The following is a 57,671-nucleotide window of genomic DNA, read 5'->3' on the forward strand; positions in this document are numbered from 1 at the left end:
CTCCGTACAGCAGCCTTTAACGATAGGAACCATAAACTCGTATTTCGCCGCGTTCGAGTTTCTTATGAAGGCATCGTCCGAGTATTTGCCTAGGTCATCAAAAGCAGCGGCGCTGTAGGCTAAAGCTCTAGAAACTTCAACCGAAGCGCGCATAGTCGCCAATTGACGTCGTACGTCCGGATGATTGATGATTTCCGTCGGATTTGCAGTAGCCCCCTCGTCGCGACCTTGCTGACGCTCACAAGCATAGGCAAGCGCTTGCTGATATGCCCGCTCAGATAAGCCAACGCCTTGGATGCCCACAGAAAAACGCGCCGAGTTCATCATGATAAACATGTACTCAAGGCCGCGATTTTCTTCGCCAACCAGATAGCCTACCGCACCTCCGGCATCGCCAAATTGCAACACAGCCGTCGGGCTCGCTTTGATTCCGAGTTTGTGCTCGATACTTACGCACGCTACGTCGTTTCGCGAACCAATGCCTCCATCCTCCTTAACGAGAAACTTCGGAACGACGAAGAGAGACAACCCCTTCACACCAGCGGGCGCACTGCTAACCCTCGCGAGTACCAGATGAATGATGTTGTCGGTGAAGTCGTGCTCGCCGTACGTGATAAAAATCTTCGTACCGAAAATCTTGTAGGTTCCGTCCGCTTGGTGCTCCGCGCGCGTACGAACTAACGAAAGGTCCGAGCCCGCCTGTGGCTCCGTCAGGTTCATCGTTCCCGTCCACTCCCCCGAGACCAGTTTTGTTGCGAAAAGCTTTTTCAGCGCTTCGGAACCAGCGATGTTGAGCGCCTTTATCGCCCCTTCCGTCAACATAGGACACAGGGCGAAGGACATATTTGCTGCATGCCAGATTTCCTCGCATGCAGCCGCAAGAACCCCCGGCAGCCCCTGCCCGCCGAGCGACGAATCATGAGCGAGCGACTGCCAACCGTTCTTCGCAAACTGCTTGTACGCCTCCTTGAATCCGGCCGCCGTGCGAACCTTTCCAGCCTCGAAAACGGCAGCATCCCGGTCACCTTGCGTATTTAGCGGCGCCAGGACATCACGTCCGAAGCGTCCCGCCTCCTCTAACACGGTCGCTACCATATCTGAATCGACTTGGGAGAATTCATGAAGCTTCTGGACACTGGAATAGCTCGTCAATTCTTCGATAGTGAAGAGCATGTCTTTTATGGGTGCGTTATACATACCCTGTAACCCTCGTTGGGTGTCGCCAATGATTCCGGGAGCCGGAGACCATGTCCAGAAAATCCATTAAAATGAATGAGACAGGTCGGCCGAGGTAACGACGACTGGTACGCTCGTCGTGAAACAAAGGAGTCGCATAACCGTTTCCTTAATTTTTGCTTCGCCAAGAGAAAACGCCTCTTGTTTTGACAACACCTGGTCTGCTGGAGATGCAGCGCCCAAGGCCCGCTCCGTGACGATACAACGCACAGAGGCGCCATCTACCAACGCATCAAAGACTGCGTTCCCGTCCTCGAAGGAGACCGTGTCGGTGGGAGGAAAGACAACGTTCATAAAGTCTCCGGTTCAGGAAGGCGTTCGATGCGAGAACCCATCGAAAAAGCGACTACGAAATCGAATGCGGCAGCTTCTGACGCCGCAATCGTCAACAAATCGAGCAAATTTTGAGGCGATATCAATGCGAAGTCGATGTTAGCCATGGACAGATTCCGTGTCCCGGTTGGCCATTCGGCTGCTGTCTTGCTAGATCAAACTGGGAACACTTGTGGGAAACGGCTTCTAATACCATCTATGCCATTGCGACGCTTGATCAGGTGGCCAGATTCGGTTGCCAACACGACTGTCGAATCGATTCCTACACGAGATAGTCTGGTACAGAGTGAGCGTGCAGATAGGCGATTCATGCATGCTTCTAACGCGCCGCCTCAAAGCGACGCCTCAAGCCGTTTATCACAAGTCGGTCTCAACGCAGGCTAAGTCATCGAAGGCAAACTTCCACCAGTGAGGCAATCAAAAGACGTGGCGAGTCAACATCTCTGCTACACATGCCGGTCTTACGCTACCGTCAAGCTCAACGACAATGGACCAAGCCAGTTGCCATGTCCCAGACGCTTCCTCGGCCGAAATCAGAGCAATCTGCCCCCTCACCCTGCTTCCACTCGGAACTGGCGTTATGAACCTTACCCTGTTCAGTCCGTAGTTAACGGCCATTTTCTGCTTGAACTCGATGCACGAGTCCAGAAAGTACGGGAGCAAAGACAAGGTGAGGAAGCCGTGCGCGACTGTGCCTCGAAAAGGTGACTCAACGCTCGCTCTTTCGACGTCCACGTGAATCCACTGCCGGTCCCCGGTCGCCGTCGCGAACTCGTCTATGCGCTTTTGACCGACTTCCGTCCAAGGCGAAAGGAGCGCCCCCTGATCGACAAGCGCTTGCGCGTCAGACGGCGATGTAATTCTTTTCATGTAGCCTATGATTCGTCAAGTTTTTAAAACCTTCAAAGCCACTTCCGTCGATTCGGCTTCGGCACTATTCCATTTGTCAATACGCCTCTTCGGCAACAATGAGCCCAGATTTTTCGTGTAGTGCGTACTGGAGTCAATCCGACAACGCGACCTTTACTAACCTGGAACGGCTCCGGTTGCGAATTTCTAACTGAGGACGCCGGTCCGATGTTGCGAGCACGATAGATTGAATCACCTGAAATTGCAGATTAGAGGATGAACACGGCTCCAACCATGTTCAAGCGGGACAAATTTTCGGTGAAAACCGGTCATCGTTCTGGCCGCGCCCAGTGAGCTTGCTACCGCCGTGGCTTGCTACAGAGCTTGAGGGGGCCTCTTGGACGGCGCGTCTTTCTCTGCCCAAGACGGAATGTCATCGGAACCTCGGGCCTTTATCTACAAACGCTTTGAGCCAACGCTTTCCCTCTGTGTTCACCTAGCGCGTCGCGGGCATGGATGCACGAATCGCTCACTGTCCCAATATCACACGCATTTTGGCTTCGACAAACATACGCACTGGACCGGCATTCAGAGACGATACCTGGCGGCGCCGAACGGAGATACGTTTGCGTGGAAAATCTGTACCCACTTCCGGGAAACCATCGTCGCGCCCGGGACGAACGGAAGCTCAGAGCGTGAGTTCGGCCTGTTCAACCGTACTAATGATATTGAGGAAAGCGATGGAACACATCTCAGGTACCGATACCTCTTCGCAACCGGGGGAGAGCAGCGGTACTGGCCAATTCGCAAAGGTCCTGTCCTTTCGGGACCTGGTCATTTATGGCATTGTTTTTGTTGCCCCGATAGCGCCATGGGGCACATTCGCATACGTCTACGACCTGTCGGGACACGCCGCCGTGGCGGCATACGTCATCGGCGTAGTTTGCATGTACTTCACCGCTCATTCGTACAAGGAAATTTGTACGCAGGTGCCGAGTTCTGGCTCCGTATATGCCTATGTACGCCATGCCATGGGAGTTGGTCCCGGATTCATTGCCGGATGGATGGTCCTTCTTGACTATCTTCTCATCCCAGCACTGATGTACGTGATTGCAGGTGTGGCACTCAATACGTTCCTTCCTGACATACCGAGATGGGTTTGGGTACTCGTGTTCGCAGGGTTTAGTTTGGCCGTCAACTGGTTCGGCATCGCGTTCACCGCACGAGTGAACATCCTCTTCCTGGTTGTCCAACTCGTAGCAGTTGCTGGCTTTCTAGGGTGGGCGGTTTTAAAATTGAAGGCGAATGGCGAATCCGCTTTTCCCTTTTCGACCTTGTGGTCACCCGGCGTAACGGCAAGCGGTCTGTTTGCGGGGACGTCAATTTGCATTCTCGCCTTCATTGGCTTCGACGCGATAACGACGCTTACGGAGGAGGTAAAGCCATGTCAAAAGCATCTCATCGGTCGCTCGATTGTCGTCGTGTTGCTTTTCATCGGCGCTGTGGCGGTTCTACAGTCGTGGGTGCTTTCCGCTCTCTCGAAAGGATTTGCCTTTAAGGACCTGGCGAGTGGCGTATATGACCTCACTGGCGCACGCGTATCTCCCGCAGCCGGCGTCATCATGGCATGGACCGCAGCGACCGTTACTGGCATCGCCATAACACCACCCATGTTGGCAGCAGTCTCACGAGTTCTCTGCGCGATGGCGGAAGGCGGACAGATGCCCAAATTCTTGACTGCGCTGCATAAGCGTCATCAAGTACCTCATCGCGCCCTGCTGGTATCAACCGCCCTTTCTGTAGCCATTGCGCTGATCTTTGCGGCTCATCCCGACGAGCTAACTGGCATCGTGAACTTTGGCGCACTTTGCGCGTACGTCGGCGTGCATTTATCCGTCCTCGTCCTGCTTGGTTTCAGGAGGCGCTCCGGTCGCTGGTTTGCGCATGTGCTATGTCCCATAGCGGGAATCGTAATTATCGTTGCGGTCGCTACGCAGATGACCAGTACCGCTCTCGAACTCGGGTTCGGTTGGATGGTCTTCGGGATCCTCTATTACATTGCGCTCAAGGCATTCCGTAAGAGCGCGCTAGATGTAGAGGTACCCATCTGAGCTTCCGTGCGGCAGCGTAGCTGCCGCACGGAACGGTCCGATTTGCTCCCGCCATTAGGCGGTGCACACGAAACAGCGAAAGGAATTTTTGACTGCGATGACCTGGAAAGTCCGCCGCCAGCAAGGAAGCGCCCAGAGCTTGCTGCGCAGCTCGAAGATGCCCGATGACTATCAGGTTCGCTGCCGGTGAAGCAGATAAGCCCTGCGCCCGTTCAGCAGCGCCGTGCTCTCTGCGCCCCATCTCTGGTGCTGTTCAGAATCGATACGGCATTGGGTCTAGGTTAGCTCTTTAACCAGTTCGGGAACTACCGAGAACAGGTCACCCACTATTGAATAGTCGGCGACCCCGAAAATGGGCGCCTCGGGGTCTTTGTTGATTGCGACGATAACCTTCGAATCCTTCATCCCGGCCAGATGCTGGATTGCGCCTGAGATTCCGACAGCGACATACAACTCGGGTGCAACGATTTTCCCGGTCTGGCCGACTTGATAGTCGTTCGGCACAAACCCTGCATCGACGGCTGCGCGCGAAGCGCCCAACGCTGCGCCGAGAGCGTCCGCAAGGGGATCAAGGAGATTGTGGTAATTGTCGCCGCTGCCGAGCCCACGGCCACCAGAAACGACGATTTCCGCCGACGTCAGTTCGGGCCGGTCCAGCTTCGTTACCTCACGGCTGACAAAACGTGATGCACCAAAGTCCGGAGCTGCAGTTATTGCCTCCACCTCCCCTGCCGCACCATTGGTGGCCGCAGCATCGAAGCCTGTACTTCGGACAGTTATGACCTTGATTGGGTCGACTGACTGTACAGTAGCAATCGCATTGCCAGCATAGACAGGTCGCTCGAACGTATCAGGGCTGATGACCGCGGTAATGTCGCTGATTTGCGCGACGTCCAGCTTCGCCGCAATCCGGGGAGCGATATTCTTGCCGTAAGCCGTTGCTGGGACCAGGATATGCGAATAACGTCGTGCAATACTGAGCACTGTCGCTTCGATGTTCTCAGCCAGATTGTTGCCAAGATGCTCCGCGTCGGCCAAAACAACCTTCATCACTCCGCGTACCCCGGCCGCTTCTTCAGCGACTCCGCGCGCGTCATGCCCAGCAACAAAAACATGAATGTCGCCGCCGATACTTATCGCCGCCGCCACCGTGTTGAGCGTCGCCGCTTTTAGCGAATTGTTGTCATGCTCAGCGATCACCAGAATCGTCATTTTTTCATATTCCTTTACAGAACCTTTGCTTCAGTTTTCAGCTTTTCGATTAGTGTTTTCGCGTCCGGCACGCTTACCCCGGCGCTGCGTTTTGACGGCTCGACCAGTTTCAGGGTCTTCAAGCGAGGGAGAACGTCGACCCCCAGGTCTATAGGCTTGAGGGTCTCTAAAGGCTTCTTCTTCGCCTTTATGATGCTAGGCAAAGTTACATACCGAGGTTCATTCAGGCGCAAGTCAGTTGTGACTACGGCAGGCAGCACCAACGAAAGCGTCTCGGAGCCACCATCGACCTCACGGGAAACGATAGCTCGGCCATCAGCAATTTGCAGCTTGGATGCGAACGTCGCCTGCGGTAGTCCCGCAAGGGCCGCAAGCATTTGGCCGGTCTGGTTTGAGTCATCGTCGATGGCTTGCTTACCCAGAATGACAAGTTGCGGTCGCTCCCTGTCGACAATAGCCCTCAAAATCTTCGCCACGGCAAGAGGTTGCAGCGTCTCTGTTGATTCGACCAAAATCGCCCTATCTGCACCGATAGCCAAGGCCGTTCTCAAGGTCTCCTGACATTGTGGAACACCGGCCGACACCACCACAACTTCGCTCGCGGCACCAGCCTCCTTCAGACGTACCGCTTCTTCCACAGCGATTTCGTCGAATGGATTCATAGACATCTTCACGTTCGCGAGTTCGACGTCTGTCCCGTCGCCACGCACGCGAATCTTAACGTTGTAATCGACTACCCTTTTTACTGCTACCAATACCTTCAAAATGACACTCCTTGATAAGAATCGACCGTGCATGGCACGCTCCGCGTACCGGCAACCTTAAAAGTCCGTGAGCTAGCTCAACAGGTGCAACCGGGTCAAAGAAAGTCGGTCGAACGGCCAGGTCAAGCGACTGTGCAACATCCCGGATGCGGCGAATCCGCAATCGACTCAACAGCCAAGAAACAACGTCTATAAATTCACTTGCGAGCATTGCAAGGTTGACAAAGCCGTCGCGACGCAAGGACCGCATGGCCGCAGGACAGGCTCGCAGATTGATATGCCCCCCTGAATGCATTCTGAAAGCAATACGCAGGCACCCCACCTCCACTCGTCGAGGGAAAATGTCGAGCTTGGCCCAACAAAATAGGTCATATCACCGAAACAATATTCCTTGACCACCATGGTTGGCATGTGATCTCTCTCGAGCAATCTTTATGATTGATGCCGCTTTTCTGTCGAAAATTAGGGATTCTACCGGGGGTATTTAATTTTTTTATCCTTGAACTTTCGATCACCCTGGGTCTAAAATTAGGTCATTCAACCGGTTTTCAGTGACAAAGGTGGATGGGAAAGCGAGCGCACCTGAGGGCAGGTTGATGGACGCAAGACGCTGATATCGGATATGAGCTTGGCCGCTGATTGCGCCGCCGTCGCGGGTATCCGCACAATAAATTCAGCGCGTCCGCGGATCGCGGGAGGCCGATCCTCAGACTCACTTCGTTCTTGCTGGCCCTCTCAAGTAGTTGCATCGGCGTTTTGTCTCTCACCGGTGCCCCAACAAGTACGCTCGATACCTTGAGATTGGAACCATCATGATTCCCGTATTCGAAAACAATGAAATGAACGCAACAACGGCATCATTGACGCTGGCCGAGCTGCGTACAATTCTCAACGTTCTTGAGTCACGAGGCATCTCGGGAGCCGAGGTTCTCGCACATATCGATGTATCCCCGAAGGAATTGTGCAATCCGAAGGCGAGGATATCGCTGACGCAGCAACTGCAAGCGCTCGACTACGGCATTCGGAACCTGTCGGAGCCGAGCCTCGCTTTCGAGATTGGTCAACAGATGCATCTGACCACTTTCGGTATTGTCGGGTTTGCGCTGTTGAGTAGCACGACCCTTTCCAATGCTCTCGAGCTGGCTTCAAGATACGGTCCACTGCTCAACTGCAAGTGGACAAGTGCGCTGGCCACCGACAGAACGAATGCGTCCATTTATTTCATCGATAACGGTCCGCGTTCGACATTTCGGGCGGCCGAATGTCTCACGATGGAAATTGCGGCAACACTTTCGCTACTCAGAGACCTACTAGGCGCTAACTTCCGCCCCCGCCTCATCCGGATTCCTGCCTATGCATCCTCAGCGTCGGGAACATTATCCTTCTACGGTTGCCCTGTCGAACCCAACTCAGTCCGCGCTGAAATCGTCTTCGATGCCGGGTGGCTCCAGCGCCCGTTGCCGCAAGCGGATTCTGTGACCCACGCCAGTTGTGTGCGTGCCTGCGACCACCTGCTTGACGAGTTTCGCTATCCAAGAAATCTACTCGACGAGATAAAGGAGTTGCTGCTTGGCACCGACCACGAAATTCCAAGTCTGCCTGATGTGGCCAGCGTGCTGTGCCTCTCGCCACGCACATTGCGGAGAAGGCTGCGCGACATGAACACCTCCTATCTTCAAGTACTGAACGACGTTCGGAAAACGCTGGCGACCCAGTATCTGTCGACCACCGCGAAGACGACGGAGGAAATCGCCGAAGTGTTGGGATACAGCGATGCCGCAAATTTCCGTCACGCTTTCAAGCGGTGGACCGGACAATCACCTCGACAATTTCGCACAGAGTCGGTTGCCATCTCTCTCCCCCCGATTTCCCCACGGCAGAGGACCAGACAGGCGGCGTCTTCGCGCGTCATCAATGACGACTCTCACCTTGCTCGTTTTTGGACGGAATCGGTGTCGGCAATCGCATCTGAACTTCCGCACACTCTAACGTGAAGCGCCAAGCCTACGGTGGCACTATTGCCCTGCACTGGGTTCCTCAACCATTACCCCAGCGCAAACAGCTCAACCTGCGTAGATGATGCAAAAAAACCCGCACAAAAACCGTGCGGGCAAAATACTCCCGGACCTTTGCTTGTGTTGCTCAACTGCGAAGCGTCAATGACAGACCTTCCGATTGCATCTGTACCACCGGAAGATTTGCCAGTTTCATGAGGCGGCCAACCTGCTCCATTTCCGGAGAGGACAAGAGCGGATAGTCCCGCTTTAAGGGACCCGCAGCCCTCATCCGCTCTAAATCAGCCTCCGGCAGCAAGACCTTCAACAAGAGCTCATCATCATCATGCGTGCCGTAGCGCTTACGCAGTTCCTCGATGGTCGGTTGTTCTGGCGGATTGTCCTTAACGAACTTGGCGCGCGGACTGCTCAGGATTTTGTCCAGGATATTCGGTTCGATGGGCGCCACGGTCTGGCCATAGTTCCCCAACGCATACTCGATGATTTCGTCCGGGATAGTCTTGTACCGTTCCCCGTGTATGAGGTTCAGAACAGCCTGAATGCCAACGAGCTGACTGAACGGCGTCGCCATGCCTGGATAGCCAAGCTCTTTGCGAACAATGGCGACTTCCGTCAGGACCTCATCCAACCTGTCCGACATTCCGTGCTGAGCAAGCTGGGCCTTCAGCGTACCGGTCATGCCTCCTGGAATCTGATGTTGGACCGAGAACAGGTTGTACTCCGCGGACTGATTAACCAGGAACCCGGCGGCTTTGCCGACTTGCTCCATGCGGTCCGCCACCACCTGAAACTGGCGCTTGTCGAGCGAGTGGGTGTGCCCCAACAACTCCAGATTGTGGACCATGATTTCGGTCGACGGTACTGACGGACCATTTGCCATGGGTCGGCTGGCGGTGTGAATAACGGACACACCGAGTTCGATGGCGTCCAGGTAGTTCTTCGCCGATTGGCCCAGGAGGTTATTTGCGTGCATCTCGAGCGGCTTTCCTCGCGATTTTGCCTTGATGGCAGGAATCAGCGTAGCCATGCGTTCCTTGGTAATCACGCCCGCAGTGTCATACAACAGCAGCGTATCGATGTCCGGCGACGCCGACAGCTTGTCCGCCTTGTCGGCGTAATACGCGTCGTCGTGAACGGGCGACAAGGTGTACATGAGTGCACCCGTTACCTCGGAGCCGAATTCCTTGGCAACCTTCGCGAGGCGCGTCATTTTGTCGACGTTGTACAGCAAATCGTAAATCCAAAAACTGCGGCAGCCATGCCGGTTCAACTGACGCATCCAAGCGTCCATGATGGCGTCGGACGAGGTTCGGAATGTCCCCATGGCGTTCGAGCGCATACCGGAACGGAGGACCGTTCGCGGCATCGCCTCGACCAACGCGTCAAGCGAGTCCCACGGATTTTCCTTACAGTATCGAACGAGAACTTCGAAGTGATTCGAACCGGTCAGTTCGATGCGTTTGAATCCCGTCCGGTCCAGGTTGCCCGCTACCGGAAGAGCCATACCCGCCTGAAGACGCATGCCCCAAAGGCTCTGCATACCGTCGCGGAAAGTTTCATCGACAAATTCAATATGTGCCATGGTTTCGCCTTTATGCTTTGAAGCTGGGAAGCAAAGTTGTTTCCAGCCACCGGGTACTAATTCGATTATTTCGGAAGTCGTCGTGACTGACGATTGCAGTCAGCAACGGAATGTTCGTCGCAATGCCCTGAACCTGAAATTTCGACAATGCCTTGATCAGCCGGTCAATCGCTTCCTCTCTCGTGTCCGCGCTGACAATGAGCTTTGCAATCATGCTGTCGTAAAAAGGCGGAACGACCGAGCCCTCCATCACCGCAGAATCGACTCGCACGCCCGGGCCAGTGGGGGGAACCCATCGCGTAATCTTTCCTGGGCTGGGAGCAAAGTTCCGAGCCGGGTCTTCGGCGAGAATGCGCGCCTCGATTGCGTGCCCTCGAGGCTCAATTGTTTCCTGCTGTGGCAACGTCCTGCGACCCAGTGCAACCTCAATCTGCATCTTGATAAGATCGAATCGAGTTATCTGCTCAGAGACGGGATGCTCGACCTGAATCCGCGCGTTAACTTCCATGAAAAAGAACTCTTGACGGTCCACGTCATAGAGGAACTCCACGGTACCAGCGTTGCGGTATGAGATCGAAGACAGAAGGCTGACAGCTGCGGCCCGCAAGCGTGTGCGGACGTCATCCGGCAGTATTGCCGCAGGCGCCTCTTCAATCATCTTTTGGTATCGGCGCTGCACAGAACAGTCGCGCTCGGCGAAGTGAATCACGCCGCCCGCACCATCCCCAACAACCTGAACCTCAAGGTGGCGAGCGCGCTCGACGTAGGTTTCGATATACAGCGTATCGTCACCGAAGGCTTCGCGCGCAGTGGCGGCTGCACGGTCGAACGCGTCAGCCAATTCTTCCGCGTTGCGCGCGACAATCATCCCGCGGCCGCCGCCGCCGGCTGACGCCTTCGTAATGACGGGGTATCCAATCGACTCCGCAACGCGCAATGCCTCATCCTTGTCCGCGACCTTATCGCTGCCCCTGGTCATGGGAACACCCGCTGCTTCGGCCAAACGCTTAGCCGACAGCTTGTCGCCTACCGCACGAATAGAGTCCGCTGTAGGCCCAACGAAGACCACTCCTTCCTGCGAGCACAGTTCCGCCAAAGCCGGTCGCTCGGACAGGAACCCGTATCCTGGGTGAAGTGCCGTGCATCCGGTTGCTACGGCTGCATGAACCACCAGGTTCTGATTGAGATACGAGTCGCGCGATGCTGACGGACCCAGCACCACCGTCTGGCCCGCCTCTCTCGCAGCGGGGCTGTCCGTGTCAGCGATCGAGACGCCAAGAACGGTCTCAATGCTTAACTCATGGGCAGCCTTGATGACGCGCAGAGCGATTTCGCCTCGGTTGGCGACAAACAACCGCTCGGTCTTGGCGGTTACGTTAGCCATTCGTTTGCACCACAAAGAGCGGTTGTCCGAATTCCACGAGGTCGCCGTCCGTGGCCAGGATTTCGCGGACGACACCCTTCACGTCTGCACGCAAGGTAGTGAAAAGCTTCATGACCTCAATGAGACACAGTTCGGTGTCTTCAGTGACCTCCTGGCCAAGCTCAACGAATAGCGGAGCACCCGGTTTCGGCGACCGATAGAAAGTTCCAAGCGATGGCGCCGAGACATGCACACACCCCGGAGGAAGCTCATTATTCCCTCCAGCGGGCGAACTTGGGGCAGCCTCCTTTCGCGTTGACGTCGATGCAACGGCCGCGGCGACAACCGGAGCGCTCGCCGCTCGCGCCTGCGGAGCTGTCGACGAGGAGGTGGATGAAAACGAAGCACGACCGTCGGCATCCTTGCTAAGAAACAGTTCGCTGTTCCCCACGCGAAGCTCGAGTTCTTTCCACTTACTCTGCTCAAACATGCGGACGATAGCTTCGACGTCACCTGAAGAGATTGTCATAACCTTCCTTTATCAAAAATTTGGTCAACTCGAACGTGGCTTGAGGTTCAACCGGGCCGTCCAAAAGAGCGACGGCAGCGACGCTTCGACCTCAATCGACCGCAGATCTATTCATTTGCGAAGTGCGGAATTACGTCGTCAACGCATTTCTCGGGAGCAATCTCACGTCTCCTTCAACTTCGCGCGCAACTCAGTGCGCAACACCTTCCCCGTGCTGTTTTTGGGCAAGACATCGAGAAATACATATCGCTTCGGCCGCTTGTACCGAGCAAGATTGTCGAGACAAAGTTGGTCAAGACTCTCAGCTGACAGGGAGTGTCCCGTTCGTGCAACGACAAATGCCACTACCGCCTCACCCCACTTCGCATCGCTCTCGCCAACGACCGCGACCTCCGCTACGCCGATGTCAGAGCAAAGGACGTCCTCAACTTCACGAGGGTAGATATTCGAACCGCCGCTGATGATGACGTCCTTAGCACGGTCCTTTAGCCAAACGAAGCCACGATCGTCCATCGTGCCCATGTCGCCGGTATGCAGCCACCCGTCACGCACCGTCTCTGCTGTCGCCTGGGGCTGCTTCCAGTACCCGTTCATGACAATGGGACTTCGCACCGCAATTTCACCGGCCTCGCCGGCCGCAACCTCGCGGTTGTCCGCATCGACAATTCGTACATCAACGCCTGACCTGGCGACACCGACTGAGACCAGGCGTTCATCCGTTACATCCGAGGTGTACAGATGCTTCGGCATACCCGTAATCGTGCATGGGCATTCGCCTTGACCGTACGCATTAATGAAACGGGAACCGAACACCTCGATAACGCGCTTCACATCGGACGCGAAGAATGGCGCGCCGCCACCGATGATTGAACGGACATGCCCGATATCGCATCGGGCGATGTCCGGACTATCGACCAGGCGTCGGGTCATCGTTGGCGCCGCGAAAAAAGTGAGGTTCTCGTACTGATTGATGAGCAGCGCGATTTCGCCCGCGTCGACTCCACCGCTCACTGGCAGGACGTTGTTCGCCCCTTTCGCAATGAACGATAACGACATCAGTCCAGCAGCATGGGACTGCGGACCCAGATGCAAGAGAGCGTCGCCGTCTGTAATGTGGTCGAAGTCACACAGGTAGCTCCAGGTCATCAACTGCAGGTTGAGGTGGCTGAGCATTGCCCCTTTAGGACGTCCAGTCGTGCCACTCGTATAAAAGAGCCACGCCAGGTCATCACGTCGGACATCGGTCTGCGCAATAGGCTCATGGAATAGCGAAGCGTAGTCGGGCCCATCGACGCATACCACTCTGACCGGACGCTCTCCGCTGCCGGCCAACAATGCGATGGCCTCCACGTGCTCTTCGGTAGCAAGACAAAGAGACGCGTCACAGTTCTCCAGAATGAAGGCGACTTCCCGTGCGTGTAGTTTCGCGTTCACCGGCACAGCAACGAGGCCCGCGTGCCAAATGGCAAACAGAATTTCAAGGTATTGCGACCTGTTATTCATCGCGAGGACCACGCGATCGCCAACTTTCAAACCAAGTACATTGCGCAAGCCGCCGGCCAACCTCATGACGCGTCCGTACATCTCCGAGTAGGTGAACCGCTGCTCGTCTCCCATCGAAACGGCAGGCCGAGCACCGTATGTCCGGGCAGCGTTTCCAAGCAAGTTAGAAATGTTCATGGGTATCAAGGCTTCCATATGGGCCGACTACAATTCCCGCAATGCGGTTCGATCCGTCCTTCTGAATTGCTTAGACGATGAGACGAGACTCCAACACCCCGCGCACGTCCCGCGTAACGTGCAAGACAGTCGATGCGTAGGCATCGACGCTTCCGTGTGCTGCCGTTATCGCGTCAAAAGCAGCCTCAAGGAATCCCGCCTCGACGGAAGTAATTACGCGGACTGCTTCATCGGTAAGTCCAGCTCCGAATCTTTTTTCCAGATCGGCCCGGATTGCAGCCGTACGCGCAGCAGAATCGCCCGCTGTGTTCGTGAGGAGATAGTCATTGACTACGTCATCTCGGTGAACGCCCATTAGCGTGTGCAAGAGCGCGACAAGAACACCTGTGCGGTCTTTTCCCGCCGAGCAGTAGACGACCGTGGGCCCATCGGACTCCGCGAGCGTATGAAAGTACTGACGAAAGACATCAACAAGCGCCGGCCGAAACGGCAACTCTTTGTAACGGGATGTCAGCGTTTTTCTCGCATCCGCACCTTGCATAGCCTGAGACGCTGCCTCAACGTGCGGAGCGAAGGCCGCGGTTTCGCCATCCGAAGCGATGACTACTCCACTGAAGCCTTCATGACGGCGGCACGGTGCCTTGGCTCGCTCGCTTTTTCCACGCAGATCAATGACCGCATTGAGGCCGAGTGCCCGCAATATGTCGAGGTCGTTCTGGGTGGCTTTGGTGTGCTCACCTGAGCGATAGAGCCTGCCCTCGACCAGTCGTCCCCCTCCTGCAACCGCATAGCCACCGTAGTCCCGAAAATTGTGGATACCCGTTGTAGCCACAATGAGCATAGCTTCACGGCTCGAATTTAAGTGCATCACGACGCAGCCTTTTTCTGGAAAACGGCGATAAAGATAGAGAGCGCATTTCCCACAACCAACGCTCTTCTGGCTGACCAGTCTCTGAGAGAACCAGCGATTTGAGTTTATGAAAATTCTCGAACGAGAGTGAGGTGTGCATGGGCCACGTTTATGTGATGACTGCCACTGGCGAGGCACGTCATCGCAAGGGAGTTTGTGACCGGTGAAGTCGAGGTTCGTCTATTTTTGGAGATGCTGATGGCGAGCGGCGCGCTCTAACGTGCTGACTGACGGACCGGGCACCCAAACGGGTCGCTATCAGCAGCGACGCAGTGTATGCATCCGCGGAGGCGGACACATGTTTTTGCACAGTCTGCCGACTGTGAAATTTTAGTTTGAGCTACAGGCGCTCCCCCGCTTCAGGTTCCCAACATGCGCAGGCTTCCACTTCCGACTGTTAGGCGCACGTCTTTTTCGCTCATTTTTCAGCGGTGTATCGGACTACGCAGGCGAATACTGAGTGTAGTCGACCTTGGTTCCACGCCACCCCTCCCAGCGTTTCTTCCAATAGAGGTTGTGCAGCAGGGTTGTCAGTTCGCCCGGCCCAGGCGTACCGCCCAGGACCGTCTCGTCCACGCTGTCGATTGGCATGATTCCACCGGCAGTAGACGTGAGAAAGGCCTCGTCCGCATTTTTCAGCTGTTCGGCATCCACAGCTTCGACACGAACTGTCAGCCCGAGCTCAGCCGCCAGTTCCATTGTTGTCCGCCGGGTTACGCCCTCAAGCACTCCGTGGTCCGGCGTATATATCACGCGGTCCTTGATAAAGAAGATGTTTGCCCCCGGCGCCTCCGTCAGTTTTCCGTTCGCGTCGCACAACACTGGCAGGTCAAACCCTTCATCACAGGCCTTGAAATGAGCCAGTTGTAGGTCCAGCCAGTGGAAGTTCTTCGCAGTCGGATCGACTGATCGCTCTGGAATCCGAATGAATGAACTAATCTGCAACCTCATCCCCCGCTGACGAACCGAGTCGTCAGCAATAAATCGGTAAGGGACGACATAGGCGTAGAACTGATTTTCGTAGCTGTCCGCGTGGTAAGGCCTTCCTCCCGCGGCAAGCCGGCCGCGGGTGACACACCACCATATGTACGCGTCCTTAGTTCCGGCGTGCTTCACGAGCTCGATCAGAATCTCCGAGGTACGATGATTGTCGAACGGATTTCTAAGGCGAAATTTTGCGCTCGAGCGCGCAAACCGCTCCAGGTGGTCATCGAGACGGAAGATGAGACCTTTGCTGATGCTGACGACATCGTATGCGGCATCGCCATGCCGGAATCCCAAATCCAGAATGGGAATTGATGCTTCGGAGATCGGACAAATCTTCCCCGCATACGCTGCGCCGCTCTCGAAAGCAGGGTCGTGAGGCGCCCGGGCATGCTCCGGATGGCTCAACATTATCTCTTGTACGGGAATGATGCTCATTTCTCGACCTCTCCTTTTCAGTTCGCCTCGATTGGGCATTGCGCGGGATCCAATGGTGGCCGCACCCTTCGACTTTCTGTCCTGGTCGTCAACGCGAGCGCAGAACCGAAGGGCTCTGACTTACACGCCCAAGATTGAAATCACTATTGCTGCGGAATCCTCTCCAAGGAAACCGCCGCCATTTTCGGCCAATGCAACCCGCGCGTTCTGTACTTGACGCTCGCCAGCACGGCCTCTGAGTTGCGTGGTCAGTTCGTGGATTTGCGCCAGACCTGTTGCGCCAATCGGATGTCCCTTTCGCACGAGTCCGCCAGACGTGTTCACGGGAATTCTTCCCCCAAGCCGTGTGTCACCGTCCTTGAGCAAACGAACGCCTTCCCCAGGAGCACACAGACCAAGAGCTTCATAGTAGACAAGCTCCGCTGGCGACGATGCATCGTGAAGTTCGACGCAATTCACATCCTCAGGACCGACGCCAGCGTAGCGGTAGGCTTGCCTTGAAACCGCGGTGGTCAGCTTCTCGTCGCCGTCGTGGTAGTCATAACCGCTCGCCAGGACTGAGCTCAGAATCTTGACTGGTTTTGAGACCCCAAGCTCCCGAGCGGCCTTGGGCGACATAAGCACTGCCGCGCTTGCACCGTCCGCAATGGGCGAGCACATCAAGCGCGTCAAGGGTTCGATAATCATCGGGGCCCCAAGCACCTGTTCGGCAGTTAGAACGTCCCGAAACTGAGCGTTCGGGTTGAGGCTCCCGTGAAAGGAATTCTTGGCAGAGACCGCGGCAAAGTCAGCCGCCGTAGCGCCCGCCGACTTCATATAATCACGGGCCATGCGGGCGTACACGTCCATAAACACAGAGCGTGTTTGACCGGCGCCGCCCTCTGCACGACCTTCATTCAAGACAAACGCGTTCAGGGCTTCGGGATGTTCAACATCGGCGCACCCTGCGAAAACCGAGAATACGCGCTCCTTGTCAGGGTGGTAGAGCTTCTCAACGCCGAAGGCAAGGACGACGTCGTAGGCCCCAAGCGTCACCATGGAAGCTGCCTGCTGGAAGGCCGTGGATGCGGTAGCGCACGCATTTTCAACATTAACGACTGGGACCGATCCCAACCCTAGTCCGCGCAAGATGGCCTGGCCTGCGATGCAAACTTGTCCCGTTGTTACTGCAGCTGCAGCGTTACCGGACCAAACCGCTTGTACCTTATCAATGCTGATGCCCGCATCTTCCAGCGCCTCACGAATTGCCTCGTGTGCGAGGCTTGAGAGGGAACGGTCAGAGTGACGACCAAATCGTGTAGTTCCAACACCAGCGATAAATGCGTTTTGCTGCATCACTTACTCCGCAATCGAATGATTTCAAGGCATGCACTCCACCGCTTAGCAGCCGGAGAACTTCCCGCCGTCGCTGACAATCACGGAGCCAGTCATGAACCCCGCATAAGGTGACGACAAGAAGAGAATCGCCGGCGTGATGTCATCGACGCGGCCATGTCGGCCAATCGGGCGCACCTTCAGCTCGCCGTTGAGAGCAGACGCGGGAAGCTCTGCGCCTACACCCCATCCGGAAATGGACTCCTCAATGGCACCATGACACAAACAGTTGGACCGCACGCCGTCAACGCCAAGTCGAAGCGCTTCCATACGAGTCATGTTGACTATCGACCCCATGGCTGCCGAATGCACCGAAGACCCCGTTGGGCCGCCCATGAGGCCGAGATTCGTTGCGACGTTGACGATGTTTCCTCTTGATTGCTTCAGGCTGCCCAAGGCCCGCTGTGTGCAGAACGTCGCCGCCTTGAACGTGCCATTGATTGCGGCGTCCCAGTCTTCTGGAGTCACGTCTTCAAACTTAATGTCTGCTCTGAATCCGCTCGCATGCACCAGCACATCCATGCCGCCCAGTTTCTCAACGGCCGTATCAACCACAGCACGGCATCCGCTCACTTCACTGATGTCGCCAACTATGCACGTCAATTTTTCGGCATGAGCCAGCTCTTTGGACAGTTCTTCGGAGAGCGACTGACTTGGTACCTGAACGGCCACGACGGCGCCATGTTCAAGATAGGCCGCGGCTACCGCTCGTCCGATAGGTGAACTGCCACCGGTAACCAGAACACGCTTCCCAGTAAAATCAATTTGCATTTTCATAATTTTCCTTTGGATTCGAGAAAAACCTATGCGCGGTCGAGTTGCGCCGCTCTCAACGCTTTCGCAAACTTCGGCGCGGCCCTCTTCACGCACAAAACAATCTGGTCGGCCTGCTCGGTCGTGAGCGTCAGCGGGGGCGCAATGGCGGCAATAACGCGGCCGTGTCCGCCGCGCACAATCAGTCCTTCGTCAAGACACGCCTGACTGAGTAGCCCACCAACAGAGGCGATATCACTAAACGCGCGTCGAATCTCGGGGACAGCATCGAACTCGACCCCAATCATCAAACCCTTGCCACGGATGTCGCTCACAAACTCGACGCCATCGAGTTCCTCTCTCAGGCTCGAAAGCAAGTAACTGCCGATTCGTGTCGAGTTTTCCAGTAAGCCCTCTTTATCGATGATGTCGATATTCGCAAGAGCGACAGCAGCTCCAACCGGGTGACCGGACGTGGTGAAACCGTGCCCGAAGAAACCATCAGCCTCTTTCTCGTTGTAGAGAACTTCGCAGATGGCGTCCGAAACCAAGCACGCCGACATCGGGAAATAGCCACTTGTCAGTCCCTTGGCGACCGTTATCAGGTCGGGCTTCATTTCCAGCCCTGGACCTGCAAACCAACTGCCGGTGCGACCAAAGCCGGTGATAACCTCATCTGCAATCAAGAGAACGTCATGCTTTTTCAGTACCTTCGCAATCTCACGGAAGTAGCCCGCGGGCGGAGGTATCACCCCGGCGGACCCTATAATCGGCTCGGCGATGAAGGCTGCGACCGTTTCGCTTCCCTCTGTCTCAATCATCTTGTCGAGCTTGTTCGCCAGGTACAGCGAGAAATGCTCTTCGCTGATGATGCCGGCTGGACGGCGGTGATACTCGGCAGCATCGGTGTGCAGGACACGGTCAATTGGCAAATCGAATGACCGGTGAACAACGCTAAGACCGTTGACACTGCCGGCACCGAGGGTCGTTCCGTGGTATCCACCCCACCTCGCAATGAGCTTCTTTTTTTCGTGCTTTCCCCGGACGTTGTTGTAGCGCCAGACAAGCTTTATCTGAGTGTCGTTCGCCTCTGAGCCACTGTTCGCGTACGTAACTCGCTCCATGTTGTCCGGTGCAATTTCCAGCAAGCGCTCGGAGAGACGGATGAGCGGCTCGTTGCTGAAGTTGCTGAAACTATGGAGAAAACTCGTTTTCTCCATCTGCTCTGTCGCCGCCTTGATGATTTCGGTTCGGCCGTAGCCAACATTCGCGCACCAAAGACCTGAGCCTGCGTCGAGGAATTCCCGCCCATCGGCATTTTTGAGCACGATACCGTTGGTCGAAGTCATAACATTCACGTCTTTGCGGGGTTGAGATTGCAAGGACGAAAAAGGATGCATGATGTACTTTCGGTCGAGCGCCTTAAGATCTTCGATAGTTGCAGTGGTCATTCACGGTCTCCAGCGACGCCGGAACTCGGCTCAATTGCGGCCGCCCCAAGAGCGGGCGGCTGTTGACCCGCCATCGTTCGAGATAACAGAACCCGTAAAGTAGGCTGCTGCATCCGACGCGAGGTAAGCGATGGTAGATCCGCACTCTTCGATACTCCCTAGGCGTTCCAGCGGCACGCATGCCTCGATGAACTGGAACACTTGACCGTTAAGTTTGGCGTTCTCAGCCGCGATAAGCGGGGTGTCGATGTATCCCGGACACAGCATGTTCACTCGAACGCCATAAGGCGCGAGCTCCAAGGCGAGCGATTGCCCAAGGGAAATCATCCCGCTTTTCGCAGCTGCGTACACATGGCTATCTGTTGGTCCAGCACAAATACCCGCCGTCGACGCTGTGAAAATAACGTTACCGCGTGTCTTCTTCAATTCCGGAAGGGCATATTGAGTAAGAAAAAAGGCTGAACGGAGATTCGTATTGATGACGCGGTCGAAATGCTCCTCGGAGAGGTCCTCGAGGTAACCCAATTCGCCGATGCCAGCATTGTTGACCAAACAATCGAGGCAGCCCATCTGCGCCACGGCCTGTTCGACAATAGATTTGCACGAATCTAGATCAGCCACGTCCCCGATGACGGGAACGAGACGTTCGCCTCCGCCCAACTTTTGAATCGTGTCGCGCACGCGCGTCATATCGCGGCCATGGATGGCCACAACCGCACCTTCTTCGAGCAACTGGGTCGCCGCGCCATAGCCGATACCCATCGTGCTGCCCGTCACCAGTATCTTCTTTCCCACTAGCTTCATGTCAGTATCCTCTATGCAGCGATTCTTTCCGTTGGAGGGAGCTCGCAGTCCGCCGGCAGACTCGGCTGGCATCAACTCTCAAATTCACGCCCGTATTGGCTTAAAAGTGATTCGAACCGCGGTAGGATCAGGTCGTAAAGACCATCGAAAGATGGGTCCTGTCCAGGAAGAACGACATCCATTCCCTTCGATACCTCCTCAGGTGTGAGGAAGAAGTAAGGGTCGAGGATGTGTTCTGCACATTCAGTGCACAGACGCAGCGCCGACATGATTTGGAATGCGTGAACTTCACGCAGACGCTGCTGCAGTTGTTCACCGTTGATTTCGCCGTAGTAGCACTGCAGTGCATACCGCGTCATTTCATCGTCCGCCTCTCCCCACATCAACATTTCGGCGACATCCCACATCGGATGCCCATACGCGCCTCCGTCCCAATCGATAAACATGATCTGACCGTCAGGGTCGAAAATCATGTTCACGAACACCATATCGTTGTGGGTCAGGACCGGAAGATAGGGCTGAATTGCCTTTTCGAGCCGATTCGTAATCTCCCGGAATCTGGGCACCATGGCGACCCATTTCGACGGCTGGAAACCATTGGCTTCCTTTCCGTTTTCCATGGCCTTCAGGTAGCGCCTCACCGAGTCGAAAGGCCACCAATAGCTGATTGTTTGCTCTACTGCATGGGAGCCGTTGTGCAGCTTTCTCATGCTGTCGATGATCTGCCTCACGATGGCTCGGTCTTTCATCTGCTCAAGCTGCACACCGTCACCGTGCACGAACTCGGTGACGGTGAGGTTCGGTTCAGCATAAATTAGTCGCGGACCAACGCCGAGCGTGTGTGCCGCGATAGTGCACTGGACGATAGCGGTCTGCCTTGTCCGGAATTGGTCAAAACCGATTCGGACCGCGAATCTCTCTCCGGAAATGGTTGTCACGAAGAAGGTCCGGTTTTGAAGTCCTCCAAATTTCTGCTCGACTTCAATCGGGCCGTCCCAAATCGAAAGTGTCCGGATGTGCGCCTCGGTCTGCGCTGGCGTCCAAGACCGACGCACGTGCGAAATCTCTTCGATCCGCGACAGATGCGCTGCTGTGGTACCGGATTGTCTGATGTCCATCAATCTTCCTGAATTCAAAAGATGAGTTTTGCAGGGGTGACAGTGAAGGATGCCTCCGAAGACGATGCATCTCTACATCCAAGCCACGCGATGCCTCAATTCAAAAGTTTTAGCTCGTAAGGCTCGAAATTACTTGCGGCCGGTCGTTCGAACCGGCCGTGAATTCGAAGTAATTCCAGCCTTGTAGTCCACCGGGCGGATATGTTCTCGGACTATTTAAGAGGTGACGAATCACCCAATCCGTCCACCCTTCTATTGGTTGCTGGCTACAGATTACGATTGAGACGAGAGGAGAAAAAGGTGAGCATCGGACAACTACCGGTGTGGAGAGGTCCAGTTGCCGAACGACTGTCTGAAGTCGCGCCGCTTAACCCGGCCACAAATCTACGAAACCTTAAGGTCGAGCCAATTCATGCCCTCCCGTTCTCACCGACAGACTTCCAAGGCCACGGTAGACCGCGTTTCGGTTTTGTGAACCACCGACATCAGATAACCGCATGTCCGGCCAACGCCTCGCAATAGCGCGAAACGTAACCTCTGCCTCCAACTGAGTGAGTGATGCCCCGATGCAGACATGCGGACCTTGCCCGAATGACAGATTTGACCCCTCTCGCCTCTTGATATCCAAACGGTCGGGAGAGGTATACCTCTCGGGGTCGCGGTTTGCCGAACCAATCAACGCAATGACCAATTGCCCGCGCTCCAGTTTGCGTCCATGGAGCACGTGGTCTGTAGTGACACGCCGTCCTGTGTATTGAACTGGGCTGTCATAGCGCAGGAGCTCACGAACCGCTCCGGGCGTGAGCTCGGGAGCCGCCAGAAGCGCGTTCCATTCTGGCGGATTGGCCAAGAGCGCCCGCATTCCGTTGCCGAGCAGATTTCGCGTTGTCTCGTAGCCTGCAAACAGCATCATTGCGCATTGGGTGACGAGTTCTGGCTCCGAAGCTAACTCCCCTCGCACTTCAGCAGTTATCAACGACGACACGAGGTCATCATCGCAACCGAACGTTCGACGGCTCGCAATCACTTCCTTAAAAAAGCCGTACATTTCAAGAAGGCTGGTCTGGGCTCGCCTCCTTAAGTCCAGGTCTGGCTCCGGGGAGCCGATAAAAGCGGACAAATCTGCCGACCATTCGTGGAGACGGGGTTCGCGTAAATTTTCGATTCCCAACACCCGAGCGATAACCAAGGCAGGCAGCGGGGTAGCTATCTCACTCACGAAATCGAACTCGCGGGTCGCGCCGACACCGTCGATCAACCCAAGTACTGTTGCTTCGACGAACTCACGAGAAACTCGGGAAACAGCTTCCTTCATCGCGCGATTCAGGACTCGCCTCAGACGACCATGGTCTGGAGAGTCAAGAAACAGCATCGCTCGACTAAAAAGCTTCTGGAACGGACAGAGTTCCAACTTGTCTTCGAGCTTTCCCGCCGTTACCCAGCCTCCCGTGCGACGCGCGGAATATCGACGACTCTGCAACACCTCCGCAATATCTCGATGACGCGTGACAAGCCAAGCGCCGCCAAAAAACTCGTCGCTCCAGTGGATCGGGCCCGCGTTGCGCAGCTGTGCATATGTTGGATACGGGTTTTCGAGAAAACCCGTTGTGAGGATATTCATCAACGTATTGCTCGATACAAAGACAGTTAGACAAAAGCTCTTACCGGCCCTCCGCGAGCATCATTGAAAGTCCTGAGCGCGGAGCGACTCGCAATAGCTGACTCGTCCGCACACTCTCTTCCGATGGCTGTACGGACCGTGCCCGGGAGGCGGGTCGGGATGTGCTGTCCAAAGCCGCGCAATATCGCAATGTCCCGCCTGGTCGCCCCGCAACACATCGTGTCCCGTTTGGCTCCCGTGAAGGTCCGGCTTGCAACACGTACCGAGACTACATTACGGAAATAGGCGAAGACAGGTTCGAAACGGACAGCAAAAGTGCAACGAAAGACACGACCGCCTTCAAGTATTCGACAACCATCTGATGTGCATCGCTCGCACAGGAATCTGTCCGCTTAGGACCTCTTTAAACCTACACAAACGTGGACAATAGATTCGCATCGGAGAAGTGTGCGTCCTCGTCCCCAGTGACAACCAACGGACGTGCATCCAAACGGGCAAAAATTCGGAATGACCTCGGCGATGGTGAACAACTCGAAATCTCAGGCGTCAGTGTCCGGTGGCGAAGCCGGAGCTAGTGCTAACTTGGCGTGGCAACAACGCAGCGCACGTCACGTCTGGCATCCGTGCTCGCAGATGCAGCGCGCCGGCGTCGCGCCTCCCCTGCCTATTGCGCGAGCACAGGGGCCATGGCTCGAAGATTACGAAGGTCGACGCTACTTCGACGCCAACAGTTCGTGGTGGGTCAATCTCTTCGGGCATTCCGACGCCGGGATAAACGCAGTGCTTCGAAATCAACTCGTAACTCTGCCCCACGTCATGCTTGCAGGCTGCACGCATGCGCCAGCGGTGGAGCTAGCCGAACGGCTGAACGCCCTGACCGGGGGAGTATTAGGCCATGCGTTCTACGGAAGCGACGGAGCATCCGCCGTTGAGATTGCACTAAAGATGAGCTACCACTACTGGCGCAACAAGGGAGTGGCCGGGAAAAGGGAATTCGTATGTCTTCGCAGCGGCTACCATGGCGAGACGCTCGGTGCATTGTCTGTGACCGACGTTGCGCTATTTCGTCATGTCTATGACCCGTTGCTGCTGCACCCTCACCTGGTCATGTCGCCTGACTCCCGCGCTGCGCGAGACACCGAGACCAACGAAGACGTGGCGAACCGCGCCCTTCAAGAAGTCCGCGCGCTATTCGAAACGCGACATCTGGACATCGCTGCGATAATTATCGAACCGCTGGTCCAGTGTGCCGGGGGTATGGCAATGCACGACGCGGTCTACCTGCGCGGGCTGCGTGCCCTTTGCGATAGATTTGATATTCATCTGATAGCAGACGAAATAGCTGTCGGCTGTGGCCGTACGGGCACCTTCTTCGCTTTCCAGCAAGCGGCACTGCCTGGTGCACCTGCTATCTGGCCGGATTTCCTCTGCCTTTCGAAAGGAATCACCGGCGGATACCTTCCACTTTCTATTGTTCTGAGTCGTGACGCTATCTTCGACGCATTTCTCGACGATGACGTCTCGCGTGGATTCCTTCACTCTCACTCGTACACGGGCAACGCGCTAGCATGCCGCGCGGCGCTAGCTGTACTGGACAGGTTTGAGGAAAACAACGTCCTTCGCAAGAATCAACGCGTCGGGTTGACTCTAACGAAAGCATTGGCAGAGCTCGCGGCTGACCACCGCATTGAGAGTTTCAGACAGTGCGGCATGATATGGGCATTTGACGTCCGTGACGAATTTTCCGGTCCGCAATTCGCTGAACGTTTCCACATGCAGGGTAGACGGCACGGTCTGCTGATTCGTCCGATTGGACGCACAGTGTATCTTCTGCCACCGTACGTTCTGAACAACGAGCTTGCGCACTGGCTCGCGGAGAGGACACTGGAAACCGTCAACGATACGCTTTCGCAACTCGACGACCATCGACACACCGCAGGGTCCGAGGTCACGTTGCCCTGAGTCCGACCACACGGCCACGTTCACCGCTTGCTGCCTCGTGAGTTATCAATCATTACAGTGTCACCCCGCCGGACACCTCAATTGCAGCACCGTTAATGTAGCTTGCGTCGTCGCTCGCCAAGAACGCATAGACACTCGCGACCTCATCGGGCAGCCCCAGGCGTCTCTGCCAGCACGAACTGCGCATCTTGCCAAGACTATCCTCTGGTATCTTGAGCAGGCTGGTTGTACCGATAAATCCAGGACAAACAGCATTGACACGAATTCCCATCGGACCAAACTCACGTGCCCAGCTTTTTGTTAAACCGATAACGCCGAACTTGCTAGCAGAGTAATTCGACTGCCCGAAATTGCCATAGACGCCGACAATGCTGGATGCATTCAGCACCACGCCGCGTCTATGTTTAAGCATCACGTCCACAACGGCCTGAGTGCAGTTAAAAGCGCCTTTGAGATTGACATTCATGACGGCGTCGAACTGCTGGTCGGTCATTTTGACAAGCCGTGCATCCTGAGTGATGCCAGCATTATTTATCAGAATGTCGATCCGGCCGAATCGCCGGCACACCTCCACGACCATCAAATCAATACCGGTGCGACAGGTCACATCCAGCGGAAAACACGCAACGCGACGGCCAATCTGCTTGAGCTTTGCCCATTCTTCGCCTAGCTGCGCATGGGCGATATCGCACATGACTACGACAGCCCCCTCCTCTGAAAGTCGTCGCACCGTTGCGAGCCCGATTCCATCTGCCGCACCCGTCACGACCGCCACCCTGTCCTTGAGCTTCATATTGGTATTTCCAAAGCTCCACGTTGCGGTGATGCAGCTGAATTGAGGACGTTCCACGTAGCCAAACCACTGGCGTAGAGCTGAAACGCGGTGGCCAGCATAACCGCATGGCTATAGTAGGGGTACCTGAGATCATCAAGCTCTCGGCAAGCTGCAGTTGCGTGCTATTGCTTAAGCGCCTGCAACTGGCGCTTCTCTATCGGGTTGTCGCTTTCGGTCCCCAATAAAACTTGAGGGTCGCACATTTGCCCATCAATCTCGACCCAACCCATGTAGTTGTCACCCGCCGCCCATCCGAGCAATTGCTGGACTTCACTTGGTAGCGACTTCACCTTCTCGACGGGCAGGCTCAAATATTGATTTTCTTCCTGACGAAGATTTCCCAGGTCAATCGACATGGTGACGCCGAGTCTGGCCGTCTCAGTCTTGTTTTGACCGCCAGCGTGATACAGCGAGCCGACCCAAATCAATGCAGAACCGGCAGTCATCTCCGTGGAGATGGCTTCGGCCCGCGACGGCTGTCGTTCGTCATCCCATTTATGGCTACCTGGGATGACTAGCGTGCCGCCGTTTTCAGCGGTGAAATCCGAGGCGGCGACCATGATTTGAAGCCGCGCCTCACGTGCGAAAGTGGGATGCCGCCAGGAGAATACCGTGTCGTCGCGATGAAGTGGTTGCTCCCCTTGCCCCGGTCCAATTTGAATCGCCTGTGTCATGCCGACCTGAATCATCGGCGTCACCGCCACCCGATTTTCGCCAAACCACACATCAACCGGCTTTTTAAGAATTGAATCGGCTGCTCCCTTGTACAGAGGGTGCAAAACGATATCGACCATGCGGCGCGACCGTGCGAACAAAGCACCGGCACGTCGCGTATTGACACCTGCGAACGTCGGATCCTCTCCAAACGGCGTGACATTCAAAATAGGTTCAAGGTCGGCGTTCAGTTCGCGGAGTGCGTCTGCCGACAGGAAGCCTTCTATGATTACGCCTCCATCCCGTTCAATCACGGCCACAACATCTTCAACGGTCGCCGCGTTAGTAAGTCTTGTTAGTTTCGACTGTGACATTTTTTCCTCATGGGTTATTCCACTGGAATCTTCACTCCGTGAAATCCGTGACGCCTTATCTCATGTTCAAGAGCCGAATCTAGATTTTTGGTCACCTGAAGTTTCAATCAATACTCCAGACCGACGAGGCTCAGTTATCCGCACTCCCTCTATGTGAGCAATTCTGAACAGCCCGTCAAGACCTCGCCTTCCGGATTTCCCTCCAGTCTATGGTTTGGTCTTCGGTATCGACATGTGAAGGCAGGACAATCAAGATGTGACACATGGCCACCGACCTTCATGGCGAATCAGACAGGCCGTGAAGCGGCCTGAGGTTGACAACACGTCGCGCCTGCGTCGAGGTGAAAGTTGGCCATGCGCCTAACTCTTTCTGGCCTGGATGGACATTGCACATACAGCGGATGTCGATAGAATCAATTTGTCAATGTATGAGCTTGCCGGCAAGACGGCACTTACCGGACCAATATCCCATGCGGCAACTCGTCGTCAATGCGCGGTTCGCTGTGCGCCTTCGCATCGCCTCATCTATCTAGTTATCCTAACTTTCTGTCAAACTCTTTACCAATATCAACAAGCTTTCCTATAAAGAGCGCCTCACCTGCGAAGCGCTGTCAGGCAAACTGCAGGGGGACCGCGAATGCATCTGAATTTTCTACTGCGTCGTAGCCTTTGTAGGGCAAATCGAATCTCTGCCACTTTTGATGTCGAGCGGATTCTGGTTTGTACCTATTCTACAACCAGTGGTCCTTCACATTGACCTCAGCGCACTTAGAAATGACCTCGACGCACATTTCAGCAGGATTTTGGCTCCTTAAACTCAAAGGGAATGAATAGCCACTGACACACAGCAGGGGCGCCCAATGTTTCATATGAATCGGATTTCGGACGGAGCGTCACGTTCCTCGAAGAATATCTCACTGGCAACCCGGCGAAAATTGAAGGTAACGCGATGAACAACCATCACCCCAGCCTCGCCCGCACCGAAAGACTCTCCCTGTTAATTGTCGCGACCTTGGCTTGGCTGAGTTTTGCAAGTCTCCCCTATGAGGTCGCGAGTCTTTCAAGTCGCTTTGGCGTGAACGAGGCGATAGCGGGCTGGATAGCTTCCGCCGAACTCCTTGCGCTGGCCATCGCGGCGGTAGTCGCCGGCCGTTCGATTGAATTTCGTGATAAGCGACTTCTCTCGGTTACGGCGGTCGCAATCGCTATAGCGGGCTCTCTCCTGTCGACTTTCGCGGAAAATTCCACCACAGCGACCGTATCGCGCCTTGTCGTTGGCGCAGGACTCGGGGTGTTAACTGCTACTACAAACGCACTGCCTGCGATGTACAAAGGCCCGGAGAAAACATACGCGCAGATGTTGCTGACGATGTCGTTCATGTTCTCTGCGCTCATGTATTGCGTCCCATCTGCTATCAGTGAATTCGGACCAAGGGGGTTCGATTTTGTCGAGATCCTCTTGCTCGTCTTTGTCGGTCTTTTTTCCTTTGGCGTTCCACGCGCGAAGCTCAAGCGACCGGTTATAAGCAGCGTCAGCTCCTCCCCAAAAGCCATGATGCCAGCTGGCGTCATGCAGGTACTTGTTTCCATATTTGCAATGTTTGCATCGCAGGCGGTCTGCTGGACATTCGCCGAAGCCGCCGCGCAAGTCTTGCATTTAACCGAAGCGGAGGTAACCACCGCGTTTACCGCTTTAGCTCTGGCACAAATCCCAGCGGCGCTTGCGGCTACATGGCTAGGAACGCGACTTGGCTACCGCCTGCCCATCGTCATCGGGCTGATTCTGCTAATCGCAATTTCATTTGGAATGTACGTCGTCCCGACGCGATCGCTTTTCTTGGCGTCGACCATCACGCTTTCCGCTGCCCTGACCTTTACACTTCCCTATGTCCAAGCCCTTCTTGCGGAGCTCGACGATACAGGCCGCAGTGCCGCTATCGGCGGCGCAATTCTAAACCTTGGTGCTGCCGCCGGTCCGGCGCTGGGCGCGTTGTTCTTTTCTCTCGGGGGATTGCACTACATTGGTTTCAGTTCCGCTGTTTTGCTTGTTATCGCTCTCGGGCTGGCACTGAGCGGTGTGCATCTTTTTCAAAAGACGCGAACCGTATCTATTGCCTAGGGAAAGAGGCCGTGTGCACCGAAATGGTCATGGACAATATGAGTCGAAATGGGGTCGCCGACATCGATGTTCGCTGCGCGGATACTGTTTCATGAGCAGCTCCGCGTCCACGCTTATCAAAAGCAAGTTGGGCGGACTCCGCCAGCCACACATTCGCATAAGCCGCACGTCTTCGAAACAGCAAGCGAAGCCAGTTCGAAATGCCATACCGTGGCTGTCTACGCAGCACCTTCCCCGCCCGTGCCTCATCGAAGCGCAGAAGCAGCCGAAAAAGACACCTGCTCGCCGCTCTTCGGCGCTCGCTTGGCAACGGTCTGACAAGCCACTAATTACGAACTACTGAAATGGATATGCGCGATGAGCGAATCAAAAATTTCCGCATGCAGTACTAATCTCATATCGAAAAGCGCTGTAAAGCGATGGCAGGTTTCAGATCTGGTCTCACTCTACGAGCGGCCGTTCATCGACTTGCTGTTCAGTGCGCAACAAGTACATCGCGAGCATTTTTCCCCAAATACGGTACAGCTATCTACCCTTCTCTCTATCAAGACAGGGGGGTGTGAGGAAGATTGCGCGTACTGTCCGCAGTCGGCGCATCACGCTACTAATGTGAAAGCCGCCAAACTTATGACCGTGGATGAAGTCCTCGCTGCTGCACGACTGGCGCAACAGAGCGGCGCAACTCGCTTTTGCATGGGCGCGGCATGGCGGAACCCGAAGGACCGACATCTCGAGCCCATAAAAGACATGATTCGAGGCGTGAAAGCAATGGGTATGGAGACCTGCGTGACACTCGGCATGCTGGAGGCGCGCCAAGCGAAAGCTCTGCGTGAAGCTGGCCTCGATTATTACAACCATAACCTCGATACATCACCCGAATTCTACGGTCAGATTATCTCCACACGCACATACCAAGACCGTCTGGACACGCTCGAGCATGTCCGCGACGCTGGAATCAACGTTTGCTGCGGCGGGATTGTAGGAATGGGGGAATCTCGGCGAGAGCGCGCGGGACTAATTGCGCAACTCGCCAATATGGAGCCCTACCCAGAGTCGGTACCTATCAATAATCTCGTTCAGGTTGACGGTACACCGCTGGCTGGTATTGCACCCCTCGACCCTTTCGAGTTTGTGCGCACCATCGCCATAGCACGCATAACGATGCCCCGCGCAATGGTCCGGCTGTCAGCCGGCCGCGAAAAAATGGATGAAGCCCTGCAGGCCCTTTGTTTCGCTGCCGGAGCCAATTCAATTTTCTACGGGGACCAGTTGCTCACGACGAGCAATCCACAAGTTGACGCCGACCGGCGGCTGCTTGAACGCCTTGGCATACGGGCAGAGGGTTCACAGCCGATGAAGCAGGCGCAGGCGTGTGCCCCCTCTTGTGAGCACGCACAGCATCAGGCGCCCTCAAAGGCAAGCCAAGCTGCATGAACAAAGCGTAGGAACTCGACGCCGGTATTTTTCGATACTGGAGGAGAGACGTCGAGCTCGACGTCCCTCCTGTTTACACACGTCCAAGCTTACCCATTTGATTGCCTAGATGGCTCGTGCCATCAGTTGTTACATGCAACGGAGACCCAGAAATGCATATCGGAGTGCCTACCGAAGGGAGGGCGTACGAGACACGAGTCGCCGCCACGCCCGAAACAGTGAAAAAATATGTCGCCCAAGGACATCGGGTGACTGTGCAGAGCGGTGCAGGCATAGCGGCAAGCTATCTCGACGGCGCTTTCGCTGCTGCCGGCGCAGAGATTGTCGATGCGGTAACTGCATTTGGCGCGGACATCGTTCTAAAGGTCCAATCTCCCAACGAAACCGAGCTGCCTTTGTTGAGGCGCGGTGCGACACTTATAGGGATATTGGACCCTTTCGACAAAGATAGCGCCGCCAAGCTGGCGGCTACCGGCGTCACCGCTTTCGCTCTGGACTCAGCGCCGCGTACGACGCGCGCGCAAAGCCTCGACGTTCTCTCGTCTCAGGCCAATATTGCCGGTTACAAAGCTGTGCTGTTGGCTGCAGGCTTATATCCGCGCTTCATGCCGATGCTCATGACCGCGGCAGGCACGGTGAAAGCGGCTCGAATACTTGTTTTAGGCGCGGGCGTTGCAGGCCTTCAGGCCGTTGCAACGGCCAAGCGGCTCGGTGCAGTGATTGAAGCGTCGGACGTTCGCCCAGCTGTGAAGGAGCAGATTGAATCGCTCGGTGCCAAATTCCTCGACGTGCCTTATGAAACAGACGAGGAGCGGGAAGCGGCTAGTGGCGTCGGCGGTTACGCACGCCCAATGCCGCCGGGCTGGCTGGCGCGTCAGGCCACCATCGTTCATGAGCGTGCGAAGCAGGCTGACATCCTCATCACGACCGCCCTCATTCCGGGTCGAACGGCCCCGACTTTGATTTCTGTTGAGACAGTCAAGGCAATGAAGGCAGGCTCCGTAATCATTGACCTTGCTGCCGGCCGCGGTCCGCAATACGAGGGGCGGCCAGGCGGTAATTGCCCTCTTACCGAAGCCGACGCGGTTGTCACAAAGCATGGGGTATTGATTGCCGGATACACCAATCTGGCCTCCATGGTGCCTTCGGACGCATCTGCACTCTACGCACGCAATATGCTCGACTTCCTGAAGCTGATACTCACGCCGGCGGGAACCTTGAACATCGATTTCTCTGACGACATCATCGCGGCCACACTACTAGCCAAAGACGGTGAACTCACACGCAAGGCTTGAGGAGAGACGGGAATGGAAGTCATTAACCATACAGTGATTAACCTCATTATCTTCGTTTTAGCCATTTATGTCGGCTACCACGTTGTCTGGAACGTCACACCCGCATTGCATACGCCGCTGATGGCTGTCACCAATGCAATTTCGGCAATCGTCATCGTAGGAGCGATGCTTGCGGCCGGCTTGACTGTCGGAGGAACCGGCAAGTTCTTTGGCACGCTCGCTGTTGGACTGGCTGCGGTAAACGTATTTGGCGGTTTTCTCGTGACCCGACGAATGCTAGAGATGTTCAAGAAGAAGGGACCGAAAAAGCTGACAAAGGAGAATTCGAAATGAGTATGACCGTCGTCACATTGCTGTATCTCGTTGCGTCGGTGTTCTTCATTCAGGCGCTCAAAGGGCTGTCGAATCCCAAGACTGCTCGGGCCGGCAACATGTTCGGCATGGGTGGTATGGCGATCGCGATTTTGACGACCATCGCTCTGATTTCAAAGCAGGCGTCGACCCTCGGTTCGAATCTTGGTCTGGGCATGGGTCTTTTGCTCGCCGGACTTATTGTCGGCGGCGCTGTCGGTGCACTCGTAGCGGCCCGGGTCGAGATGACCGAAATGCCAGAGCTCGTCGCTGCCATGCACTCACTGATTGGCCTTGCCGCGGTTTGCATCGCTTACGCCGTCGTATCCGAGCCATCGGCGTTCGGTCTCGTATCGCCAGATAGTCCGAATACAGGGTTCCTGCCATATGGCAACCGTATCGAACTTTCCGTCGGCACGTTCGTCGGTGCCGTCACCTTCTCCGGGTCAGTGATAGCTTTCGGCAAACTGGCTGGTAAATACAAGTTTCGGCTCTTTCAGGGGGCGCCCGTCATCTACGCAGGTCAGCACTTCATCAATCTGTTGCTCGCAATTGCGATGGTTAGCTTCGGCGTCGTTTTCTTTGTCACGCAGTCGTGGCTGCCGTTCATCGCCATGACCCTGATTGCCTTTGCTCTGGGCGTGCTAATCATCATCCCGATTGGCGGCGCAGATATGCCCGTTGTCGTGTCAATGCTCAACTCCTATTCGGGTTGGGCTGCGGCTGGCATCGGCTTCTCGTTGAACAACGCAATGTTGATTATTGCTGGTTCACTGGTTGGTTCGTCGGGCGCGATTCTGTCGCACATCATGTGCCACGCAATGAACCGCTCATTCCTCAACGTATTACTAGGCGGGTTTGGCGCTGAACCAGGCGCCGTCGTTGGCGCAGTGGGACAGGAGCAACGCCCCGTGAAGGCAGGTTCAGCGGACGATGCATCTTTCATGCTAGCCAACGCCGAGTCGGTTGTTATCGTGCCTGGTTATGGCTTGGCCGTCGCTCGCGCACAACATGCGTTGAAGGAATTGACGGACAAACTGGTCGAGAAAGGCATTGATGTTCGCTACGCGATTCACCCAGTGGCCGGACGGATGCCCGGCCATATGAACGTATTGCTAGCTGAGGCCGAGGTACCGTACGACCTCGTGTTCGAGATGGACGACATCAACAACGAGTTCGGGCAGACCGACGTCGTCCTGGTGCTCGGCGCGAATGACGTCGTGAACCCGGCAGCGAAAACGGACCCGAAGTCTCCAATTTCTGGCATGCCAATTATTGAAGCGTACAAGGCGCGTACCGTGATTGTTAACAAGCGTTCGATGGCGGCAGGCTACGCAGGCCTTGACAATGACCTGTTCTACATGGACAAGACGATGATGGTTTTCGGCGATGCGAAAAAGGTGATTGAGGACATGGTGAAGGCAGTCGAATAAAACAATGGCGGAAGTGGCCTGACCAGCCGGGCGAACCGTTGACTGACTTGTGGCAATCGCCTGGTGGGTTGGCCCCGATGCACATGTACCGCCAAATATGGGACGCTTAAAGTCATATATTGTCGAGACCGTTACGTCTCGGCGTTTTCTTTAGAACTCGAGGGCTTCATGAAATCAATTTCTGTGTCAGTTGTCGGCTTGGGACAGATGGGCAGCGCCTTAGTTGCGCCGCTCCTGCGAGGCGGAAACAAGGTTACCGTCTGGAACCGAAGCGCAGAAAAGGCCAAACCGTTGGTAGCACTCGGTGCTGAGCTTGCCGGCAACATCGAGGAAGCGGTCAACGCTAGCGAACTAATCATCGTTTGCCTCAGCGATTACGGCACGAGCGACTCGCTGTTCCGCTCGCCCGAAATTGAAGGACTATTGAAGGGGAAGACGCTTCTCCAATTGACCACCGGAACCGGCGACGAAGCCGCTCGCTCCGCCATTTGGGCTGACGACATCGGCATGGACTATCTTGACGGTGCGATTATGGATTATCCGCGCGCCGTTGGTACCCAAGAATGCATGCTCCTAGCCTCGGGGCCAGAGGCTTCGTATAAGCAATATGCAGATTATTTCCATCTGTTAGGCGGAGCCTTCACCTACGTCGGGAAGAATCCTGCAGCAGCTAATCATCTCGACGGTGGATTGCTAACGATGTACTACGCAACCACATTCGGCTTTCTACAAAGCGCCGCGATGTTGCAAGCAGCAGACGTATCCGTCGACACCCTGAAGCGCGCAGTGGATTCGTTCCGGCACGTCCTGGATAAGTCGGTCGCAAAGGCCGCCGACGCCATCTCGCGGAATGATTATGCGGGGAACGAGGCCTCAATTGTCGTTCATTCGTATGGTGTTCAATCTCTACGGGACCGAGCAAAATCGGCCGGAGTCGAGTACAGCTTGCTCCAGCTGTTTTCTGACTATCTGGAAAAAACCAAGGCCAAAGGGTTTGAAGCTGCTGAATTGCCTGCCGCATTCGAAGTTATCCGTCGAAAGTAAGCTTCGGATTGGTCGGACCTTCAACGTTCTGCACTCCTTCATTTCTCTAGTCGGCTTCAGTTCCCCCGGAGTCGCCACACTCCGGGCACGATATGCACACCGTCTCCAAACCTGGCCTTGTGGAATCAAAAAGTACAACCGCAGCGCTCCAGTGCCCTAACTATTCAGCCACCTTAACAACCAGCTTTCCGAAGTTTCCCCCCTTCAATAGGCCGTTGAGAGCAGCAGGCGCGTTCTCCAATCCTTGAACAATGTGCTCCCTGTGAGCGATACTGCCATCCTCCACACCCGGTGCAATGTCAGCCAGAAATGCAGGCAGTAAATGCTCCAGGTCGTAATTGATGTAGCCACGAATGGTGTAGCTCTTAACCAACGTCATCAACATAATGTCCCGGGCAGTAATCGTGTCTTCACCTGAAACGCCGTTGTAGTCGGCAATCAAGCCGCAGACAGGTACTCTTGCAAAGCGATTGAGCAACGGGAAAACAGCGTCCCAGACGGGGCCGCCGACGTTTTCAAAATACACATCAATTCCGTTCGGACACGCATCTGACAGTGCCTGCCCGAGTTCGCCTTTGCGATGGTCGATGACTACGTCAAAGCCAAAGACTTCCTTCACGTAAGAGCACTTCTCAGCACCGCCCGCAATCCCAACCACTTTCGCCCCTGCACGTCTTGCAATTTGACCAACGAGCGAGCCTACCGGGCCACTGGCCGAAGCGACCACAACCGTCTCACCGCGTTTCGGCTTCCCGATTTCAGCCATCCCAGCGTACGCAGTAAACCCCGGCATGCCCAAAACTCCCAAGTGAGCTTCCAACGGGATGGTACTTGGCGCAATCTTGCGCAATCTCGTCCCAGCCGAGAGACCATGGGTCGTCCAGCCGATAGGCGCCAGCACCACGTCACCCGGGGAATAGCCGTCAAGCTGAGAAGTGAGCACGCGCGCGACTACTTCACCAGCCATCGTCTGATTTAGCCCGACAGGTTCCACGTAGGACTCAACGTCATCCATCATTCCGCGCATGTAAGGGTCGAGCGACAACCAAAGGGTCTGAAGAAGGACCTGGCCTAAGGCAGGCTCTGGAATCGGCATTTTCTCAAGGCGAAAATCCGTTGTTTTAGGCTCGCCTTCGGGCCGTGCAGCTAGGACAATGCGTTGAGCATGGGAGTTATGTTGCATTGGGATATTCCATAAATAGACACGACTGCTTTCGGCCGTTCACACGACATCGATACAATGGAAAATGCATGCTAAGCACCGTGCGATTGTCGCGACAGGTGCGGCGAGGCCAACAACCGAGCGATCACTGGACATAGTGGACTTCGCACAGTTACGTCTATGGGCGTTCCAGGGCACTTTCCACTGGCACCAACGGAAAGTGTGCCTTATATCGGGTCGCACCCGTACAGTCATCGCCAAGTGCCAGCCATGTCCGAATCCCTGCAGCGGCCGCATGCCTAGAAATCGGTATATCGAAGCGCGGGTTTCCACACACCTCGCTTCCGTGTTTGAGAAGGTCCACGATTGCGTCCGCAACGACAACTTGCGGACGCAATCCATGACCCAGGATGACATGACTTTTTTTCCCTTGCAGGTGACACGCGTTGGTGCTGGCGGCAAACGCAGCTCCGATCCGGTAGACAAGCGACGACTGATTGATGCCTGCCAGCAACCGGGGACAGCGCTGTCCGGCCTGGCTCTGACGGCTGGGGCGAGTGCTAACCAGTTGCGCAAGTGGCTTCGGCTACACGAACAGTCGAATGCCCCTGTGAGGGAGGACATGGCTGGCGCGTGGGCATCCATCGTGCCGGTTGTCGAGATCGATGACCCAACGCCGGTGCTGTCTCCGGCACGCGCTCTGCAGCCCGTACCAGAACCGGAGCCGTCACGAATTTCACCACGATCGACACCGTCTGCGCGTATGTCGGCTCAGTTGCCCAACGACGCGAAGTTCAAGCTCGAAACCCCGGGACACGATGCCGAACTCGCGACCGCGATGACTGCCGCATCAGGAGCGTGCTGATGTTTCGCTTCGAGGCGGACCTGAAGGTCTTCCTGCACCGGGAGCCGATCGACTTTCTGGCTGGCATCAACAGCCTGGTGATGCTGGTCGAGCAGTCGATGCAGCTTGATCCATTTGCACGCGCCGTGTTTGCCTTCCACAACCGTAAGCGTAACCGGATCAAGTTGCGGCTGTACGAGCGTACCGGTTTCTGGCTCATGTTGCGGCGCCGTGAGGAAGACCACTTCGTCTGGCCACGTCGGCAACGATCGGTGATCAAGCTGACGCCGAACAACTGCACTGGCTGCTCAGGGGCATCGACATTGATGCAGTGTGACGCCACCCGGTGCGTGCGTACAGCCACGCGAGCTGGACGCCGGGCGTTACCGGTAACGACGGTTGGCCGGGCAGTTACAAATGGACGCAAACCCACCGGGCGCAGCACTTCGCTATCGTGGGGGCATGAGCGAAGATGACTTCTCCCGATTGCCAGCGGCGGCCCAGGCCTACATCCGTGAACTCGAGGCGCGCAACCGACAACTGGGCAAACGGACTGCGCCCCGACATGCCGTCACGCGTGCCTTTACGGACACTGTCGTCCTGATCGTCAGCGTATTAAACCTCGACCACCAGCGCCGGATCAAAAGCGGGGTTCTCCCATTTCAGATCGACAGGCGCGCCGGCCATATTGAGATTCTTCGCATAACCGCGTGGATTGGCGATCACCCGCGTAGCACCTACTGCGTAGTCAAACGAGTCGTGGACATGACCGTGAATCCAGAGATCGGCCAGATCAAGGATGTGACGCAGATCGCTCACGAACCCGGCGTTCACCGGATCATCGCGGTACCGCGGGTGAACTGAGGCCGGCGCCACGCCATGGTGGGTGACGACAACGGTGCGGCCATCGAACGGCGTCACGAGTTGTTCCTGGAGCCAGGCGAAGGATTTTTCGTGCTCGGCGAGCGCATGCTCCGGCATGAACCATTCGCCCTCCTCTGCCCGGATCACGGTGTGATCGTGCATAAAGCGACGCGCCATCAGCATGCTGCGCTCACGCGTGCCGTAGAGCGCATAGTCGGTCCACAGACAACAGCCGAGGAAACGCACGTCGCCCATGATCAGTTCATTGCGATCGAGATAGCGAACCTGCGTGCCCGCCGCCCGAGCCCGGATAGCCCGAGTCAGTTCCCCGTACACGGACCCGTAGGCCTCATGGTTGCCGTGCACATAAATCACCGGTACTGGCCAATCGGCGAAAATGTCGACCGCGTCGGACCCTGCGGCAATGTCACCGGCGAGCACCAGCACGTCGGCATCTGTCACGTCGAGCGCGCGGTAGTTGACAAAGCGTCGCCGCAGCGATTCAAGATGAAGGTCTGAAGCGATCTGGATGCGCATGCTGCTCTTGATGGCTTTGCCGGCGGATGGCGCGGCAGTTGTGGTTTAACGCGATTGCACAGCTGCAGTGGCAAAGGCGGCCTACTGTTCCAGCTACCGGTTCACCTGCGGGGAAACAGTGCACTCATCCAGAGTTAGCTCGCGGACCAGTTCTGGCGGCGCCTCGGGGCGACGCCATGCGCCCGAACAGGGCTTCAGCGTGCCTGCGGTCGTGCCGTACCAGTAGGTCGGCATAACGCCCGCCCGCTCCCGCCAGATGCCCGTCACCTGACAGAGATCGATCTTTGCGGCATCCCGCGCGCGCTCCAGCACAAAGACCGCGAACGTGCCAGAGTCCAGTTCCGAAGTCGCTTCGAGAAGCGCCTCAGGGCCACCGACGAGCCATCCGTCCGGCAGTTGGTCGCGATCGCGCATGCTCCGCGATGCGACGATCAGGAAGTTCAGCACCTCGTCCGTCCATCCCACACAGCGCCACGCCTGATAAGGTCCGGCGAGCGAGCGCCGCACCGGGTGGGACTCGGCCCAGCTTGGGTCTGTCACTAACATGCATTTTCCTTAAGGTGATTCCAATCTCGCGGCCACGTGCCGTCGGACCAAGCCCATTGCGTCCACGCGAGCGCGCCGTGGACGGCCGGACCGCGCCTCAGCCCCGTCAGTACTCGCCACGAATAACAACGCGCACTTGGCGTGTGTGGGGAGCCGTTTTGTTGACCGCCTTGCGCGGTCCCACCGATTCGTACGCAGCAGACTCAAAACATCCACGCACTTTCAGTCTTGTGACGAAAATTCGCCTCGAATCATATCAAATGAACACTATAGATTGTAGCCCTTTAGTGGTCGCAATGAGTTCATCAAGTTCTTTATCGAGAGGACTTGCATGCGCTCCGAAGCCAAGATCGGCAAGGCATTACAGCTGCTTCGACAGGCCGCCAACCTGACGCAGGAGGATTTCGAACTGGTGTCCAGCCGGACTTACATCAGCACGGTTGAGCGAGGACTGAAATCGCCCACGTTGGGGAAGATCGACCAGTTGGCGCACGTGCTGGGCGTCCATCCGCTTGCGCTGCTCACGCTCGCGTATATCGACAAGCTCACGCCCAAAGAAGTCGAACGGACCACCGCCGCTGTGTGCGCGCAACTACTGGACATCCTGAGCGCGAAATAGATGCCACCGATAGAGGCCACCGGGCGACGGACGAAGCCGGGCATGGCATACGCTGCGCCAGCTTGACGGCCGCGCGGCAGCCCTCCCTTCTGGGGAGCGTGCCATTCACTATCGCCCCGTTGGGGAGATTCCAGCGCTCAATCATCCCCACGCGAGGCAGTGATGCGCCCGAGCACCGGATGGCCGCCCGCCACAGGAACGCGATGCCGCCAGCCGCGCAGACCGCACGCCTCACGTCAATAGAAATTGAGCAGGCGGCGGGATGGGCGTCACCTCTGGTTGCACACGCCGCTCTACCCACCTCGCCCTCTGCCTGACGCCTGACGGGGCCGCCCTACGCCCCGGGTAGGACGGGATGAGGCCGAGCGCTCGGGCAGGCCTCCCATGGCCTCGCTGTGCCCGTAGCGGGGCCACCGTGGTTTGCCGCGATAATCAGGTTTATCACCGCAATGCTTTCCGTTTTCGGTGCAAAAACGCTTGTCTGGCGTTAGACCCGTGCGTGTTCTAGACTGGAATGTCCCGCCTGCGCCCGGCCCTCCTCGCTTTCGCCGAAGGTGTGCTGGCGTGCCGCCGCTGGAGGTCCGCCATGCCCCGCCCTGCCGCCGTCTCCGCCGACCAGATCCGCACTACCGTGCTCGCGATGCTCGCCGAGGCGGAGATGGATGCCGAGCACGCGCCGCCCACGAGTGCGCGTTTTCGCAAGGTCGTCTCGGTGCGCAAACCTGGGTGATCTGCAACGCCTGATCGCCTGGTGCGAGCGGGAGCGGCTCGGGCCCCGGTCCGATCTCACGCGCCACGACCTGCTCCTCTACCGCCGCACCCTCGAAACGCCAGCCCGAGCACGGTCCTGCCATCGGCGAAGAGAGGCGCCGCGGTGGCATCGCGTGCACTGGCGGTGGTCTCGAGCCTGTTCTGCTAGTGGCTCAAGACCGTCTACCTGATTGCGAATCCGGTCGCCGACCTGTCCGCGGGCGGCGCCGCCCGCTCGGCCTGGACACCGACCCGCATCATGCCGGCTCGTGTGATCGCGCTGTGCGATACGGTCGTCGCGGGTGCCGCCCCTGCGGGTCCCACCCCGCCCGTCTGGACACGTTGTTGCGCGATCTGGTCGCTGTACCGCTACGGTGGCGTGGGGCTTGCGGAACTGGTGGGGTCCGACTCCACCGGCTTACAGCGGCTGGATGTCGATGCTGAGGGCAACTGGACCCTGCATGTGCGCGGAAAGGGGAATAAGCGGCGGGCGATTCCGCTGCCCACCGTCTGCGTGCCGCCGCTACGCGCCGACTGCCACGGGCCCCCGCTCCGTTCGAACGGCTGCCGGTCATACAGCGGCGCGCTCGGTCACAGCGGCCTTTACGACGAAGTCAAGGCAGTCTTCGTGCGGCGGAAACCCTCGTTGCACCCGCTGACGGCGTGACGCTGGCGGTGCTGCGTGCGGCATCAACGCACTGGCTCTGACACGGCTACGCGCGCACGCTGGTCGTTGATAATGCGGCGCCGCTGCCGGTCGCGCAGCAGTTGCTCGGGCACGCCTGGGTGCAGACGACGGCGGTGTATGCGAAGACCGATCTGGCGCAGACGCGTACGTTTGTGGAGGGGAGTTTTGCGACGCGCACCCAAGGTAAGAGTCAAATGGCGTAGCCTAACGTAAGCGAAATTTGACAGATCGGCAGTCGCTTGTCGGCCGTATCTGCCGTCCAGCTACTCGCTAAAATTGTCGATAGCGAACAGGCGCTCATGAGAAAAGCAAATGCTCGTACCTGAACAACTGATCTAGGCAGAAGATGCGTTCCCGCCCGAGACCGCACATGGTTTGGCGAACGCGGCGAAAGCACTGGGCATCGTCGCCTATACGCCTGAGATCGGAGAATCTTGCCGTCACCGCGAGTCCTCGTTCCGGCTCGTCGGATTATAGGGAATCGTCACCATGACTAAAATGAAGACGGTGGTCGACTAATCGCATCGAGCACTCGCTGCAAAGCAGCAGCTTTTTTTTGGGAGAACTGGGAATGGAAATTCCACGTGGGGGACATTGGCGCAACTGGGTCGGAAACCAGTCATTCGTTGCGAGGCACATGGCCGCGCCCAGCTCGGAAGAGGAACTCGCGGCGCTGATGAAAGAAGCAACGGGTCAGGGGCTTGGCGTACGATGCGCCGGGTCGGGACACTCATTCACGCCCATCGTGGCGACAAGTGGAATGCTGCTGTCGCTCAAGGATTACCAGGGTGTTCTGCACGTCGACCGGGGGGCGAACCGGGTGACCGTCGCCGCCGGCACGAAAATCAACGCGATTACTCAGCACCTGAAGCAAGCCGGATTCTCGCTGAGTAACCAAGGCGATATCGACTCGCAAGCAATCGCGGGAGCGCTGGCGACCGGTACTCACGGAACGGGAACAACGCTCGGCAATCTCTCGTCCCAAGTGGTTGGTATGCGCATCGTTCGTCCCAATGGCAGCATTCTCGAGGTGAGCGACAAAACCGATGCTGACTTGTTGCACGCGACGCAGGTCAATCTTGGTCTATTCGGCGTAGTGTCACAAATTACGCTGCAGGTCATGGACTCCTACAACTTGCACGAGCGCATTTGGCGGGAGGATTTCGATGCATGCATGGAAATGCATGATGAGTTGGCAGTCAGGCATCGGCATTTCAGTTTTTTCTGGTGCCCGAAGTCCGAGAGTCGGCATCTCTACTGTCTTCCGGACACATCTCAGGCGTCAAATTCCGCGAAAGACTATGACGTTTGCGAAGTCAAAGTTATGGATATAACGTCCGAAACGCAGCCGTCTGAGTCACCCTTCGAAAAAATCGCCTACAGCTCCGAAGTCTACCCCATCGAGTATGTGCCCAATTTCCACGAACTCGAATATGCGGTGCCGGCCTCATACGGGAAGCAGGCACTTCGTGAAATCCGGGAGCTTATGCTTACAAAGCACACGGACTGCATCTTCCCAGTCGAGTATCGCTTCACTGCCGCTGACCTCGCCTGGATAAGTCCCTTCTACGAACAGGACAGCGTCACTATCTCCTGCTCTGGCGGCCCGAACGGCGTCGACTACTGGCCGTTCCTTCGCGATGTCGACGACATACTCCGACGCTACGGCTCGCGGCCGCACTGGGGGAAATTGCATTTCACGAACCGAGACGATGTCGACCGGCTGTTTCCAAAGGCCGCCGCATTCCGGGAGCTACGGCGAAGCGTTGACCCTGAAGGGTTTTTCCTGAATGACCATCTCAGGACACTGTTTAGCTGAGCGGCTCTTAGTCAATCCAATCCTGACCATTGGTTCAAAATGATATCGGCGCGCACACAGTTGTGCGCTGTTGGTTCGATGACAGTTGTCAAACAACGAATGGCCCGCATCTGCGGGCCATTCTTCATGCAATCAAGGGTGCTGCAACGCGTTACAGCGGTGTGATTTTCGAGGCTTGCTTACCCTTCGCGCCTTGCGTTACTTCAAACGATACCTTCTGATTTTCCTGCAGCGATTTAAAGCCGCTGCCTTGAATCTCAGAAAAATGCGCGAACAAGTCTTCGCCGCCGGCATCCGGCGTGATGAATCCAAATCCCTTCGCATCGTTAAACCACTTCACAGGCCCTGTTGCCATTCTCGGAATCCTTTGAATCGGGTTAGTCGTAAAGGCGCGCGAGCCAACTAGACTTCTGCGCCGGCATCAGGGGTCCACCACGTTGCCCAGACTTTCACACATTGCGTCCTCCCATTCTAGCCATCGACGAAATCAATCGCTGCGCGTGCGACAACCGGCAGAACTAGATGCTCCCGCCGTATCTCAGCCGCTCCGGTGTGAATGCGCCAACCCCTATGCCAAGGCGACGTGCGTTTGCTTCTTCCGAGTACACCGGTTCCTTGTTGGTCGTAAGTGTGATAACCGTTCGACCTCCTCCGGAACGCATCCACCAGCCGATTCAGCGGCCACACCTAACGCGATCGATTGCCCTAGCGCCGGTCGTCACCGTGTCGCCGATCAGCGCTGTGTGAGAACGGCACGACAACATCACGACCTCTAACGGATAGCCAACGTATGGACGTTCACGACCATTTGAAGCAAAGGCACCCTGACTTGCATCCTCGGAACTTCATGTGACTCTGGATTGTCCTCGCGCAGCAGCATGCGCACGGAAGGCTGTCGGATGGCATCCCTAGGTTCTGTCCGGCTGATGAACAACCATAACCAGATGGGGTGACTCAATGTGCAACAAAGATTCTAAGGAATCCATTCTGGCAGAGATCGCGGTCGCGTCGGTCGGTACCGTCGCCGAATCCGAGCACACAACTTCACGTCGTTTCGCTCATTCCGATCCGACGGAAGACGGTGTTGGACCGATGAGCATCGTGACGCCAGGGCATAGGCTCCTCGCAGCGGACCAACTTGCAGAGGTCGCCGAATTGACCATGCTGAATACAACAGATGCCGTGATACCAGGCGTCGACTGCACGCCCAGCGAAAACAAAGGAATCACGACCGGTCGCCGTGAATGCACGTTCGTCGGTGCAGGTGCCGATCTTTCGCGGATGCCTCAGGACTTGCGGGCTTTGCGGGAAGAACAGCGCCGCGGCATCCCGCCACGCTAGCTCCTACACCAGCAGGTTCGGACGTCGCCTCCATAACGCATCCGTAAGCGGCCTTCCGTTCCCAAAAGCTGTTTGCTCCAGTGACCCAACTTATACAAGGACACCCCCATGGGCAACCCCCAAAAGAACCTCTGGCATGTCTTCATTGAGGAATGCCAATTATGCCTCGTCGATATATGCACGCCTCTCATCGTCGTCGCACGGTGGGTACGGCGCCATATCGGCAAGTGAAACGTAAAAGCTACAAGCACGGAGATCCTAGATGAAAACCACACGCTTTACTGCAGCCAATGTTTGCGAGGTTATCAAGGTAGTGACCGACTTGGGCGTCACTGGCTACATCGACGCAAGCATCCCGCCCGAAGCGATTGCAACTTGGTACCGACGCCTGAGCGCCGACCTTAGGCGACCCATTGCACACTCGCGGCGCTTGCTGCGGCAAAACCAGCGTCGCACGACCCGGCCGATGCGCAAACGTACGCGCCGTCGGCGCCCGGGGCCGAGTCTGTGGCTCCCGAGACGAGGGCGCCCGCTCATCGTGCTTCGCTGATCCACATCAACTTGCTTTCCCGCGGGATCACGGGAACCTGGATCTGTCGGTCCCGTCATGACGAGCCGTCGCGACGGGACCGACAGATCCAGTTCACTGACTAACGGAGTTCCAGATGTTCAACGATCAACAGCAAACGCCACTGTTTTCCTTCATCCACCCGGACCACGCGTGCCTTCCCCGTCTCGTCAGGGCGTTTTGCAACACCGTCGCCACATTGGTGTTCTTCACCCCGGTTTTCATGGCCTGTACTTCGTGCCTTGGAATCGTGCTGGGGCTCGCTGGCCTACAGGAAACCTACCCAGCACTGGCGCGGGGGATTGCCCTCGGGGCAATCGACATGATCAAGGGCGGCACCATTGCGTTCACGGCCCTACTGCTCACCGTCGCCCTCTTCGAACGCGAGCAACTCGCTCAGCTCATCCGCGACGACCTGTATCAAATGATCGAGGACGAGATCATGCCCCGATATCGCTAAGCGTGCCGCTTGTATCAACACCTCCATCCCTTTGCCATTGCCCCTTGCCTGCACGGAGAATCACCATGAAGGATGCCATCGTATTCACTGCCCGCCTGCTCCCTCCGATCCTGACCGGCACCCTCGCGGGTGCCGGCATCAGGTCGGTTCTTCACCTCCATGACAGGTACTGGCTGCTCGCGATGTTGGTCTGCGCGGGCCTGGCGCTCGTACTTCACCATTTTGTTCGCGCGGCCCGATGGCTGATGATGACCGGGACCGTTGCCATGCTGGCGCTTGCGATTGGTCAGTATTCTGTGCTGTGTGCCGCTCTGCTCGGCGTCGGAATCTTATTGTGGCTGGCATTGCGTGCCCAGCATGGATACCGCAAGACTAGACAACCCACCCAGCGCCCCGTACAACAGCCCGCCCCACGCTCAGGGGCGCAAAACGCACCCGGCCAAGAGACGCCTCAGCGGGCGTACTCTCTGGACGACCGCGTACTGCGTGCCCGGTTCGCCTTTGACGCTATCACCGGCATGGCTGACACAAAGGGCCGGCTGCTCAATGCGGCGCGTGCAATCCTCACCAACCCCGCGCAGGCGAGAAATGGCATCCTGCTCTCCGGCGAACCTGGCAACGGTAAAACGATGTTTGCTGAAGCACTCGCCGGCGAGTTGCGAATCCCCTTCTTCTCGATCTCCTACCAGGACATCGCCTCAAAGTGGGTCAATGAAACGCCGGAGCGCGTGAAGGCGGCCTTTGCGCAGGCCACACGGTTGGGCCAGGCTGTTTTCCTGATTGATGAAATCGATGGTTTTATCAAATCACGCACCGATTCTCACCACATGGATCGCGATCTGACGAACACGATGCTCACCGAGATCGTTCGCCTGCGTGGCACCCGCATTATCCTGGTCGCGGCCACCAACGATCTCGACTGGCTCGACGGGGCCGCTGTGCGCGAAGGTCGTTTCGACTTCAAGATCGAGGTGCCACCGCCTGACGCACCGGCACGTGAAGCGCTGCTTTCCCGTACCGTCTTCAACGCGCTCGGACCCAACGCCCTCAGCGTACCGACGCTCAAAAGTCTCGCGGCTCGCTGGGAGGGGTTCAGTGCGGCGCGTCTGATGGCCTTTGGACCTCAGCTCGCCGACATGCGGCAAGGGGGCGCATTCAGTGGGGTCGTTTCGTTCGATATCGCGATGCGGGCCATGCGTCTCATCCAGGGATCGAAGGGGCACATGCCGGAGAAGGTCAAGACGATCGAGGAAATCATCATGCCGGACGCATCTCGTCAAGATCTGCGCGATCTTGCGTTCAAACTTCAGCACGTTTTCAACCTCGAAAAGCTGGGTGGAGACCTGCCACGGGGCCTGCTCTTTTACGGGCCACCAGGTACAGGCAAGACGCAAGCCGCTATGTCTCTCGCGGCAGCCAGCGGTTACGCATTTCTGAAAACGACAGGAGCGGAACTGCTCTCCAATCCATCATCATGGGACAAGTTTATTCGGAATGCGAATAATCTTAGACCGGTTATCGTGTTCATCGACGAGGCAGATGACGTGCTTTGCGACCGACGTATGTCAGGTGTGAGCGCTGCGACTAACAAGATCCTCACCACCATCGACGGCGTTGATGGTCGCGTGCGGGACGTGCTGTACATCGCCGCGACGAATCACCCGGACTCACTCGACAGCGCCGCGATTCGAGGCGGCAGGTTCGAGCAAAAAATTCGCTTTGATGTTCCAAGCGATGAGGCGCTCGCGACGTATGTACGCACGAAACTCCGGTCGCTCGCAGGCTGCGCATTTGGGGTTTCGCGCCATACAACGGAATACCTCGTGTCGGAACTTCTTGGACGCACGATAGCTGACGCAGACTCTGTGCTACAGCGTGTGATAGATAGTGCGGCGCTCAGGCATTTGCGTGAAGGTACCAGGACTATCACCATGGTCGATATGCGTTCTGCGTTGCGTAGTACGCTCAATGATGATTAGCCATGCCTGGGTATTCTCTTGCTCGTCCAGGCCTAATCCGGAGTACGAGCTACTTCCGGACGAGCAGTCACTCGAATCACGGCAATTGATGCTGGGGTTAGTGGTGGAATGGACAGTCAATTCGCCGGAGACAGCGGCGTCGGCAATCAGCACAGTGACCCGAGCGATTAGCGATCTGCTCAGTGCTTGCCGATACCACGACGTGATCGGAGAATGCGCGTTACTTCGTCGTACATCACGCATGGCTCGCCGGACAATGACTCGGAATATCGTCGAGGTTCCTGTTGCGCCGGGCTAGCAGGGTGCCGAAACGCGCGGTGCGAAGCCCGAGCCGCACTCGTCTCATCGCGGTTGGATTGGTTTGAATTATTAATCGCCGCCGGTGCTCCATCGACATCTCACCAATGCATTCCAGCTCGCATCAAACTGGAATGCCAGCACGTTGCGTGGTTGATGGACCCAGCCCGAAGACCGTGCCCGTGCCCGTGCCCGCGATATAACAATCTCGTGTTTCTCTTCGCACGATTGCATGCGACAGTGCCCTCGCGATCATTGCCGGTCAACCGCACGAACTAAGGTGCGACCACTCTTGTGTCACATATGGAAGGCGACTACGGTCAGTATCGGTCGCGTTCGAGCTTACCAATACTCAAGCTGATCTCGCCCCGAGCATCACAGCATTGATCGTCGTGCCGTGTGGTTTCGCGCCGCAAGACCTTGTGCACATTGTCAACCTGCCTCTTTAAGTCGAATGCGCGCATACCCGATTTACGGGAACGTGACTGATGTAGTTGAGCCACACAGACTCGGACCAAACAATAAGCGCCAAATTGTTTTGCCGCCTCTGCGACTTGCCACGTCAGGCTGGAACGCTTTGGTTGATGGTTACCGGAACGCTGGCAGCGCGCGGCCGACTTGCAACGAACGCTTGCCATCGCAGAATTAAATCAACCGCTGGCCGCACAATCTTTACTGGATGCCCAACCGCAGGCGCCCGCGCTCTGTAGAGGTTGGCCACATCGGGATTCCGTGCGGCTGCGCACAGCGCATCCGTGCCGTCCAGTGTCGCAATAGAGAAGAGCAAGGATCTATGAGAATCTCGAAGATAAAATCAAGGATGTTCGGCGCTCATCAAACGAGCGAGCACGTGCATGGACCGTTTCAATTTGGCCGCCGTTCGTATCGCGAGTTGGAGAGGGAACAGGCAACCAGACGCGTGATGTTGGGCACCGTTGTCCTCGTCATCTGGCCAATGTGCGCAGGGACGATTCGACCAGAGCCAAACATTGATGCGTTTCTCGTGGTGCTGCTCTACGTAGTCTATGGCGCCGCCAGCTGGCTGGCTGTTGACCTGGTAAGCCGGTCGTTGCGTGCTCGACTCGCCGTTACTACGCTCCTCGACCAGGCGCTGGTTATATGGCTGCTTGCCGCCGCGCCACTTTCCCTCCCAATGATGTGGGTAGTGTTTTGGTTTCTGATCGACTCGGGATGCCGTTTCGGCAAATCGACGCTGACACTATCCTGTGCCTCCGCCGTCAGCGGAATACTCTTTCTGGCTCTGCTGAGTCCTTGGTGGATCGAGAACCGACCAGTAGCATTGGGACTCGCGCTCAGCGTAATGGCGACTTCGTTTTACTTGGGTTTGCTGGGCGAGCGCCTCGGCCGTGTCATCGAACAACTCACCCACCAGGCCGGTACCGATCCTCTTACGGGCCTATGTAACCGCTTCGCGTTGTACGAAAGGCTCGAACAAGCCATCCTGGCAACATCGACTTCTCCGACATCTGCGCTCATGTTGATCGACCTCGACGGCTTTAAAGTGGTCAACGATAGCTATGGTCATGCTGTGGGTGACGTGCTGCTTCAGACATTCGCAGGCCTGCTCGAATCACGCATGCGCAAGGTCGATACCGTCGCCCGACTGGGCGGCGATGAATTCGTTGTGCTTGCTCGCGATATACAAGACAAAAACGCCGTACTCGCGATTGCTGGCGCCGTTCATTCGGCGCTCGCCGACATGACATCGATACAAGGTCACACGGTGAACGTGTCGGCAAGTATCGGTGCCTGCATGGTATCCGCCCCCACGGATATTGCAGCGCTGTTGGGCACTGCGGACCGCGCCATGTACCGGGCGAAAACGCTCGGCGCGGGGCGCACGGTTTTCAGCGACGAGAATCATTTCGGGAAGAGCTAAGTGTCTCCCTCTACCGAGCCAACGATCAATCATAGCGATCTAGAAAACGCTTGCGCAATGGCCCGGTGCTTTCCGCCGCAATGCCGCGGTAACTTGGTACTGCAAGACCAAGAGTAGGGAGTACCCCTGCTTGGTCAGGCAATCCGTTGCTCGGTGTCTTGACTGGTTCAAATCTAAGCGCGACCCACGAAATGTTTGTCGCTGATCTTCCGCGTCAAGCGCGGACAGTTCCTTGTTTTCCACCATACCGCCGAATTTCCCGAGGGCTGTGTAGCAATGGCAATGCTCGTGAATCACGCGGGCATTTTCGAGATCACTATGGCATGGCAGAGCTCGGTTTTATCAGGCTGCCGCTTTCTTCTCCCCCACATCAGCCGAGGCTCTTTGCGAGGTGAACACGCGGGCTACTCGAGGACGGTACTACGCTGCCTTTCTTGGAGTTCTTTTAACTGCATCCAACCCCAGGAAAGGGAATGCCGATTCGGATTCTGCTCACACCCCTTTTAGGACTCTGATGCGATGGACAACCTTTCCATGTTGACATACTCCTGTGCCAAAGACAGGGAGTCGCCGATCAAATCAGAGCCATTGCAATGGCGATAAGCGCCGGTATCACCATTGCACTTGGATGCATCCGTAACAAAGATCTGATGCGATGGTGGCGACAGAGGGAACCATCTGCCAACTAATAATAAGGCGGAGCGCCGGGTATTGCGTGGATAACTGCGTTTGATTCAACTCGCGCGATTTTAGGCTACCGGCTCCGTGATCGGCCCGGGGTGAGTTCGACTTCCTGGACGCGAATGGGCCGGACGGTTAGTTGCATATGTCGCAAGCGACCCATTATTTTAGTTTCTAGGCACACCGTTTGACGTTGCCGCGCACATGAGCACGTGAACTTTTCAACGCGCACCGGCGCAGTCAAGATGGGTGCGCTTCACGTTTCTCTCCCGCGGTTTAGCGCATCCCGGGCAATCCATCCATGAACTGGAGTGTCGCGTAGTCTTGCACTAGTTTTTCGAAACTGCGGACGACATCCGCTTCCATTTCCCGCAAGCCCTTCTCCCCATGTAAATTAGATTTGCCCGTCGCGTTGAATCGGCGATTGAAATAGGCGCTCACCTCATCAATTTTTTCAGGGCTGTCCGAGTCGGTATAGAGGACAGATCGGGGCGACGCGGCATCGTAGAACAGGTTGTACTTCCACTTGGGTACGAACGAGACAGGCTTCGACTCAGTGATTAAAAACGAGCCGATGAGTCGTAGCCGATCTTTCTTCCCCTTCGGGGTCACAAACGTCCATACCTTGCGAGGAAGGCGTTCCCTCAGTTGTTCAAGCAGGGCTCCGTCAGACCCGAGCGTACCGATGCGACCCTCCTTCATATCGAGCGCGAAGTCTCTCCAGTGATAGAAAATATCCACGTCTCTCCTAGCTGTTAATCAATGCGATGCAGGGTCTCCCCCGGGGAAATCCGACGGAGAATTTTCCAACCCATTCTAACGCCCGCGACAACACTCGTTTCGCATACCTGCCTCGGCAGACAACAGATGCTCTTCTTCGCCCTCACCTATTGCCGTCGTCGATGACAAGAGCCAAGGCTAACCGGGCATCTTCGAGCTCCTGGACTGCGGCCGTTAGACGTGCAAGCTCCAGCGCGGAAGCTTGTCGCTCTCCTACGGCGGTGAGGCGCGCCTCTATCGCAGCAGACGCGGCTTGCACTTCGCGGGCGGCCTCGGCCACTCTTGCCATCGCCGCTGCTTCGCGAGGATTTGAATTCCCAGCTTTCATGTTTGCATTGTGGATTGCATTGCCGCGCATCACCGTCTCGCCTACCGCCTAAAGTCGGCCGCCTCTAGCTGGATAGAATCGGCCGTGAGTCGACGCGCCTTGCGTTCAGCGACGGCAACGATTCGCTGGCGTCCGTCATTGAAAATCCTGAGGACGCGTGCATCGTCCGCACCAGGCTGAAGCCAAAAGTAGTGTTGCAGCGATTCGCGCGAAACCGTGCATTTCACGACGCGACCGGCAGCGATGAGTTCGAAGGCGACCGAGAGTCCGCCCTCAATGACAACAGCTTCAGTCGAATTGGTTGTGTTCATTGCCACCTCATGCGAACCGATGATCCTCTAACGCATGGTGACATACCTGAAGCATCCGTTGAACGATCGTACTGGCCGGGTTCACTTTCATGTCGCCCTTGAAGAGACCCTGAACGTCTGCTTGGATCAACGCAATGCCTTCGCCGCGCAGATCATGCCTCGTAATTTGCAGCGCTAACCGCCCAAGGCGAACTCGATCAAGCCACGGCAGACTCAGCCGGTTGCGCGAAAGCCACGAGCGGCAGGAGATCACCGAGAGGTCCACTCGCCAGTCACTGGTCAGCGCGTAGGTCGCCGCCGTCGTGGCGACGAGATAGCACAGCAGGTCAGCGCACGCGTCGGGCAAGAGGTTCATTTCACGAATTTTCATACATCCACTTTTACAATAAAACCCTGGAAGACACTACCCAAGATCTAGCGTTTATTCGGCTGGGGAGCGACCACTAATGCGTTGCATCGCAGCGGCTTTTTTATAGACTGCGCGGCTCAACATCCTACGACGATTCGTCGGATCAGAAGTGCTGCATATAGCGCCAAGCCCGTGACTCGGCGCTACCGCCGCTGGAACGACAGCGGGCAAGTTCGTTCATACGGGTACCAACTTGTCGAATCAAAAGTAGCGAATGACTGTTTCAATTGCGCGACCCGACGCCTGAAGCGTCGATCGCCCGCGCGGCAACCGCAGCGCTTCAAAAAAGCGTTTAGCGTATCATTTTGGAAGTCGCGGAACCGCCAGAACACGCATTGTAAAAGTGATGCTCCGCTCCCATTGAATAATAAAACAGACGTAGATAAATGACGCAGGCTTTAGCCACGTTCCATCTCAGTCATGGACCCAAAAACCGACCTACCCTCGTCTTCTTGCCGGGCGCCCTCATTCCGCCAAACGCCATCGCGCCCGTCACAAGAATCGTTAAACTTCGCGCGATTGGTGTGGGCTGGCTCGAGGGTGCGGGCCCGCACGACCTTCACTCGGTTGCAGCGCGTGTAGCGATTTTACTAAGAGAGCTTGGACCAACCGTGTTGATAGGGCATTCGGTAGGTACACCTATCGCGGCGCTCGCCGCTGCGATCGATTTACGCTCGACAAATAGCAACGCGGTTGGTCTCGTGCTGAGCAATAGTGGAGCCAATACAAAGGGGCATGGCGATGTCGAATCAGTCATCGAGCGCGTCCTTCAGACATGGGGGCCACCGCTGTGGAAAGCCATGACCGAACGCTCGCTTGGAAGCGCCTGCCCCGCCGAGCTTGTGGACTCGTTTATGACGTATCCACGCCGCATTACCGCTGAAGCGACCGTCCAGAGCCTGCGCAGCTTGCAACAGACTGATCTTACAAGCATGCTCAGCGAACTATCATCCCTTCCCACCGCAGTGGTCCATGGAAATCGTGACCCGGCTCGCACTTTGTCCCATGCAGAAAGCCTGAGCGACGGCATTCCGGGCTCGAGACTTGTGGTGCTTGAAACGGGCCATACGTCGTGCGTCGAAGCACCCGACGAATTCGCCAAAGTAATACACGCTGTCGTTGAGCAAGGCCTAGGAGCCGGCACCGGAAGCACAGTTTAGCAACTGGCCTTTCGGAATCAGAAAATGTGTGTGCGAGGCACTACGACTCCAGATCAAATGAGGGCCGGCCCCTCTTCAGTGTTGCGCTTGCGCTCGCCAAGATTCGCAGACCATCCAATCCGCTTCTTGCACAACACACGCTGGCGATTGTATAAGCTCGGCTCTGAGCGCAAAGCCAATCTGTTCAGCTGAATTTCAGAAATTTCGGGGCGTGAACGATTCGATCCTGCCGAACATCGGGGGCATTAATCCCGAGCTGATCGTTCGGCGACATTCGCTTTCAAGCCAATGCGAACAACCTTAGCATGACCTCGAACAGCGGCCGATTCTGATCGTTTCGGTGCGAATGCCCTCTTCGATTGAGTTTTGCTTCGGCGCGCGCAAGTCGCTGTGCCGCCATCAACGCGTCCCTCTTGGGTCGATGTGCCTGGGCACGCGCCGCATTGCGATCCCGACGAAGACTCTCCACCTCCTTTTCGAGAGCTGCCAACCGGTCATTCATGCGATGCACGTGAATGACAAGTGGCGCGAACATACTTTCCCTTACCGTACGGAAAATAGGCGATCTCGTTTGCGTTGTCGATATGGCGCTGCATCGGGCTTTCGAGGTCGACCTCGCCCGCGGGGAGCCCGCGAACATCCCCTCCTCTGTTTTTCTTTCCTCTGCGTAGCTCACGATTGCCTCCTGGCGATCTTCGATTTTTCGTTACCTGTATCAACTAATGAAACCGCATTTGGTCGGATGTAGATCGATGGCCCACCGTCGAATGAAAGATGTGCATCCTGATATAGCGCAAGGTATGTCGCCTCTCTTCCATCTGACAAGCCTGAGGGCCACTGCTTTGAGCGCGACGATACGGTTGGCCGCAACATGGTGTAACGGTCGATGAGGTTCTCCATCGACGCTACCTGGGCTCGTGCGGCATTGCACGAGCTGGATCGGTTTGCGTGCCAGATCAGGTGCGGCCCGTTGCTCACGGAGATAAATATAACTTTCGTGCACGAACCCCAAGAGTAGCGGTCGAGCCAGATACGCTGCACCGCCCGCATTTCGCAGTATTTCCGTCCTTCGTATCGCTTGTGGATAACGTCAAGCAGCATGTCCGGCCAAGATGAATGTCGCTGCACCGGACTTAACCATTGCGCCGCCCCACGCTTGCCCCTCTCGCCGCGAAGCTCAGGGCTCTACAGGCACATCAGGGCGATGTACGAGACGAATTCATGCGCCCGAACACAAATTGTCCCAGGTACCAAACTAGGTCTGCGTTCGCGAGGATGTCCTCCTCCGTAACTGTTGAGGCCTCAAGTTTCATACGGCGGAGCATGAGCTTGCCTTGGCTCGACGTGATCCATGAGCGCACCAAATCTTTACGGGTTTTTAAGTCCGCAGAATTGAAGTGTTCACGTCCTTTGAGCGATTCTTCATTCATGCGTGCACGGACTTCTTCCTCACGCGACGCCATGGTGCGTGCGACCGAACTCCGGGTTTCATTCTTTGCGACCTCTGCTTCTGTTTCGTTGCTAAGCAGCTTGGCCTGAACGTCGACCATCGTCCGTTCGGCTTCGGACATTTTCCAGTTATCGCGGAGAGCTCTCATCAAGTAGCCAGCTGGACTCCTTTTCACCTGTCCGCGATCAATCTTGAATCGAGTGTATTCGACAGCTTGCTGAATGTGTGTATCGGTCCAGACCTCACGGTTCTCGGAAATCTCGGTGAACTGTTGGGTCGACAAGTTGAATTCATCCTTGAGGATCTTGTACAGGTGGCTGGCGTCAGCCAAGCTGGCCAAAACAGCGTCGGCGGTATCCTTGCGCTTGAGCAGAAACCTTATCCGGTCGATTTTTTTCGATGTGCTGGACTCGGTCCTAGTTTCATAAGTCAGATCGATGTCCGATACCTCATTGATTTCACGCACTGCCGGCTCAAGCCAGTCGCGTTTGAAGTATTTGAAGATGGCCGCGTTTGCGCCCATCTTCCCGGGCCAATTTCGCATGTCTTCAAGCGGTATCCATTCCGTTCGGCCATCGGGGACACTCGGCAATATCTGATCATAAATCGCGCGCGCCAGGCTGCGCGTAAAAGCCGTCGAAATGCGCAGGCTCAGCCAGTGTGACTTTTTTGGGTCACGGATGTGCGGAACTAATCTCGGATGCACGTCGAATCGGACCCGCCCTCTGTGGAACCCCACCATCCCCAGCAGTTGGACCGAGACCCATAGGTCGTCTTCATTGGGGTCGCGGTCGAGCGGCGTATCCGTCACCTGGATTTTCGCGTCCTGCGCTTCCTCTGCGATTGTGCGCAGGTGCTTGAGATTGCGGCTGTCATAGCGCATCAGCCACTTGAAGTAGTTCAGTTCAACGTCGTACTGATCTCGTGCTTCTTGTTCCTGTGCGACGATGAAATACGCGGCGTCAAGAAATCGCCGCGCCGGCAGGCCCATGTTGACGATTTGGGTGAAGAAGTTGTTCCGCTGGTAGCCGATTTCACGGGTGGCCTCACTGATGGGCATGCCTAGGTCGAAGAGGTCCTCGAACAGCGCGAGCGCCATCTGGCGAGGTGTCACCCTCGACTTGCCTGCTTCAGGATTGTCCGCCGCCATAAGCTCATCAGCTGATCGTTTGAATTGTTTGCGAATGTAGCATGCGTGGGTGAGCTGTCAACACATACAACCTCACCCTCCTCCAGCCAGACAGGGCTGTCCGCATTGCCTTTGCCGGCTACGCACAATTAACCTCACCTGGGCACAATCGACCTCACCACGTTGAACCTCCGCCCAGCAGTCACGCCTTATCTCGTGCCGCTGGCAGCGACGCCTACCCGGTACTGCACAGCCAACCTCACCTTTGGTAGAGCAGTTTTTTTCCGCACATCAAACCTAACCTTGGTGTGGAACGAACCTCACCTTCCGCACACAACGAACCTCACCTCTGTGCACAGTTAACCTCACCCCTGACACAAGAAACCTCACTTTCCCAAGGTTAAGCTCTTGAAACTAAACGTAGTCGTGGGTCGCTGTTGGTAAGTTGGTTGGTTTAATTCTTTAAAAAAACAAACCAACTAGTCTTCAATACGTTGATATGTGAACTGTTGTCGACGGTGAGGTCAATTGTGCAATGCCCTAAAAACTGATCCTGCGCGGACTGGTGAGCAAGATTTATGGTGAGGTTGATTGTGCAGATTCACTCGTGAGGATCTTTCCACGCCTTTTCCGTGAAGTCTTTCCTGATACCTGACTATGAAGGTGAGGTCCATTGTGCAATTTGGATATGGTCAAACACCGCAGGTGTAATAGCAGCACAATCGACCTCACCTTGAAGCCTGAGTAGTGATTGAAGGTTGATCTAACGGTCTGCAGCCAACAATAGCGGAATGGAGTGCGATGGTTCGGAAGAGGAGGTCGGGTTTCACGCTTGGCGAAGGTACTCTATAACATTGCGAAGGACACTTCGACGGGGCGCTTTCAGAGGATATCGCTATAGTAAACAGCAATTTATAGCGCAATTGCTAAGTCTTTCCTGTATTCTGAGGTTAATTAAAATTTCCGGAAAAACCTCAGAATGGTGAAAACAAGCCAACTTCCTGCTGTAGACAGAACTGTTCATCTTGAGCAGATTAGCCAGTTTGCTGAAAAGGTCTCGATTTTCACAGATGAACTGCGCGACACTATCCTCGCGCCACGGCCGAGAAAGGCTGCCCCTGTCTTTAAGACAGGAGAGATCGCCGAAATGTGCAATATCGCCCATTCTCAGGTTCAATACCTCGCCACAAAGAGTGACGGAGAGTTGCCCTCGGGCACGGCAGCAGGCACTGGGCGTACCCGGACCTTCACTCTAGAGGAGGCGCGCGTCTGGGTGCAAAAAGTCTCTGACATCTATCAGACTCCGCTTGTTACCGGGACACGTGAGCCTGAAGGGAAAATCATCATCACGGCCCAATTAAAGGGGGGATCGGCAAAAACAACCACAACCATGTGCTTGGCGCAGGGATTGACCTTGCGCGGACGCAAGGTGCTGGTTATCGACCTGGATCCGCAAGCCTCGCTTTCCGAACTTTGCGGTCTTTACGCGGAAAAGGATGTGACGCCGGACGACACGATTCTGCCTTACATTTATGACCAGGACATCGAAGGCGGACTGGAGGCGAGAGTTCAGTCAACGTACTGGGATGGTCTTGATGTGATCCCGGCTCACACTGAATTAATTGGTGCAGAGTTCCATCTGCCCGCGATGCAGAAGATGAGACCTGGATTTCGGTTTTGGACTGTGTTGCGACAAGGTTTAGAGCCGCTCCGCAAGCGATATGACTACATTCTCATGGACACGTCGCCCTCTCTGTCGTACCTCAATCTGAACGCACTGCTTGCAGCAGACGCGATGGTTATGCCGATGGTCCCGGAGAATCTCGACTTCATTAGCTCGCTGTCGTTCTGGCGCCTGTTTTCTGACGTGTCCAAGAGTTTCATGAAGTACGAGACGGACAAGAAATACGACTTTATTTCGTTGCTGCTTTCGAGAGTCGATTATGGCCGTAACTCTTCAGCACCTATCGTGCGAGCATGGGCACAAAGTGCCTACGAGAGTTGGTTGCACTCGATTGAAGTGCCCGCGAGTTCTGTAATGAGCACGGGAGCGCTTGCGTTCTCAACGGTGTTCGACGTCAGCAGTACCCATAGCGCGTCCAAGTCGTTGCAGCGGGTTAGACAGCCTCTTGTCGATTACTGTCGTTGGATAGATGAAATCTATGCGGAAAAATGGAGGAACGCGCAATGAGCAACATGCGTGAACAATTACTGGCCAAGACGGCGGGCATACGAGCGACTTCGTCTATCAATGAAGACGAGGTGAAACGTAGCACTCGAACGCAAACGGCGCCTGGCCTTGCAGGGGCGTTGGCGGTTGCGCAGCTCCGTGTGCAAGAGCTGGAGTCCACTGGCGCTGCCTCGCAATTGGCGGTGTCAGATATTGTGGCGAACCCCTGGCAGCCGCGGCGAGTATTCAAC

The 57,671-nt window shown here is 56.2% G+C and carries 51 protein-coding genes (2 of these 51 running past the window's edge); 22 read left to right on the forward strand and 29 right to left on the reverse strand.

Annotated features, from left to right (window positions below):
- The 4 genes from FH08_RS0110470 to FH08_RS0110485 all read right to left on the reverse strand — a co-directional run.
- A protein-coding gene (locus FH08_RS0110470; protein ID WP_051888099.1) for an acyl-CoA dehydrogenase crosses the window boundary here: on the reverse strand, positions 1-1,197 show its 5' portion. It extends 594 nt beyond the left edge of the window; the window shows 1,197 of its 1,791 coding nt (coding positions 1-1,197); the start codon lies at positions 1,195-1,197; the stop codon falls past the left edge of the window.
- Between the two features lie 66 nt (positions 1,198-1,263).
- Positions 1,264-1,530 carry a DUF1488 family protein gene (locus FH08_RS0110475; RefSeq protein WP_051888101.1) on the reverse strand — a complete coding sequence of 89 codons (267 nt, stop codon included), beginning with the start codon at positions 1,528-1,530 and terminating at the stop codon, positions 1,264-1,266.
- On the reverse strand, positions 1,527-1,676 hold the full coding sequence (locus FH08_RS52515; RefSeq protein WP_160172456.1) for a hypothetical protein: 150 nt from the start codon (positions 1,674-1,676) through the stop codon (positions 1,527-1,529). Before FH08_RS52515 ends, FH08_RS0110475 begins: the two co-directional genes overlap by 4 nt.
- 310 nt (positions 1,677-1,986) lie before the next feature.
- Positions 1,987-2,439 carry a MaoC family dehydratase gene (locus FH08_RS0110485; protein WP_031358271.1) on the reverse strand — a complete coding sequence of 151 codons (453 nt, stop codon included), beginning with the start codon at positions 2,437-2,439 and terminating at the stop codon, positions 1,987-1,989.
- Positions 2,440-3,158: 719 nt separating this feature from the next.
- Here FH08_RS0110485 and FH08_RS0110490 point away from each other — a divergent pair.
- Complete coding sequence (locus FH08_RS0110490) at positions 3,159-4,529, forward strand: APC family permease (RefSeq protein WP_051888102.1); 1,371 nt, start codon at positions 3,159-3,161, stop codon at positions 4,527-4,529.
- Between the two features lie 276 nt (positions 4,530-4,805).
- On the opposite strand, the gene FH08_RS0110495 is transcribed toward FH08_RS0110490, so the two are convergent.
- Both FH08_RS0110495 and FH08_RS0110500 read right to left on the reverse strand, forming a co-directional pair.
- The gene (locus FH08_RS0110495) at positions 4,806-5,741 is read right to left on the reverse strand and encodes an electron transfer flavoprotein subunit alpha/FixB family protein (RefSeq protein WP_031358273.1); all 936 of its coding nucleotides are present in this window, start codon (positions 5,739-5,741) and stop codon (positions 4,806-4,808) included.
- A gap of 14 nt (positions 5,742-5,755) precedes the next feature.
- Complete coding sequence (locus FH08_RS0110500; RefSeq protein ID WP_031358274.1) at positions 5,756-6,505, reverse strand: electron transfer flavoprotein subunit beta/FixA family protein; 750 nt, start codon at positions 6,503-6,505, stop codon at positions 5,756-5,758.
- 812 nt (positions 6,506-7,317) lie between these two features.
- Here FH08_RS0110500 and FH08_RS0110505 point away from each other — a divergent pair.
- On the forward strand, positions 7,318-8,499 hold the full coding sequence (locus FH08_RS0110505; protein ID WP_031358275.1) for an AraC family transcriptional regulator: 1,182 nt from the start codon (positions 7,318-7,320) through the stop codon (positions 8,497-8,499).
- Positions 8,500-8,647: 148 nt separating this feature from the next.
- Here the strand turns inward: FH08_RS0110505 and FH08_RS0110510 are convergent, their stop codons facing one another.
- The 12 genes from FH08_RS0110510 to FH08_RS0110565 form a co-directional block, all read right to left on the reverse strand.
- Positions 8,648-10,042, reverse strand: a complete 1,395-nt coding sequence (locus FH08_RS0110510; RefSeq protein ID WP_235210327.1) for a pyruvate carboxylase — start codon at positions 10,040-10,042, stop codon at positions 8,648-8,650.
- A gap of 70 nt (positions 10,043-10,112) precedes the next feature.
- Positions 10,113-11,486: an acetyl-CoA carboxylase biotin carboxylase subunit gene (locus tag FH08_RS0110515; RefSeq protein WP_031358277.1), complete on the reverse strand. Its 1,374-nt coding sequence runs from the start codon at positions 11,484-11,486 to the stop codon at positions 10,113-10,115.
- On the reverse strand, positions 11,479-11,994 hold the full coding sequence (locus FH08_RS0110520; protein ID WP_031358278.1) for an acetyl-CoA carboxylase biotin carboxyl carrier protein: 516 nt from the start codon (positions 11,992-11,994) through the stop codon (positions 11,479-11,481). The genes FH08_RS0110515 and FH08_RS0110520 overlap by 8 nt, the downstream gene beginning before the upstream one ends.
- Before the next feature lie 162 nt (positions 11,995-12,156).
- Positions 12,157-13,674 (reverse strand): AMP-binding protein, encoded by a 1,518-nt coding sequence (locus tag FH08_RS0110525; protein WP_031358279.1) that lies wholly within the window; start codon positions 13,672-13,674, stop codon positions 12,157-12,159.
- Between the two features lie 70 nt (positions 13,675-13,744).
- Positions 13,745-14,515: a tyrosine-protein phosphatase gene (locus tag FH08_RS0110530; RefSeq protein ID WP_031358280.1), complete on the reverse strand. Its 771-nt coding sequence runs from the start codon at positions 14,513-14,515 to the stop codon at positions 13,745-13,747.
- 510 nt (positions 14,516-15,025) lie between these two features.
- Complete coding sequence (locus FH08_RS0110535; RefSeq protein ID WP_031358281.1) at positions 15,026-16,006, reverse strand: branched-chain amino acid--2-keto-4-methylthiobutyrate aminotransferase; 981 nt, start codon at positions 16,004-16,006, stop codon at positions 15,026-15,028.
- Between the two features lie 120 nt (positions 16,007-16,126).
- A complete protein-coding gene (locus FH08_RS0110540; RefSeq protein WP_031358282.1) occupies positions 16,127-17,341 on the reverse strand; it encodes a thiolase family protein in 1,215 nt (404 codons plus the stop codon).
- Between the two features lie 45 nt (positions 17,342-17,386).
- The gene (locus tag FH08_RS0110545; protein ID WP_051888103.1) at positions 17,387-18,157 is read right to left on the reverse strand and encodes an SDR family NAD(P)-dependent oxidoreductase; all 771 of its coding nucleotides are present in this window, start codon (positions 18,155-18,157) and stop codon (positions 17,387-17,389) included.
- 26 nt (positions 18,158-18,183) lie between these two features.
- Positions 18,184-19,584 (reverse strand): aspartate aminotransferase family protein, encoded by a 1,401-nt coding sequence (locus tag FH08_RS0110550; RefSeq protein WP_051888104.1) that lies wholly within the window; start codon positions 19,582-19,584, stop codon positions 18,184-18,186.
- Positions 19,585-19,614: 30 nt separating this feature from the next.
- The gene (locus FH08_RS0110555) at positions 19,615-20,388 is read right to left on the reverse strand and encodes an SDR family NAD(P)-dependent oxidoreductase (RefSeq protein ID WP_031358285.1); all 774 of its coding nucleotides are present in this window, start codon (positions 20,386-20,388) and stop codon (positions 19,615-19,617) included.
- A 71-nt stretch (positions 20,389-20,459) separates the two neighbouring features.
- Positions 20,460-21,506 carry a phosphotransferase gene (locus FH08_RS0110560; protein WP_031358286.1) on the reverse strand — a complete coding sequence of 349 codons (1,047 nt, stop codon included), beginning with the start codon at positions 21,504-21,506 and terminating at the stop codon, positions 20,460-20,462.
- 394 nt (positions 21,507-21,900) lie between these two features.
- Positions 21,901-23,127 (reverse strand): cytochrome P450, encoded by a 1,227-nt coding sequence (locus FH08_RS0110565; RefSeq protein ID WP_035565825.1) that lies wholly within the window; start codon positions 23,125-23,127, stop codon positions 21,901-21,903.
- A gap of 519 nt (positions 23,128-23,646) precedes the next feature.
- Here FH08_RS0110565 and bioA point away from each other — a divergent pair.
- On the forward strand, positions 23,647-25,089 hold the full coding sequence (bioA, locus tag FH08_RS0110570; RefSeq protein WP_075583316.1) for an adenosylmethionine--8-amino-7-oxononanoate transaminase: 1,443 nt from the start codon (positions 23,647-23,649) through the stop codon (positions 25,087-25,089).
- 52 nt (positions 25,090-25,141) lie between these two features.
- On the opposite strand, the gene fabG is transcribed toward bioA, so the two are convergent.
- Together fabG and FH08_RS0110580 are read right to left on the reverse strand one after the other, a co-directional pair.
- On the reverse strand, positions 25,142-25,882 hold the full coding sequence (fabG, locus tag FH08_RS0110575; protein ID WP_031358289.1) for a 3-oxoacyl-ACP reductase FabG: 741 nt from the start codon (positions 25,880-25,882) through the stop codon (positions 25,142-25,144).
- 164 nt (positions 25,883-26,046) lie between these two features.
- Positions 26,047-26,952: a phytanoyl-CoA dioxygenase family protein gene (locus tag FH08_RS0110580; RefSeq protein WP_031358290.1), complete on the reverse strand. Its 906-nt coding sequence runs from the start codon at positions 26,950-26,952 to the stop codon at positions 26,047-26,049.
- Between the two features lie 949 nt (positions 26,953-27,901).
- On the opposite strand from FH08_RS0110580, the gene FH08_RS0110585 reads away from it, so the two are divergent.
- From FH08_RS0110585 to FH08_RS0110615, 6 genes are all read left to right on the forward strand, one after another.
- Positions 27,902-29,071 carry an MFS transporter gene (locus FH08_RS0110585; protein WP_031358291.1) on the forward strand — a complete coding sequence of 390 codons (1,170 nt, stop codon included), beginning with the start codon at positions 27,902-27,904 and terminating at the stop codon, positions 29,069-29,071.
- 357 nt (positions 29,072-29,428) lie between these two features.
- A complete protein-coding gene (bioB, locus tag FH08_RS0110595) occupies positions 29,429-30,505 on the forward strand; it encodes a biotin synthase BioB (RefSeq protein ID WP_031358293.1) in 1,077 nt (358 codons plus the stop codon).
- A 152-nt stretch (positions 30,506-30,657) separates the two neighbouring features.
- A complete protein-coding gene (locus tag FH08_RS0110600; protein ID WP_031358294.1) occupies positions 30,658-31,800 on the forward strand; it encodes a Re/Si-specific NAD(P)(+) transhydrogenase subunit alpha in 1,143 nt (380 codons plus the stop codon).
- 12 nt (positions 31,801-31,812) lie between these two features.
- The gene (locus FH08_RS0110605) at positions 31,813-32,133 is read left to right on the forward strand and encodes an NAD(P) transhydrogenase subunit alpha (protein ID WP_031358295.1); all 321 of its coding nucleotides are present in this window, start codon (positions 31,813-31,815) and stop codon (positions 32,131-32,133) included.
- Positions 32,130-33,584: an NAD(P)(+) transhydrogenase (Re/Si-specific) subunit beta gene (locus FH08_RS0110610; RefSeq protein WP_031358296.1), complete on the forward strand. Its 1,455-nt coding sequence runs from the start codon at positions 32,130-32,132 to the stop codon at positions 33,582-33,584. Before FH08_RS0110605 ends, FH08_RS0110610 begins: the two co-directional genes overlap by 4 nt.
- A gap of 168 nt (positions 33,585-33,752) precedes the next feature.
- Positions 33,753-34,628, forward strand: a complete 876-nt coding sequence (locus tag FH08_RS0110615; protein WP_075583317.1) for an NAD(P)-dependent oxidoreductase — start codon at positions 33,753-33,755, stop codon at positions 34,626-34,628.
- A gap of 160 nt (positions 34,629-34,788) precedes the next feature.
- Here FH08_RS0110615 and FH08_RS0110620 read toward each other — a convergent pair whose 3' ends face one another.
- Positions 34,789-35,811, reverse strand: coding sequence for an NADP-dependent oxidoreductase (locus FH08_RS0110620; protein WP_031358298.1), 1,023 nt, complete (start codon positions 35,809-35,811; stop codon positions 34,789-34,791).
- A gap of 394 nt (positions 35,812-36,205) precedes the next feature.
- Here FH08_RS0110620 and FH08_RS0110625 point away from each other — a divergent pair, with 394 nt between their 5' ends.
- Positions 36,206-36,655 (forward strand): IS66 family insertion sequence element accessory protein TnpB, encoded by a 450-nt coding sequence (locus tag FH08_RS0110625; RefSeq protein ID WP_235210328.1) that lies wholly within the window; start codon positions 36,206-36,208, stop codon positions 36,653-36,655.
- Complete coding sequence (tnpB, locus tag FH08_RS48335) at positions 36,655-37,110, forward strand: IS66 family insertion sequence element accessory protein TnpB (protein ID WP_075583318.1); 456 nt, start codon at positions 36,655-36,657, stop codon at positions 37,108-37,110. Before FH08_RS0110625 ends, tnpB begins: the two co-directional genes overlap by 1 nt.
- Positions 37,111-37,249: 139 nt before the next feature.
- On the opposite strand, the gene FH08_RS0110635 is transcribed toward tnpB, so the two are convergent.
- The gene (locus FH08_RS0110635; RefSeq protein WP_031358300.1) at positions 37,250-38,035 is read right to left on the reverse strand and encodes a metallophosphoesterase; all 786 of its coding nucleotides are present in this window, start codon (positions 38,033-38,035) and stop codon (positions 37,250-37,252) included.
- Positions 38,036-38,128: 93 nt separating this feature from the next.
- Complete coding sequence (locus FH08_RS0110640) at positions 38,129-38,581, reverse strand: hypothetical protein (RefSeq protein WP_031358301.1); 453 nt, start codon at positions 38,579-38,581, stop codon at positions 38,129-38,131.
- 331 nt (positions 38,582-38,912) lie between these two features.
- Between FH08_RS0110640 and FH08_RS0110645 the strand changes: the two genes are divergently transcribed.
- The 4 genes from FH08_RS0110645 to FH08_RS0110655 all read left to right on the forward strand — a co-directional run bounded on the left by FH08_RS0110645 (position 38,913) and on the right by FH08_RS0110655 (position 42,457).
- Positions 38,913-39,200, forward strand: coding sequence for a helix-turn-helix domain-containing protein (locus tag FH08_RS0110645; RefSeq protein WP_031358302.1), 288 nt, complete (start codon positions 38,913-38,915; stop codon positions 39,198-39,200).
- Positions 39,201-39,786: 586 nt separating this feature from the next.
- Positions 39,787-39,930, forward strand: a complete 144-nt coding sequence (locus FH08_RS51780; RefSeq protein WP_419177992.1) for a hypothetical protein — start codon at positions 39,787-39,789, stop codon at positions 39,928-39,930.
- A gap of 279 nt (positions 39,931-40,209) precedes the next feature.
- On the forward strand, positions 40,210-40,617 hold the full coding sequence (locus tag FH08_RS49420) for a hypothetical protein (RefSeq protein WP_051888107.1): 408 nt from the start codon (positions 40,210-40,212) through the stop codon (positions 40,615-40,617).
- Between the two features lie 592 nt (positions 40,618-41,209).
- The gene (locus tag FH08_RS0110655; RefSeq protein ID WP_031358303.1) at positions 41,210-42,457 is read left to right on the forward strand and encodes a D-arabinono-1,4-lactone oxidase; all 1,248 of its coding nucleotides are present in this window, start codon (positions 41,210-41,212) and stop codon (positions 42,455-42,457) included.
- A 151-nt stretch (positions 42,458-42,608) separates the two neighbouring features.
- Here FH08_RS0110655 and FH08_RS0110660 read toward each other — a convergent pair whose 3' ends face one another.
- Positions 42,609-42,812: a cold-shock protein gene (locus FH08_RS0110660; protein ID WP_031358304.1), complete on the reverse strand. Its 204-nt coding sequence runs from the start codon at positions 42,810-42,812 to the stop codon at positions 42,609-42,611.
- A gap of 602 nt (positions 42,813-43,414) precedes the next feature.
- Here FH08_RS0110660 and FH08_RS0110665 point away from each other — a divergent pair.
- The 4 genes from FH08_RS0110665 (at position 43,415) to FH08_RS0110680 (ending at position 49,002) form a co-directional block, all read left to right on the forward strand.
- A complete protein-coding gene (locus tag FH08_RS0110665; protein WP_031358305.1) occupies positions 43,415-43,798 on the forward strand; it encodes a hypothetical protein in 384 nt (127 codons plus the stop codon).
- A gap of 665 nt (positions 43,799-44,463) precedes the next feature.
- On the forward strand, positions 44,464-44,826 hold the full coding sequence (locus FH08_RS0110670) for a hypothetical protein (RefSeq protein ID WP_031358306.1): 363 nt from the start codon (positions 44,464-44,466) through the stop codon (positions 44,824-44,826).
- A 65-nt stretch (positions 44,827-44,891) separates the two neighbouring features.
- A complete protein-coding gene (locus tag FH08_RS0110675) occupies positions 44,892-46,805 on the forward strand; it encodes an AAA family ATPase (protein WP_035565828.1) in 1,914 nt (637 codons plus the stop codon).
- 1,147 nt (positions 46,806-47,952) lie between these two features.
- A complete protein-coding gene (locus tag FH08_RS0110680) occupies positions 47,953-49,002 on the forward strand; it encodes a GGDEF domain-containing protein (protein ID WP_235210329.1) in 1,050 nt (349 codons plus the stop codon).
- A 957-nt stretch (positions 49,003-49,959) separates the two neighbouring features.
- On the opposite strand, the gene FH08_RS0110685 is transcribed toward FH08_RS0110680, so the two are convergent.
- From FH08_RS0110685 to FH08_RS0110700, 4 genes are all read right to left on the reverse strand, one after another.
- A complete protein-coding gene (locus FH08_RS0110685; RefSeq protein ID WP_051888108.1) occupies positions 49,960-50,424 on the reverse strand; it encodes a hypothetical protein in 465 nt (154 codons plus the stop codon).
- A gap of 142 nt (positions 50,425-50,566) precedes the next feature.
- The gene (locus FH08_RS0110690; protein WP_031358310.1) at positions 50,567-50,821 is read right to left on the reverse strand and encodes a hypothetical protein; all 255 of its coding nucleotides are present in this window, start codon (positions 50,819-50,821) and stop codon (positions 50,567-50,569) included.
- 11 nt (positions 50,822-50,832) lie between these two features.
- The gene (locus FH08_RS0110695; protein WP_051888109.1) at positions 50,833-51,102 is read right to left on the reverse strand and encodes a DUF1488 family protein; all 270 of its coding nucleotides are present in this window, start codon (positions 51,100-51,102) and stop codon (positions 50,833-50,835) included.
- Positions 51,103-51,109: 7 nt separating this feature from the next.
- A complete protein-coding gene (locus FH08_RS0110700) occupies positions 51,110-51,472 on the reverse strand; it encodes a hypothetical protein (RefSeq protein ID WP_031358312.1) in 363 nt (120 codons plus the stop codon).
- A 425-nt stretch (positions 51,473-51,897) separates the two neighbouring features.
- Here FH08_RS0110700 and FH08_RS0110705 point away from each other — a divergent pair, with 425 nt between their 5' ends.
- A complete protein-coding gene (locus FH08_RS0110705) occupies positions 51,898-52,671 on the forward strand; it encodes an alpha/beta fold hydrolase (RefSeq protein ID WP_051888110.1) in 774 nt (257 codons plus the stop codon).
- A 1,196-nt stretch (positions 52,672-53,867) separates the two neighbouring features.
- Here FH08_RS0110705 and FH08_RS0110715 read toward each other — a convergent pair.
- Positions 53,868-55,271, reverse strand: coding sequence for a replication initiation protein (locus tag FH08_RS0110715; protein ID WP_031358315.1), 1,404 nt, complete (start codon positions 55,269-55,271; stop codon positions 53,868-53,870).
- Between the two features lie 958 nt (positions 55,272-56,229).
- Here FH08_RS0110715 and FH08_RS0110720 point away from each other — a divergent pair.
- Both FH08_RS0110720 and FH08_RS0110725 read left to right on the forward strand, forming a co-directional pair.
- Positions 56,230-57,441 (forward strand): ParA family protein, encoded by a 1,212-nt coding sequence (locus tag FH08_RS0110720; protein WP_031358316.1) that lies wholly within the window; start codon positions 56,230-56,232, stop codon positions 57,439-57,441.
- Positions 57,438-57,671, forward strand: the 5' end (the start) of a protein-coding gene (locus FH08_RS0110725; protein ID WP_031358317.1) for a ParB/RepB/Spo0J family partition protein. The gene runs 744 nt beyond the window's last position; only the first 234 of its 978 coding nucleotides appear in the window; its start codon is at positions 57,438-57,440; its stop codon lies off the right edge, out of view. The genes FH08_RS0110720 and FH08_RS0110725 overlap by 4 nt, the downstream gene beginning before the upstream one ends.

The organism is Caballeronia sordidicola (genome assembly GCF_000729995.1).
Lineage (GTDB): Bacteria > Pseudomonadota > Gammaproteobacteria > Burkholderiales > Burkholderiaceae > Caballeronia > Caballeronia sordidicola_A.

Excerpts from the sequence above, each read along its gene's own strand:
- FH08_RS0110700 (WP_031358312.1), bottom strand. The coding sequence starts at position 51,472 with ATGAAAATTCGTGAAATGAACCTCTTGCCCGACGCGTGCGCTGACCTG.
- FH08_RS0110555 (WP_031358285.1), bottom strand. The coding sequence starts at position 20,388 with ATGAAGCTAGTGGGAAAGAAGATACTGGTGACGGGCAGCACGATGGGT.
- FH08_RS0110695 (WP_051888109.1), bottom strand. The coding sequence starts at position 51,102 with ATGAACACAACCAATTCGACTGAAGCTGTTGTCATTGAGGGCGGACTC.
- bioA (WP_075583316.1), top strand. The coding sequence starts at position 23,647 with ATGGTGAACAACTCGAAATCTCAGGCGTCAGTGTCCGGTGGCGAAGCC.
- FH08_RS0110635 (WP_031358300.1), bottom strand. The coding sequence starts at position 38,035 with ATGCGCATCCAGATCGCTTCAGACCTTCATCTTGAATCGCTGCGGCGA.
- FH08_RS0110505 (WP_031358275.1), top strand. The coding sequence starts at position 7,318 with ATGATTCCCGTATTCGAAAACAATGAAATGAACGCAACAACGGCATCA.
- FH08_RS0110620 (WP_031358298.1), bottom strand. The coding sequence starts at position 35,811 with ATGCAACATAACTCCCATGCTCAACGCATTGTCCTAGCTGCACGGCCC.
- FH08_RS0110615 (WP_075583317.1), top strand. The coding sequence starts at position 33,753 with ATGAAATCAATTTCTGTGTCAGTTGTCGGCTTGGGACAGATGGGCAGC.
- FH08_RS0110545 (WP_051888103.1), bottom strand. The coding sequence starts at position 18,157 with ATGAAAATGCAAATTGATTTTACTGGGAAGCGTGTTCTGGTTACCGGT.
- FH08_RS0110715 (WP_031358315.1), bottom strand. The coding sequence starts at position 55,271 with ATGGCGGCGGACAATCCTGAAGCAGGCAAGTCGAGGGTGACACCTCGC.
- FH08_RS0110645 (WP_031358302.1), top strand. The coding sequence starts at position 38,913 with ATGCGCTCCGAAGCCAAGATCGGCAAGGCATTACAGCTGCTTCGACAG.
- FH08_RS0110580 (WP_031358290.1), bottom strand. The coding sequence starts at position 26,952 with ATGTCACAGTCGAAACTAACAAGACTTACTAACGCGGCGACCGTTGAA.
- FH08_RS0110525 (WP_031358279.1), bottom strand. The coding sequence starts at position 13,674 with ATGAACATTTCTAACTTGCTTGGAAACGCTGCCCGGACATACGGTGCT.
- FH08_RS0110690 (WP_031358310.1), bottom strand. The coding sequence starts at position 50,821 with ATGCGCGGCAATGCAATCCACAATGCAAACATGAAAGCTGGGAATTCA.
- FH08_RS0110560 (WP_031358286.1), bottom strand. The coding sequence starts at position 21,506 with ATGGACATCAGACAATCCGGTACCACAGCAGCGCATCTGTCGCGGATC.
- FH08_RS0110675 (WP_035565828.1), top strand. The coding sequence starts at position 44,892 with ATGAAGGATGCCATCGTATTCACTGCCCGCCTGCTCCCTCCGATCCTG.
- FH08_RS0110535 (WP_031358281.1), bottom strand. The coding sequence starts at position 16,006 with ATGAGCATCATTCCCGTACAAGAGATAATGTTGAGCCATCCGGAGCAT.
- FH08_RS0110720 (WP_031358316.1), top strand. The coding sequence starts at position 56,230 with ATGGTGAAAACAAGCCAACTTCCTGCTGTAGACAGAACTGTTCATCTT.
- FH08_RS0110510 (WP_235210327.1), bottom strand. The coding sequence starts at position 10,042 with ATGCGTCTTCAGGCGGGTATGGCTCTTCCGGTAGCGGGCAACCTGGAC.
- fabG (WP_031358289.1), bottom strand. The coding sequence starts at position 25,882 with ATGAAGCTCAAGGACAGGGTGGCGGTCGTGACGGGTGCGGCAGATGGA.
- FH08_RS0110585 (WP_031358291.1), top strand. The coding sequence starts at position 27,902 with ATGAACAACCATCACCCCAGCCTCGCCCGCACCGAAAGACTCTCCCTG.
- FH08_RS49420 (WP_051888107.1), top strand. The coding sequence starts at position 40,210 with ATGCCGGCTCGTGTGATCGCGCTGTGCGATACGGTCGTCGCGGGTGCC.
- FH08_RS0110610 (WP_031358296.1), top strand. The coding sequence starts at position 32,130 with ATGAGTATGACCGTCGTCACATTGCTGTATCTCGTTGCGTCGGTGTTC.
- bioB (WP_031358293.1), top strand. The coding sequence starts at position 29,429 with ATGAGCGAATCAAAAATTTCCGCATGCAGTACTAATCTCATATCGAAA.
- FH08_RS51780 (WP_419177992.1), top strand. The coding sequence starts at position 39,787 with ATGCCCCGCCCTGCCGCCGTCTCCGCCGACCAGATCCGCACTACCGTG.
- FH08_RS0110665 (WP_031358305.1), top strand. The coding sequence starts at position 43,415 with ATGTGCAACAAAGATTCTAAGGAATCCATTCTGGCAGAGATCGCGGTC.
- tnpB (WP_075583318.1), top strand. The coding sequence starts at position 36,655 with ATGTTTCGCTTCGAGGCGGACCTGAAGGTCTTCCTGCACCGGGAGCCG.
- FH08_RS0110485 (WP_031358271.1), bottom strand. The coding sequence starts at position 2,439 with ATGAAAAGAATTACATCGCCGTCTGACGCGCAAGCGCTTGTCGATCAG.
- FH08_RS0110530 (WP_031358280.1), bottom strand. The coding sequence starts at position 14,515 with ATGCTCATTGTGGCTACAACGGGTATCCACAATTTTCGGGACTACGGT.
- FH08_RS0110625 (WP_235210328.1), top strand. The coding sequence starts at position 36,206 with ATGACTTTTTTTCCCTTGCAGGTGACACGCGTTGGTGCTGGCGGCAAA.
- FH08_RS0110475 (WP_051888101.1), bottom strand. The coding sequence starts at position 1,530 with ATGAACGTTGTCTTTCCTCCCACCGACACGGTCTCCTTCGAGGACGGG.
- FH08_RS0110670 (WP_031358306.1), top strand. The coding sequence starts at position 44,464 with ATGTTCAACGATCAACAGCAAACGCCACTGTTTTCCTTCATCCACCCG.
- FH08_RS0110490 (WP_051888102.1), top strand. The coding sequence starts at position 3,159 with ATGGAACACATCTCAGGTACCGATACCTCTTCGCAACCGGGGGAGAGC.
- FH08_RS0110655 (WP_031358303.1), top strand. The coding sequence starts at position 41,210 with ATGGAAATTCCACGTGGGGGACATTGGCGCAACTGGGTCGGAAACCAG.
- FH08_RS0110520 (WP_031358278.1), bottom strand. The coding sequence starts at position 11,994 with ATGACAATCTCTTCAGGTGACGTCGAAGCTATCGTCCGCATGTTTGAG.
- FH08_RS0110600 (WP_031358294.1), top strand. The coding sequence starts at position 30,658 with ATGCATATCGGAGTGCCTACCGAAGGGAGGGCGTACGAGACACGAGTC.
- FH08_RS0110705 (WP_051888110.1), top strand. The coding sequence starts at position 51,898 with ATGACGCAGGCTTTAGCCACGTTCCATCTCAGTCATGGACCCAAAAAC.
- FH08_RS0110605 (WP_031358295.1), top strand. The coding sequence starts at position 31,813 with ATGGAAGTCATTAACCATACAGTGATTAACCTCATTATCTTCGTTTTA.
- FH08_RS0110565 (WP_035565825.1), bottom strand. The coding sequence starts at position 23,127 with ATGAATATCCTCACAACGGGTTTTCTCGAAAACCCGTATCCAACATAT.
- FH08_RS0110540 (WP_031358282.1), bottom strand. The coding sequence starts at position 17,341 with ATGCAGCAAAACGCATTTATCGCTGGTGTTGGAACTACACGATTTGGT.
- FH08_RS0110515 (WP_031358277.1), bottom strand. The coding sequence starts at position 11,486 with ATGGCTAACGTAACCGCCAAGACCGAGCGGTTGTTTGTCGCCAACCGA.
- FH08_RS0110495 (WP_031358273.1), bottom strand. The coding sequence starts at position 5,741 with ATGACGATTCTGGTGATCGCTGAGCATGACAACAATTCGCTAAAAGCG.
- FH08_RS0110640 (WP_031358301.1), bottom strand. The coding sequence starts at position 38,581 with ATGTTAGTGACAGACCCAAGCTGGGCCGAGTCCCACCCGGTGCGGCGC.
- FH08_RS0110550 (WP_051888104.1), bottom strand. The coding sequence starts at position 19,584 with ATGACCACTGCAACTATCGAAGATCTTAAGGCGCTCGACCGAAAGTAC.
- FH08_RS52515 (WP_160172456.1), bottom strand. The coding sequence starts at position 1,676 with ATGGCTAACATCGACTTCGCATTGATATCGCCTCAAAATTTGCTCGAT.
- FH08_RS0110660 (WP_031358304.1), bottom strand. The coding sequence starts at position 42,812 with ATGGCAACAGGGCCTGTGAAGTGGTTTAACGATGCGAAGGGATTTGGA.